The sequence below is a fragment of the Ramlibacter sp. genome (assembly GCF_041916345.1).
Lineage (GTDB): Bacteria > Pseudomonadota > Gammaproteobacteria > Burkholderiales > Burkholderiaceae_C > Ramlibacter.
In genome coordinates this window covers 1-45,104 of the sequence record NZ_JAYRZR010000029.1, presented here as the reverse complement: position 1 = coordinate 45,104, position 45,104 = coordinate 1, and the positions used below count along the sequence as shown (strand labels likewise).

General features: G+C 68.4%; 44 protein-coding genes. 32 read left to right on the top strand and 12 right to left on the bottom strand.

What is annotated here, in order from left to right; genetic code table 11:
• Positions 1–13: 13 nt before the first annotated feature.
• Together ACE3T5_RS10020 and ACE3T5_RS10015 are read right to left on the bottom strand one after the other, a co-directional pair.
• Positions 14–763, bottom strand: a complete 750-nt coding sequence (locus tag ACE3T5_RS10020; RefSeq protein WP_374667092.1) for an electron transfer flavoprotein subunit beta/FixA family protein — start codon at positions 761–763, stop codon at positions 14–16.
• Positions 764–789: 26 nt separating this feature from the next.
• Positions 790–1,977: an NAD(P)/FAD-dependent oxidoreductase gene (locus ACE3T5_RS10015; protein ID WP_374667086.1), complete on the bottom strand. Its 1,188-nt coding sequence runs from the start codon at positions 1,975–1,977 to the stop codon at positions 790–792.
• A 217-nt stretch (positions 1,978–2,194) separates the two neighbouring features.
• Between ACE3T5_RS10015 and dapA the strand changes: the two genes are divergently transcribed.
• Genes dapA through ACE3T5_RS09970 form a run of 9 tightly spaced genes read left to right on the top strand, consistent with a single transcriptional unit; the run spans position 2,195 to position 12,269 of the window.
• The gene (dapA, locus tag ACE3T5_RS10010; protein ID WP_374667084.1) at positions 2,195–3,124 is read left to right on the top strand and encodes a 4-hydroxy-tetrahydrodipicolinate synthase; all 930 of its coding nucleotides are present in this window, start codon (positions 2,195–2,197) and stop codon (positions 3,122–3,124) included.
• Positions 3,125–3,136: 12 nt separating this feature from the next.
• Positions 3,137–4,204, top strand: a complete 1,068-nt coding sequence (locus tag ACE3T5_RS10005; RefSeq protein ID WP_374667082.1) for an ABC transporter substrate-binding protein — start codon at positions 3,137–3,139, stop codon at positions 4,202–4,204.
• A gap of 1 nt (position 4,205) precedes the next feature.
• Positions 4,206–5,045 (top strand): ABC transporter permease, encoded by an 840-nt coding sequence (locus ACE3T5_RS10000; RefSeq protein WP_374667080.1) that lies wholly within the window; start codon positions 4,206–4,208, stop codon positions 5,043–5,045.
• 2 nt (positions 5,046–5,047) lie between these two features.
• Complete coding sequence (locus ACE3T5_RS09995; protein ID WP_374667078.1) at positions 5,048–5,911, top strand: ABC transporter permease; 864 nt, start codon at positions 5,048–5,050, stop codon at positions 5,909–5,911.
• Between the two features lies 1 nt (position 5,912).
• On the top strand, positions 5,913–6,977 hold the full coding sequence (locus ACE3T5_RS09990; RefSeq protein WP_374667076.1) for a hypothetical protein: 1,065 nt from the start codon (positions 5,913–5,915) through the stop codon (positions 6,975–6,977).
• Complete coding sequence (locus tag ACE3T5_RS09985) at positions 6,965–8,536, top strand: AMP-binding protein (protein ID WP_374667074.1); 1,572 nt, start codon at positions 6,965–6,967, stop codon at positions 8,534–8,536. The genes ACE3T5_RS09990 and ACE3T5_RS09985 overlap by 13 nt, the downstream gene beginning before the upstream one ends.
• A 1-nt stretch (position 8,537) precedes the next feature.
• Entirely contained in the window at positions 8,538–9,713 is a 1,176-nt protein-coding gene (locus ACE3T5_RS09980; protein ID WP_374667072.1) for an ABC transporter ATP-binding protein, read from the top strand.
• Complete coding sequence (locus ACE3T5_RS09975; protein ID WP_374667070.1) at positions 9,680–11,128, top strand: FAD-binding oxidoreductase; 1,449 nt, start codon at positions 9,680–9,682, stop codon at positions 11,126–11,128. The genes ACE3T5_RS09980 and ACE3T5_RS09975 overlap by 34 nt, the downstream gene beginning before the upstream one ends.
• Before the next feature lie 4 nt (positions 11,129–11,132).
• Entirely contained in the window at positions 11,133–12,269 is a 1,137-nt protein-coding gene (locus ACE3T5_RS09970; protein WP_374667068.1) for an alpha-hydroxy acid oxidase, read from the top strand.
• A 17-nt stretch (positions 12,270–12,286) separates the two neighbouring features.
• Here the strand turns inward: ACE3T5_RS09970 and pruA are convergent, their stop codons facing one another.
• From pruA to ACE3T5_RS09950, 4 genes are all read right to left on the bottom strand, one after another.
• Positions 12,287–13,900, bottom strand: coding sequence for an L-glutamate gamma-semialdehyde dehydrogenase (gene pruA, locus ACE3T5_RS09965; protein WP_374667066.1), 1,614 nt, complete (start codon positions 13,898–13,900; stop codon positions 12,287–12,289).
• Positions 13,901–13,963: 63 nt separating this feature from the next.
• Complete coding sequence (locus ACE3T5_RS09960; RefSeq protein ID WP_374667064.1) at positions 13,964–14,962, bottom strand: LysR family transcriptional regulator; 999 nt, start codon at positions 14,960–14,962, stop codon at positions 13,964–13,966.
• A gap of 15 nt (positions 14,963–14,977) precedes the next feature.
• Positions 14,978–15,820 (bottom strand): N-formylglutamate deformylase, encoded by an 843-nt coding sequence (gene hutG, locus ACE3T5_RS09955; protein ID WP_374667061.1) that lies wholly within the window; start codon positions 15,818–15,820, stop codon positions 14,978–14,980.
• 56 nt (positions 15,821–15,876) lie between these two features.
• A complete protein-coding gene (locus ACE3T5_RS09950) occupies positions 15,877–16,464 on the bottom strand; it encodes a HutD family protein (RefSeq protein WP_374667059.1) in 588 nt (195 codons plus the stop codon).
• Positions 16,465–16,607: 143 nt separating this feature from the next.
• On the opposite strand from ACE3T5_RS09950, the gene ACE3T5_RS09945 reads away from it, so the two are divergent.
• From ACE3T5_RS09945 to ACE3T5_RS09930, 4 genes are all read left to right on the top strand, one after another.
• A complete protein-coding gene (locus tag ACE3T5_RS09945; RefSeq protein ID WP_374667090.1) occupies positions 16,608–17,516 on the top strand; it encodes a DMT family transporter in 909 nt (302 codons plus the stop codon).
• A gap of 213 nt (positions 17,517–17,729) precedes the next feature.
• A complete protein-coding gene (locus ACE3T5_RS09940) occupies positions 17,730–18,158 on the top strand; it encodes a YciI family protein (RefSeq protein WP_374667057.1) in 429 nt (142 codons plus the stop codon).
• A gap of 40 nt (positions 18,159–18,198) precedes the next feature.
• Positions 18,199–18,672: a VOC family protein gene (locus ACE3T5_RS09935; protein WP_374667055.1), complete on the top strand. Its 474-nt coding sequence runs from the start codon at positions 18,199–18,201 to the stop codon at positions 18,670–18,672.
• Positions 18,673–18,757: 85 nt separating this feature from the next.
• Entirely contained in the window at positions 18,758–19,141 is a 384-nt protein-coding gene (locus ACE3T5_RS09930) for a hypothetical protein (RefSeq protein WP_374667052.1), read from the top strand.
• Positions 19,142–19,152: 11 nt separating this feature from the next.
• Here the strand turns inward: ACE3T5_RS09930 and ACE3T5_RS09925 are convergent, their stop codons facing one another.
• The 5 genes from ACE3T5_RS09925 to ACE3T5_RS09905 all read right to left on the bottom strand — a co-directional run bounded on the left by ACE3T5_RS09925 (position 19,153) and on the right by ACE3T5_RS09905 (position 24,702).
• A complete protein-coding gene (locus ACE3T5_RS09925) occupies positions 19,153–19,770 on the bottom strand; it encodes a LysE family translocator (protein ID WP_374667050.1) in 618 nt (205 codons plus the stop codon).
• Positions 19,770–20,453: a glutathione S-transferase family protein gene (locus ACE3T5_RS09920; protein WP_374667047.1), complete on the bottom strand. Its 684-nt coding sequence runs from the start codon at positions 20,451–20,453 to the stop codon at positions 19,770–19,772. Before ACE3T5_RS09920 ends, ACE3T5_RS09925 begins: the two co-directional genes overlap by 1 nt.
• Before the next feature lie 52 nt (positions 20,454–20,505).
• Positions 20,506–22,434 carry an AAA family ATPase gene (locus ACE3T5_RS09915; RefSeq protein WP_374667045.1) on the bottom strand — a complete coding sequence of 643 codons (1,929 nt, stop codon included), beginning with the start codon at positions 22,432–22,434 and terminating at the stop codon, positions 20,506–20,508.
• A gap of 298 nt (positions 22,435–22,732) precedes the next feature.
• Complete coding sequence (locus ACE3T5_RS09910) at positions 22,733–23,665, bottom strand: sugar kinase (protein ID WP_374667042.1); 933 nt, start codon at positions 23,663–23,665, stop codon at positions 22,733–22,735.
• Positions 23,662–24,702: an SPFH domain-containing protein gene (locus tag ACE3T5_RS09905; RefSeq protein WP_374667040.1), complete on the bottom strand. Its 1,041-nt coding sequence runs from the start codon at positions 24,700–24,702 to the stop codon at positions 23,662–23,664. Before ACE3T5_RS09905 ends, ACE3T5_RS09910 begins: the two co-directional genes overlap by 4 nt.
• Before the next feature lie 94 nt (positions 24,703–24,796).
• On the opposite strand from ACE3T5_RS09905, the gene ACE3T5_RS09900 reads away from it, so the two are divergent.
• The 19 genes from ACE3T5_RS09900 (at position 24,797) to ACE3T5_RS09810 (ending at position 44,509) form a co-directional block, all read left to right on the top strand.
• Positions 24,797–25,537, top strand: coding sequence for an NUDIX domain-containing protein (locus tag ACE3T5_RS09900; RefSeq protein WP_374667038.1), 741 nt, complete (start codon positions 24,797–24,799; stop codon positions 25,535–25,537).
• A 60-nt stretch (positions 25,538–25,597) separates the two neighbouring features.
• Entirely contained in the window at positions 25,598–27,331 is a 1,734-nt protein-coding gene (gene atzF / locus ACE3T5_RS09895; RefSeq protein WP_374667036.1) for an allophanate hydrolase, read from the top strand.
• A 17-nt stretch (positions 27,332–27,348) separates the two neighbouring features.
• On the top strand, positions 27,349–28,986 hold the full coding sequence (locus ACE3T5_RS09890) for an ABC transporter substrate-binding protein (protein WP_374667034.1): 1,638 nt from the start codon (positions 27,349–27,351) through the stop codon (positions 28,984–28,986).
• A 9-nt stretch (positions 28,987–28,995) separates the two neighbouring features.
• Entirely contained in the window at positions 28,996–30,009 is a 1,014-nt protein-coding gene (locus ACE3T5_RS09885) for an ABC transporter permease (protein WP_374667032.1), read from the top strand.
• On the top strand, positions 30,006–30,920 hold the full coding sequence (locus tag ACE3T5_RS09880) for an ABC transporter permease (RefSeq protein ID WP_374667030.1): 915 nt from the start codon (positions 30,006–30,008) through the stop codon (positions 30,918–30,920). Before ACE3T5_RS09885 ends, ACE3T5_RS09880 begins: the two co-directional genes overlap by 4 nt.
• On the top strand, positions 30,917–32,005 hold the full coding sequence (locus ACE3T5_RS09875) for an ABC transporter ATP-binding protein (protein WP_374667028.1): 1,089 nt from the start codon (positions 30,917–30,919) through the stop codon (positions 32,003–32,005). The genes ACE3T5_RS09880 and ACE3T5_RS09875 overlap by 4 nt, the downstream gene beginning before the upstream one ends.
• On the top strand, positions 32,002–32,991 hold the full coding sequence (locus ACE3T5_RS09870) for an oligopeptide/dipeptide ABC transporter ATP-binding protein (protein WP_374667026.1): 990 nt from the start codon (positions 32,002–32,004) through the stop codon (positions 32,989–32,991). Before ACE3T5_RS09875 ends, ACE3T5_RS09870 begins: the two co-directional genes overlap by 4 nt.
• Positions 32,992–33,004: 13 nt before the next feature.
• A complete protein-coding gene (locus tag ACE3T5_RS09865) occupies positions 33,005–33,214 on the top strand; it encodes a DUF4089 domain-containing protein (protein WP_374667024.1) in 210 nt (69 codons plus the stop codon).
• Complete coding sequence (locus ACE3T5_RS09860; RefSeq protein WP_374667022.1) at positions 33,211–34,614, top strand: AtzE family amidohydrolase; 1,404 nt, start codon at positions 33,211–33,213, stop codon at positions 34,612–34,614. Before ACE3T5_RS09865 ends, ACE3T5_RS09860 begins: the two co-directional genes overlap by 4 nt.
• A 3-nt stretch (positions 34,615–34,617) precedes the next feature.
• Complete coding sequence (hpxZ, locus tag ACE3T5_RS09855) at positions 34,618–34,995, top strand: oxalurate catabolism protein HpxZ (RefSeq protein WP_374667019.1); 378 nt, start codon at positions 34,618–34,620, stop codon at positions 34,993–34,995.
• A gap of 46 nt (positions 34,996–35,041) precedes the next feature.
• The gene (locus tag ACE3T5_RS09850; RefSeq protein WP_374667017.1) at positions 35,042–36,145 is read left to right on the top strand and encodes a BMP family ABC transporter substrate-binding protein; all 1,104 of its coding nucleotides are present in this window, start codon (positions 35,042–35,044) and stop codon (positions 36,143–36,145) included.
• A 7-nt stretch (positions 36,146–36,152) separates the two neighbouring features.
• Positions 36,153–37,250, top strand: coding sequence for an ABC transporter permease (locus ACE3T5_RS09845; protein WP_374667015.1), 1,098 nt, complete (start codon positions 36,153–36,155; stop codon positions 37,248–37,250).
• Entirely contained in the window at positions 37,247–38,164 is a 918-nt protein-coding gene (locus tag ACE3T5_RS09840; protein WP_374667012.1) for an ABC transporter permease, read from the top strand. The genes ACE3T5_RS09845 and ACE3T5_RS09840 overlap by 4 nt, the downstream gene beginning before the upstream one ends.
• Positions 38,165–38,169: 5 nt before the next feature.
• The gene (locus ACE3T5_RS09835) at positions 38,170–39,210 is read left to right on the top strand and encodes a formamidase (protein ID WP_374667010.1); all 1,041 of its coding nucleotides are present in this window, start codon (positions 38,170–38,172) and stop codon (positions 39,208–39,210) included.
• Position 39,211: 1 nt separating this feature from the next.
• A complete protein-coding gene (locus tag ACE3T5_RS09830) occupies positions 39,212–39,901 on the top strand; it encodes a cysteine hydrolase family protein (protein WP_374667007.1) in 690 nt (229 codons plus the stop codon).
• A 23-nt stretch (positions 39,902–39,924) separates the two neighbouring features.
• Positions 39,925–41,586, top strand: coding sequence for an ABC transporter ATP-binding protein (locus tag ACE3T5_RS09825; protein ID WP_374667088.1), 1,662 nt, complete (start codon positions 39,925–39,927; stop codon positions 41,584–41,586).
• Positions 41,583–42,269: a cysteine hydrolase family protein gene (locus tag ACE3T5_RS09820; RefSeq protein WP_374667005.1), complete on the top strand. Its 687-nt coding sequence runs from the start codon at positions 41,583–41,585 to the stop codon at positions 42,267–42,269. Before ACE3T5_RS09825 ends, ACE3T5_RS09820 begins: the two co-directional genes overlap by 4 nt.
• Before the next feature lie 46 nt (positions 42,270–42,315).
• Positions 42,316–43,044 carry a GntR family transcriptional regulator gene (locus ACE3T5_RS09815; RefSeq protein ID WP_374667003.1) on the top strand — a complete coding sequence of 243 codons (729 nt, stop codon included), beginning with the start codon at positions 42,316–42,318 and terminating at the stop codon, positions 43,042–43,044.
• A 214-nt stretch (positions 43,045–43,258) separates the two neighbouring features.
• Positions 43,259–44,509 (top strand): hypothetical protein, encoded by a 1,251-nt coding sequence (locus tag ACE3T5_RS09810; protein ID WP_374667001.1) that lies wholly within the window; start codon positions 43,259–43,261, stop codon positions 44,507–44,509.
• A gap of 95 nt (positions 44,510–44,604) precedes the next feature.
• On the opposite strand, the gene ACE3T5_RS09805 is transcribed toward ACE3T5_RS09810, so the two are convergent.
• Positions 44,605–44,745: a CHASE2 domain-containing protein gene (locus tag ACE3T5_RS09805; RefSeq protein WP_374666999.1), complete on the bottom strand. Its 141-nt coding sequence runs from the start codon at positions 44,743–44,745 to the stop codon at positions 44,605–44,607.
• Positions 44,746–45,104 lie beyond the last annotated feature (359 nt).

Below are 45,104 nucleotides of genomic sequence, written 5' to 3'. Positions count from 1 at the left end.
CGGGCGTCCGGCTTCAGACCACCTTGGCTTCGTTCTTCAGCTTGTCCACCAGCGCCGCGACATCCGGCACCTTCACGCCCGCGCCGCGCTTGGGCGGCTCGGCGACCTTCAGGGTCTTCAGGCGCGGGGCGACATCCACGCCCAGGTCGGCCGGGGTGACGGTGTCCAGCTGCTTCTTCTTCGCCTTCATGATGTTGGGCAGCGTCACGTAGCGCGGCTCGTTCAGGCGCAGGTCGGTGGTGATGACCGCGGGCGCGGCCATGGCCAGCGTCTCCAGGCCGCCATCGACTTCACGCGTGACGCGCACCTGGCCATCGGCCACCTCGACCTTGCTGGCGAAGGTGGCCTGCGGCAGGTCCGCCAGCGCGGCGAGCATCTGGCCGGTCTGGTTGCAGTCGTCGTCGATGGCCTGCTTGCCCAGGATCACGAGACCCGGCTGCTCCTTGTCGACCAGCGCCTTCAGCAGCTTGGCCACGGCCAGCGGCTGCAGCTCCACGTCGGTCTGCACCAGGATGGCCCGGTCGGCGCCGATGGCCATGGCCGTGCGCAGGGTCTCCTGGCACTGCGCGACGCCGCACGACACCGCGATCACCTCGGTGGCGGCGCCCTTTTCCTTCAAGCGCACGGCCTCCTCGACGGCAATCTCGTCGAAGGGGTTCATGCTCATCTTCACGTTGGCGATGTCCACGCCGCTGCCGTCCGACTTGACGCGGACTTTCACGTTGTAGTCCACCACGCGCTTGACGGGGACCAGGATCTTCATCTTCATCTTTGCGTTTGCTTCAGGGATCAGGAAACGGCACCCGAGCCGTATTTGCCGACCAGCAGGGCGCCGGTGTCGAAACGGGCGATGGAGTACGGCTGCAGCGAGACGTCGGGCGTCATGCCCAGGGCCTCCTGTGCCAGTACGCGGCCCACGGTCGGAGAAAGCTTGAAGCCATGGCCTGAGAAGCCATAGCCCATGACGAGCCCCTGTACCCCCGGGAGCCGGCCGAGCACGGGGTTCCAGTCCGGCGTGACGTCATAGACGCCCGTCCAGGACGATGCGAGGCCCGCGGTCTCATAAGCCGGGAATCGCGTCGCCACCTGGGCGCCGACCTCGGCGACGTAGTCCAGCGGAATGTCGCCCTGTTCCGTCTGCGAGTTCGACAGTTTCTCGCCGACCAGTCCTTCGCTCACCAGCATCTGCCGTCCGCCATAACTGCGGCAATAAAGCATGCCGGGGGACGAAAGATCCTTGAAGACCGGCATGTCGAACGTGTATGGTGCCTCGGCGCACTCCAGTGCCAGGACGGCGTGTCGCTCGGGGACGACGGGCATTGCGTGGCTGACCCATGCGGCGAGTTCGGGCGTCCAGATGTTCTGGGTGCTGACCACGGTGTCGCATGCGAAGTCGCCTGCTGTTGTCGAGACGCCCACCACCCGGCCGCCTTCCAGCACCAGGCGGTTCACGGTCACGCCCTCCTTGACCTTGACGCCGCGTCGACGCGCACCTTTGGCGAAACTGGTGGCCACCATGTAGGCATCGGCGAAGCCGGCGTCCGGCTCGAACCCGATCAGCGCGGCATCATCGAACGAGGCGATGGGCAGCAATCTGGTGGCCTGAGCCCGATCCAGGTACTCAAGCCGGACGCCCTGGCTCTCCTGTTGCTTCAGCGATGCTCGCAGAGGCTCCAGCTTGTCGTCGTCCGCGGCGCTGATGAGGTAACCGCACTTCACCAGGCCGCACGACGCCTCATCGTCATCCAGATACTCCGCGAACCGATTGAAGACATCCCACGAGCGGCGAGCCAGCTCCACGTTCTCGCGCACGGAGTAGTGCGTGCGGAGGATGCCTGATGACTGAGAGGTCGTTCCGGAGCCGACCAGATCGCGCTCGATGAGAAGAACGCTGCCAGCGCCCAGCGCTGCGAGGTGAAAGGCGACGGAGGAACCGATCACACCACCGCCGATGACGATCACATCGAATTTTTCCAAGGGACTCTCCTGCAAGGTGCAGGGAGTGTTGGTGCGCTGGTGCTGCGTGCCGCGGAGCATAAGCAAAACCAATACTCTGCAAAAACGCGGTGCCGGGAAGTCGCGCCGCGGCCAGACCGCCTAATACTTAGCATCAGTCGGACGTATGAACGAACCGGCTTGAAGTGGCGGTCCCTACGATGCGTCACGAACCTGAAACAAGCTCAGCACAAACCCCATGACGAGACCAGCGCGTTACCGCGGCATTTTCACCGCCACCTGCACCCCGATCGATGCGACGGGCCGCGTGGTGGCGTCGGTGGCGCGAGCCCATGTCGAGGCCCAGCTGGCCAGCGGCATCACGGGCCTACTGCCGATCGGTGGCACGGGCGAGTTCACCGCGCTGGATGACGCGCAGCGGATCGCGATGCTCGAGGTCACCGTGGAGGCGGCTGCTGGTCGCGTGCCCGTCGTCGCGAGCGTTCTTCATCCGGGCCTGCAGGACACCATCCGCGCTGCGCGTGACTACCTGCGCGCCGGCGCGGACTCGGTGATGATCGTCACGCCTTTCTATTCCCGGCCCACCCAGCAAGGCATGGTGGACTACTTCCGACGGGTGAGCGACGCTGTCGATGGTGACATGGTCCTCTATGAGATCCCCTACCGGACGGGTGTCTCGCTGCTGCCCGAAACGGTGGAGAGGATCGTCTCCCAGACCCGCACGGTGGCCATGAAGGCCTGCAATCCGGATCTTCACCAGCAGATGCGTGTCGCGCAGGCCGTTGGCAACCGGATCGCCATCCTGAGCGGCGAGGAGAGTGTGTTCCCACTCCACGTCGCGATGGGTGCCGTGGGCGGCATGCTGGCCAGTTCCAATCTGCTGCCGCGCGCCTGGTGCCAGATCTTCAGCCTCGCCGAGCGGGGTGATCTCACGGCTGCCATGGCGCTGCATGCTCGCCTTCAGCCGATCATCGAAGCGCTCTACAGCGAACCCAATCCCGGGCCGATCAAGGCAGCACTGCGCCTGCTCGACCTGGATCACGGCGCCGTGATCGAACCCTTGGTCCCCGCCAGCGATGCATGCGTCGAGCAGTTGCGCCAGGTCCTTAAGAACGCGCTGGACATCGAGCGCGGCCTTGCTTCCACCCTTTCCCCCCACAGCCCCTGAACAGGAGAACCCATGTCGAACCAGCCCATCCAGAATCGTGAGCGCCGCAGGGTGCTCCAAGCCATCAGCGGTGGTGCCGCCCTTGCGGTGGCAGCACCTTTCGTCATCACCCCGGGGCGCGCCCGGGCTCAGAGCGGCGGCAAGATGGTGCTCGTCAGCTATGGCGGCTCCTACCGGACCTCGGTGGAGACCGCGCTGGTCAAGCCGTTCGAGAAGGAGTTCGGCGTGCAGGTCACCGTGATCGACACGCCGGATCTGGCCAAGGTGAAGGCCCAGCAGATGACGGGCAATATCGAATGGGACGTCTTCGATGCCGTCGGTGCGCCTGGCGCCCAGGGTTCCAAGGCCGGCTACTGGGAGCCGCTTGACCCCGCGATGTTCGACGCCAAGGACATTGTCGGCGGACTCAAGAAGGACCTGGTGCCGTTCTACATGTTTGCCGGTGGCGTGGGCTGGGACCCGGCCCGGTTCGGCCCCGGCAAGGCGCCGCGCAACTTCGCCGAATACTGGGATGTGAAGAAGTTCCCCGGCATGCGGACCCTGCGCAACCGCCCCAGCGAGACGCTCGAGGCGGCCCTGCTCGCGGATGGCGTCAAGCCCAAGGATCTCTACCCGCTGGATCTCGACCGGGCGTTCAAGGCGCTTGAGCGCATCAAGCCGCACATCGGCCAATGGGTCACGGAGACGCCCCAGGCCATCACGCTGCTGGAGCGTGGCGAGGTGAACTTCAGCTACGTCTATGCATCCCGCGTCCGCACGCAGACTGGCGGCAAGTACGCGTTCAGCTTCGACCAGGCCTTGCTCGGCACGGAGTACCTCGCCGTTCTGAAGGGTGCACCGAACAAGGCCAACGCGATGAAGTTCGTGCAGTTCGCGATGCGTCCGGACCGGCAGGCCGCGCTCATGACGCTGCTGGGCAACATCCCCACCAGCCGCAAGGCGCTGCCGCTGGTGGCCGAAGACGCGCGCAAGTGGATGGGCAACGTCGACAACCCCAACAACGCCATCCTGAACGACGAGTACTGGGCCGACAAGTTCGACTCGGTCGGTCGCCGCTTCAAGGAATGGGTGCTGGCCTGACATGACCGCGAAGCCAGGGCGTGAAGCCTTCATCTACCTCGGCCCGGCGCTGCTGCTGGCCGTGCTGGTGGTGCTCGCGCCGCTGGCATTCGTGCTCTATACCAGTCTGTTCGTCCAGGGCTCGTTCAGCCTGGAGGCCTACAAGAGCCTCTGGGAGAGCGCGCTGTTCCGGCGCGCCCTGGTCACCACGTTCGAGATCAGTGCCATGGGCGCCGTGCTCAGCTTGTTGCTGGGCTATCCCGTGGCGTTGCACCTGAGTCGCCTGGCGCCGCGCCCCAGGGCCTTCTGCATGATCCTCGTGCTGGTGCCCTTCTGGACCAGCATTCTCGTCAAGAGCTATGCGTTCACGGTGCTGCTCGGCAAGGAGGGCGTCGTCAACTCGGTGCTCGTCTGGGCCTTCGGGTCAGGTGCCCAGATCCCGATGTTGTTCAACCGGGCTGGCGTGATGATCGGCATGACGAACTACCTGATTCCGTTCGTGGTCTTTCCCGTGCTGGCCAGCCTGCTGGCGATCGATCGATCAATCTATCGGGCGGTGGAGATCATGGGCGCCAAGCCGCCCACCGTGTTCTGGAAGGTGACGCTGCCGCTCAGCATGCCCGGCGTGGCATCCGCGCTCATCAGCACCTTCGTCATGGCCACAGGCTTCTTCGTCATCCCGGCACTGCTGGGTGGGCGAAAGGACCTGATGCTGGCCAACCTCGTGGACTTCTACACCCGGGAAACGCTGGACTGGAACATGGCTGCCGCGATCGGCGTCATCCTGCTGGCCATCGTCACGTTGTTCGCCGGGACCGCCATGCAGCTGCAGAAGATGCGCGGATCCGCGCGAGGAGTCTGACGATGGAAGAAGCACTCCGCAACGACAAGCTCACGCGGCGCTGGCGCCTGGTGGGTCTGATCCTGGCGATCGCCGTCTATGCGTACCTGGTCGTCCCCAGCCTGATCGTGATCCCGATCTCGTTTGGCGGGCCTGGAGGCGACCTCAGCTTTCCGCCCAAGACGCTCTCGCTGCAGCTCTATCACGAGCTCTTCACCACCGCCACCTGGATGGCCCCCGTGCTGCAGAGCCTGAAGATCGCCGCGATCGTCTGCGTCCTCGTGACCGTCGTATCGGTGCCGGCGGCGTATGCGCTCGTGCGCTTCGAGTTCCCGGGGAAGCAGCTCGCGACGGGTCTGATGATGAGTCCGGTGCTGGTGCCCGTCATCGTGCTCGCCCTCGGCATGTATCTGTACTTCTCGCGCCTGGGCTCCACGGGAACGACGCTCGCCCTGGTGCTGGGCCATGCGGTCTATGTCATTCCGTTCGTGGTCGTCACGATCGGCGCAGGTATCCGTCAGCTGGATCCGGCGATCGAGTTCGCCGCCACCATGATGGGTGCGTCGCGGTTCACGCTCTTCTTCCGTGTGGTGCTGCCGCAGCTGGTGCCTTCCATCGTCGCAGGCGCCTTGTTCGCCTTCCTTATCTCGTTCGATGAGGTCGTGATCGCCTGGTTCCTGTCGAGTGCCCAGACCACGACGCTGCCTGTGCGCATGTACAGCAGCATCCATTGGGGTGTCTCCCCGGTGATCGCTGCGGTCTCCACGTTGCTGACCGTGATGTCGTTTCTCGTCTGCCTCGTTTCCGTGCTGCTGCAGCCCCGGACCGCCCGCGAGGGCGCCCCCGATGTCCCCACGGCCAACAGCCCCCAACTCAACCCCACCTGACATGACTTCACACGACGAATCCATTGAATCCCTGCGCGAGCGCGTGGCGCTGTCCACCCAGTTTGGGTGGCTGGTGGTCAGCGCGGTCACGGCCACGCTGTATCGAGAGAAGGGCGAGCAGGCGCTGAACGACGTCTGGCGTTCGCTGATGTCGGCTGAACAGACCATCCGATTCCGTGACGCGCTCGTGAAGCTCGGCATCGAGAACGATCCGCCTGCCGTGGCAGCTGCCAAGTACCACTACTTCAGCAACTCGATCGGTGGCCTCACCATGCAGATCATCGAGGAGTCGCCGAGGAAGGCCTGGATCCGCTACATGCCGCCATGGGGGAGTTTTCCGGGGATTGCAGCCATGGCTGTGCCCAGCTCAGTTCGGCGGACCATCCTCTCGACCTGGCACCCGCGAAACGGCGAGCTGCTGGGCTGCCCGCGTCTCCGCTGGGTGGCTACGAAGTTCGTGGCCGAGGGAAATCCCTACGACGAAGGCTACTTCGAGGAGTGCGACCATGACCTGGCGCCGACGGAGCGAATGGCCATCATCCCGGTGACCCGAAGCCCGGAGTTCGACCCTGCCACCGCACCGAAGCTCGATCCGAAGGCATGGCCCGAGGCGCGTGTGCTCAAGGGCAGTCACAACTACGCGGCTGACTATGCGCTGCACTCGATCGAGGCGGTGATTCGTCTCTTCGGAGAGCAGACGGCAACCCACATCGTTCGGATGGCGATGCGGTTCCTCGCGGTGCAGTTCACCGGGCAGCTTGCCAGGCAGACCGGATGTGTGGACAAGACACCCCATGCGGTAGCGCAGATGACTGCGGCGATCCTGCGCTCATTCCGCAACGAGGTCGAGTTGGCCAGGAGGTCGGACGCGGTCACCGAACTATCCTTCCGGCAGTTCACGCCCTTCATGCCGATCGCCACCGAGGAGATGCGCGCTGCGCTGTTCGCCTTCTTCGAGATGGCCACCCGGGTCACCAGCGGGCGCTTCACCGCCCAGCGCACTTTCGATGCCGGCAAGGGTGTGGAGGTGTGGCGCTTCCAGGACCACCAGCGATGGATGCAGTGACGCCACCGCCCGGGGAGACGAACTACTTCTCCCCGTCTGACAACGTGCACAAGCTGTTGGCGGAGTGCGCACGAGCGCGTCCCGCACACGTCTATTGCAAGGCCGAAGGGGTGGAGGTCACCTATGCCGACCTTGCCGAGCGAGTGCGGGTCGCCAGCGGCATTCTCCATGCGCAGGGCCTGCGCGAGGGCATGCACGTGGCCGTGGTGCTGTCCCATCACCTCGACCATGTCATCACCTTCTTTGCGATCATGCAGATCGGCGCGGTACACGTGCCGATCAACACCGCGCTCAGGGGCATGGGCCTCGCGCACATCTTCGAGCACGCACATCCTGGCTTCCTGATCGCCGACGCCATCTATCGCGACCAGCTGCGGGAGGTGATCGACTTGCGCGGCGAGGCCATGCAGACGCTCTGGCGTGAACCTGCGATCGATGCCGGGCAGATGGACAGCGTGCTCTACGCCATCCCCGCTGCGCAGGATGCACCCGTCGCGGAACAGTCTGACACCCGGATCCGGCAGATCCTGTACACCTCCGGCACCACCGGCGCCGCGAAGGGGGTGGTGATGCCTGACCGGATGATCCGTGCGGCTGCGCTCGGCTCGATCTGGATAGGGCGCATTGCGCCGGGCAGCGTTCTGCATTTCTGGGATCCGATCTATCACGTCTTCGGCACGGAAGTGCTCGTGCTCGCGCTGATGGTGCCGGTCACGCTCGTGATGGTCCCCCGGTTCAGCGCCTCCAGGCTGTGGGACGAGGCGAGGGCTGGCGGGGTGACGCACATCCACTTCGTGGGCGGCGTCCTGCAACTGCTGATGAAGCAGCCGCCTTCGCCGGATGACCGGTCGCACGGCGTGAAGATCGCGTGGGGCGGCGGTGCGCCAGTGGAGATCTGGCGCGGCTTCGAGGAGCGATTCGGAGTGCGGATCCACGAAGGCTATGGCATGACGGAGACGTCCAGCTTCAGCACCATCAACCCGGAAGGCAAGCTCGGCTCCATCGGGACCGCTGTTCCGTACTTCGAAGTCCAGCTCGTGGACGACGCGGGTCGCCAGCCCGCCGTCGGGGAGCCGGGCGAGATCCGCGTGCGCGGACGCGAGCCGGGCGTGCTGGTCTCGCGCTACTACAACAACCCCGAGGCAACGGCCGCCGCGCTGCGCGACGGATGGCTCTACACGGGTGATCTGGCGACTCAGGATGCCGATGGCCACTTCCGGTTCCTTGGCCGCAAGAAGGACAGTCTTCGCCGTCGGGGCGAGAACGTCTCGGCCTGGGAGGTCGAGCGCGTCTTCAGCCAGCATCCTGGCGTGGAGGAATGCGCGCTCGTCGGTGTACGCAACGAGTTCGCCGACGAGGACCTGAAGCTGTTTGTCAAGCGGCGCGATCCGGCACTGACCGAGGCCGACCTGGTCACATGGGCGGAACCCCGCATGGCCGCCTTCCAGGTGCCGCGGTTCGTGAAGTTCGTGGAAGGCTTCCAGAAGACGCCGACCGAACGCATCCAGAAGCAGCATCTGTCGAAGGCAATCGACGACTGCTGGGACAGGGGGAAGTGACATGATCCAGGCCACCACCATGGCGCTCAGGACGACGTTGGAGGGTTCGGCTTCGCCGGGCCATGCAGACGGCGCCGGCGCGGAGCACAAGATGACCCATCCTTTTCGGAACGGCACCGACGTGGCCGTCCAGTTCGTTGGTGTGAGCAAGCGCTACGGCGAGTCCACCGTTCTGCACCAGCTCGACCTGAGCGTCCGAAGGGGCGAGTTCCTCACCCTCCTCGGTCCAAGCGGCTCGGGCAAGAGCACGATCCTCAATCTCATCGCTGGCGCGATATCTCCGACCACGGGGCGGGTGTTCCTGGATGGCGTGGATGTCACCGACAAGCCCTCGCGCGAGCGCGGACTCGGCATGGTGTTCCAGAACTACGCGCTCATGCCCCACATGACCGTCTTCGAGAACGTCGCCTTCCCGCTCAAGGTACGCAACTGGTCGGCTGACCAGATCCGTGCGCAGGTGGCCGCCACGCTGGACAAGGTGGGTCTGGCGAAGTTCGCGCAGCGCAAGCCGAAAGAGCTGTCGGGCGGTCAACAGCAGCGGGTGTCGATCGCGCGCTGCCTGGTCTACTCACCGTCGATCATCCTCATGGATGAACCCCTGGGCGCCCTCGACAAGAAGCTGCGTGATCAGTTGCAGGGTGAGATCAAGAGCCTGCACCGGGACATCGGCACCACCCTCATCTATGTCACGCACGACCAGGAGGAGGCCCTCAACCTGTCGGACACCATCTGTCTGATGAACCATGGCCGGGTGGAGCATCTCGGAACGCCATCGCAGCTGTACTTCGAACCGGCCAATCGGTTCACGGCCGACTTCGTGGGCGAGTCCAATATCCTCGCCGGCACGCTGCTGGAGGCCGGCGTCGTCCAGACGGGTGCCGGCACGGCTCTGCAGGTGCACAGTCGGCATCCGCAGCCGGGGGCCAAGGTGGAAGTGCTGATTCGTCCGGAGAATATCCGTGTGCTGACGCCCGGTGAGGCCACCAACGAAGAGAACGTGGTGGATGGTGAAGTGACCCAGCTGTCGTTCGTGGGGGGCCGCACGCGCGTTGAAGTGCTCGCCGCCGGGGAGCGGCTGCTGGCCTCGCGCATCTCGTCGCGCGAAGAGTCCGGCATCCAGCCGGGCCGGAAGGTGCGCCTGGCGTGGTCGAAGGCCAACTCGGTGGTGCTGGATTGACGGCCGCGGATCTCAAGGCCCTGCTGGGCGATCGCGCGGTGCTGACTGGCGAGGCAGACCAGCAGCGGTACCTGCATGACTGGCGCGACCGCCACCATGGCCGTGCGGCCTGCATCGTCCTGCCACAGTCGGTAGCCGAAGTGTCAGCCGTGCTGGCGTACTGCCATGAGAATGGGGTTCCGGTCTTCCCGCAGGGCGGCAACACCAGCGTTTGCGGCGGGTCGGTTCCCTCCGCCGATGGTCTTGGCGTTGTGATGAGCCTGGAGAGGCTGCGCCGGATTCGCGAAGTGAACCCCGCGAACAACTCGATGACGGTGGAGGCGGGTTGCGTGCTCGCGACCGTTCAGGAGGCCGCGCGCGCGGTGGATCGATACTTCCCACTCAGCCTGGGTGCCGAGGGTTCCTGTCAGATAGGCGGCAACCTCGCCACCAACGCCGGCGGGACCGGCGTCGTGCGCTACGGGAACATGCGCGATCTCGTCCTTGGCATCGAGGCGGTGCTGCCGGATGGCCGCGTGTGGAACGGCTTGCGCACGCTGCGCAAGGACAACAGCGGCTACGACTTGAAGAACCTCTTCATTGGCGCCGAAGGCACGCTGGGTGTCATCACCGCCGCAGCGTTGAAGCTGTACCCGCTGGCGCCCACGACCGTCACGGCGATGTTCTCGCTGAACCACGTGGAGGACGCCGTGGCACTCGGCGGGCGCCTTCAGAAGCGCTTTCCAGGCGAGCTGGTCGCGCTCGAGCTGATGTCTCTCTCGGAGACCGAGATCGTCTTGCGGCACATCCCCGGCAGCGCTTGTCCGCTGGGTGATCGCGGCCAATGGCAGCTGATCGTCGAGCTGACCGCGTCGGCGCCTGCTGAACAGGTGACCGACGAGCTGAGTGCCTGCGTCGAGGGCGCCGTCCAGGATGGCACGGTGCGCGATGCCGTCATTGCCACCAGCGAGAAGCAGCGACAGGCCATCTGGCACCTGCGGCACAACGTGACGGAAGCGAACAAGCGCGAGGGGATGGGCCTCACGCACGATATCGCGGTGCCCGTCTATCGCATCCCGGACTTCGTCAACCAGGCAGGTGCGATGGTGGCGCGGGCGCACCCGGGAACCACCGTGGTCATCGTCGGGCACATCGGCGATGGCAATCTCCACTACATCGTCATGGTGCCGCACGCTCAGTGGGAGGCCACCGAAGACAAGGCCGGCTGGCAGACAAGGCTGGCACAGGACCTGTATGACATCGCCATCCCCATGGGTGGCACCTTCAGTGCCGAGCATGGCATTGGGAGCCTGCACCTGCACGAGATGGCGAAGTACAAGGATCCGGTGGAGCTGGGCCTGATGTGGCAGGTCAAGCGCATGCTGGATCCACGCGGCATCATGAATCCTGGGCGGGTGCTGCCCCCCGTCGATTGAGGTCATGCCGCTTGCGACCGTGAGCGACTGGCGTGCCGCCGCACGCCGACGACTTCCGCGCTTCGCCTTTGACTACCTGGAGGGTGGCGCCGAAGATGGCCGCGCGATGGCCCGCAACGAGTCTGCGTTCGGCCGGATCGGCTTTGTGCCGCGGTCACTGGTGGACGTGGCGAATGTCGATATGACCGCCACGCTGTACGGTCAGCAACTCGCCATGCCCGTGGCGGTAGGTCCGACGGGCCTGAACGGCCTTTATCGGCCGCAAGCCGAGGAGAAGCTGGCCCGCGCCGCCGGGCGCGCCGGCCTCCCGTTTGTGCTCTCCACGGCCTCCACATCGCGCATCGAGTCCGTTCGTGCAGCAGCATGCGGCCCGCTGTGGCTCCAGCTCTATGTGCAGAACGACCGGCGGATCGCCGAGCGCTGGATGGCCAAGGCACGCTCTTGTGGCTTCAGCGTGCTGCTGATCACGGTGGACACGCCCGTGGCAGGTACGCGTGACCACTATCGACGCAATGGCTTCACGTTGCCGCTGCGCTGGACGCCTCGGCTCCTGCTCGACATTGCCCGGCACCCCCGCTGGTGCCTCTCTACAGGCGTGCACGGGATGCCGCAGATGGTGAACCTCGCTGACTGCAGCGAGCAGCGGGCCGACATCACTACCCAGGCCGCCACGATGGCGCAGGAGATGAACCGATCCCTGACCTGGACCGATCTGGCCTGGCTTCGCCGTCACTGGAACGGCCCGGTCGTGGTAAAGGGCATCGGGTGCGTCGACGATGCCAGGCTGGCCCGGCAATACGGTGCAGACGGCATCGTCCTGTCCAACCACGGCGGCCGCCAACTCGAAGATGCGCCGACGGCCATCGAGCTGCTTGCCGCAGTCGTGGATGCAGTGGGTGGGAGCATGCCGGTCCTGATGGACGGCGGCATCCGGCGCGGCAGCGCGGTCGCCAAGGCAGTGGCCCTTGGCGCCTCCGGGGTCCTGCTGGGCAGGGCGCCGCTCTATGGCCTGGCGGCAGGTGACGAAGCGGGCGCGGAAGAGGTGCTTGCCATCCTGCGTCGCGAACTGGAGGTCACGTTGCGGCTGCTCGGCCGGCCGGTGTTGCGTGAACTGGGTCGTTCAGATGTGACGCGCATCTGAACGACCCGTGGCCTGCTTCAATAGCCGGTGAAACGCCAGGGCCCTTGCGGCAGGTAGCTTTCCTTGATGACGCGCGGCGAGGTCCAGCGCAGGAGGTTCATCCACGAGCCGGCCTTGTCATTGGTCCCACTGGCACGGCCGCCACCGAACGGTTGCTGGCCGACCACGGCGCCTGTGGGTTTCGTGTTGATGTAGAGGTTGCCGGCGGCATTGCGCAGCACCCCTTCCGCCTGCAGCAGCGCGTGCCGGTCGACGCAGAAGACCGAACCGGTCAGCGCATAGTCGCTGGTCTCGTCGACCAGGCGCAGCGTTTCTTCCCATTCGGCATCCGCGTACACGAACACGGACAGGACAGGTCCGAACAGTTCGTCACGCATCAGGGCGTGACGGGGATCGGTCACCTCGATCACGGTGGGCTCGATGAACCAGCCCGGATCGGTCCAGGTTCGGCCACCATGAATCAACGTGGCTTGCGGGTCTTCCTTGGCGCCTGCGATGCGACCCGCGAGGCGCGAATGCGACGCACCGTCGATGACGGCGCCCATGAAGGTCTCCGGCAACGCGACGTCGCCGATGCGCAGTTCGGCCAGACGCTCCTGGAGTCCAACCTTCACGGCAGGCCAGAGGCTCCTGGGAACGTAGGCGCGTGAGGCCGCGCTGCATTTCTGGCCCTGGTACTCGAAGGCACCGCGGATCAGTGCGGTGACGATCTCCACGGGATCGGCAGAGGGGTGGGCCAGCACGAAATCCTTGCCGCCGGTCTCGCCCACGATGCGCGGCAAGGTGCGATAGGCGTCCACTTTTTCGCCGATGGAGCGCCAGAGCGACTTGAAGACCTGTGAGGAGCCAGTGAAGTGCAGGCCCGCGAAGTCCCTGGACTCCAGCACGACGCGGGTCGCCATGGCCGGGTCCGCGGGGATGAAGTTGATCACCCCCGGCGGCAGTCCCGCCTGCTCCAGGATCTGGAAGAACGTCCAGTTGGCCAAGGCGGACTTCTGCGACGGCTTCCAGACGCTCACATTGCCCATCAGTGCAGGGCCGCAGCACAGGTTGGCCCCGATGGCAGTGAAGTTGAACGGGCTGACCGCGTAGACGAAACCCTCCAGCGGCCGCCAGTCCGTGCGATTCATCGCGCTGGCCACGGTGAGTGGCTGCTGGGCATGAATCTTCTGCGCCTCGAACACGTTGAAGCGCATGAAGTCCATCAGCTCGCCAGCCGCATCGGGCTCGGCCTGGTCCACCGTCTTGCTCTGGCCGAGCATGGTGGCCGCCGTGATCTCGTGCCGGCGGACCTGCCCCACGATCTCGGCCGCCCGCAGGAACACACTGGCGCGCTTGTCGAACGGAAGTGCCGCCCATTCGCGAGCGGCAAGCAGTGAACTCTCAATGGCAGTGCCCACGTCTGCTGCGGAAGGGCGGTGGATGCGCGCCAGCAGGCGCCCGCGGTCATGCGGGGCCCGTACTTCCTCGACGTCGCCGGAGTAGATGCGCTTGCCGCCAATCACGGCAGGGATCTCGGCCACTTCGGTACTCGAAAGGCGCCTGTGCAACTCGGCGCGGCCTTCGGCGTGTGCCCGGTAGTCGAACTCCGGCTCATTGACCGGGCGGGGGAACTGGGGGAGTGCGTTCATGAGACGCATTGTCTGTCCCGTCTCGCCACCGAAGAGCGCCTTAAGCGCCGCTTATTCTTTGGATCAACCCGACTCGGCAGGCGTCCAGAGCACATCCTTCGGCAGTCGCAGTGCGGCTCCTATCTCGGCCGAGAGATGGCGTGCCGAGATGCGAACGAGATCGCGAACCTCGTTCGGCAGCGTGCCCAACTCACCCTGCCGGTAGGCCAGGCAGAAGGTGCGTGTCATCTCTGGATACGGGCGGCCCTGGCGCGAGAAGGAAGCCAGAGGCAGGATGCGCACCTGCGGCAGGAAGTGCCGCGATTGCCAAAGGCACAGCGGCGTGGACAGCGCGAATCCCATGCCGCTCGCGATGAGGCTCAGCAGGGGATCGGTCGCGTCAAATTCGTACGTGCGCTCCAGGGCGTCGCCACTGGCCTGCAGATACTCGTCGATCTGGGCGCCGATGAGCGACCGCGCGCTGTAGCGCATGAACTGCAAGTGGCGGCTGAGGTCGAGCAGGGAGCCCAGGCGGTCGACCTCGAAGGTGGCTGGCAGAACGACGTAGTAGCGCTCGGTGAAGAGCTGGACCCGTGTAATGCCCGGCAATGACTGGACGCTCGTCGTGACCGCGAGGTCGAGCTGCCGGCCCTCAATGGTGGACTCCAGATTGGGTGTGATGCCGGACCACATGCGAATCTGGTGTGACGAGCTGGAAAGCGCCTTGATCAGGGCGGGGCCGATCGTGGCAGCAAACGAGTCCACGCAGCCGAAGCGCACGATCATGCGCTTGGCCCGACTGACATTGCGCACGCTTTCCATCATCTGGTCGGCGCGCGTCAGCAGATCCTTGGCGTTCTCGAACAGCCGCTGCCCGGCTGCAGTGGGCTGCGCCGGCCGCGTGGAGCGGTCAAGAAGGGGCGTTGCGAATACGGTCTCCAGCTGCTTGATGCGCTGCGACACCGCGGCCTGGGAGATGTGCAGCAGACGTGCTGCCTCTGAGACGCTGCCGGTCTCGATGACGGCCACCCAGCTCGCGAGCAGCTCCCAGTCGGGACGTGCGTGCTCGTCGATCAAGTTCATGGGCCGGGCGCTGGATTAGCCGGCGAGTATATCGGCGTGCCGTGACTTGTCGGACGCAGGCAGCAGGAGGAGCCCCTCGAGGGCCCCCTCGATGCACGCGCGCACGGTGTCCGAAGCGCCCTTCGCTAGGTCCTCGCGCCAGCCGAAGGGTGGATGTTCGTCCATGTAGACGGACTGGCACATCTCCAGCTGGACCGCATGGACGCCATCCGCCGGGGTTCCGTACTTTCGTGTGATGAAGCCGCCCTTGAAGCGGCCATTGAGCACCCAGGTGAACGGGCTCGTGCGAGCCGGCTTCAAGGCGCCGGCGATGACCCGCTCATGGCAGCTTTCGCCGTCGGACGTGCCGAAGTTCAGGTCCGGAAGCTTCCCGGCGAACAACCGCGGCAGGAGGCTGGCAATGGAGTGCGCCTCCCATAGCAGCACATGGGCGTGCTCCTTGCGCAGGCGGGTCAGTTCGTGCTGCAGGGCTGCGTGGTAGGGGCGCCAGAAGACCTGTACACGCCTGGCGACCTCGGCGCTGTCGGGCTCCATGCCGGAGCGATACAGGGCCTGGCCACGGAACGTCTCGGATGGGCACAGCGATGTGGTGACCATGCCTGGGTAGAGGGACTCGCCACTCGCCGGACGATTGAGATCGATCACATAGCGGGACACGTTGGCCTGGACCACCGTGGCGTCGAGTTGCCGTGCGAAGGCATACAGGCGGTCGAGGTGCCAGTCCGTGTCGGCGAGCAGCAGCGCATCATCCGTGTAGACGTCTTTCAGATCGTCCGGGATGCGCGTTCCCAGATGCGGAATGGAGATCAGCAGCGGCGCTTGGCCGCGCCGGACTGCAAAGAGCGGGTCGGCTGTCATGTTGCCATCATCGGCGTCGAGGCACGGCCAGGCAGCGGCATCGCATCCCCTTCAAATCAGCATAAGCGCGGACGATGCGACCGGGCGCGCACTGCGATGAGGTAGGGTGCCAGGGTGCCATCGGGCGGCCATCCTGCGCTGGCGATGTCGGCCTGAAGGTCGGCTGCGCCATCAGACACCAGCACGCTGCCCTCGGGCAGCAGGTGGCTGGTCTGTTCGCCGGTCAAGCAGGCCGAGGACCCGCCCACGGCCATCAGGACCAGGGTAGAGCCGGCGAGGCCGGCCAGCCGGAGATGGGGGCCCGTGAGGATGTCCACCGCCGCGATCAAAGGCTCCACCATGACGTTGAACACGGTGGCGGGCTCACCCTGAAGCTGACAGTGCCATGGCACCTCGCCCGTGTAGCTGCAAAGTCGATGGGGCCGCATTGCCAATGTGTGTTCGTTGCGCTGCAGGAGCAGCGCGCCTCCGGCGACGACCACGGAGTGCCGGCGTGTCTGGTCGAACACTGAGAACGGTGCATCACGGGTCACCTGCGCCAGGCTGACCCGCCAGCCCGGGCCTTCAGCCAGCGGCCGCGTGGAGCCGGCACCGTTCTTCCAGGGCTGTGCCGGGATGAGATCGATTGCGAAGAGGGTCGCCATGGGCGGCTAGCTTCCATCAGACCGGCAAGCCTGCGCACAGCATCAGCCGACCTTGTGATCAGGATCACGACGGCCCTGCTCGGTGCCGCCAGCCCGAGGGCACGACTAGGCTGCAGCGCTGTACCGCTGCCAGCTTGCCTCCCATGCGCGCCCTTTGGATGATCGTCGCTTCCCTGTTGTTTGCCCTGATGGGCGTGTGCATCAAGTTCGCGGCCACCAGCTTCAGCAGCGCGGAGATGATCTTCTACCGGGGCGTGATCGGCATGCTCTTCATGTGGGGGTTCGCCCGCATGGAGGGCGTGTCCCTGCGGACGGCAGTGCCCTGGATGCATGCGTGGCGCAGCCTGATCGGTATCATCGCGCTGGGGGCGTGGTTCTATGCCATCGCGTATCTGCCCCTGGCCACGGCGAACGCGCTGAACTACATGAGCAGCATCTGGATCGCCGTCTTCGTGATCGCGGGCGCACTCATGAGCTGGATGCCCGGTCGCCGCCGCGAGGCGCCCGTCCAGGCCAGCCTGCTGCTCAGCGTGATCGCGGGCTTCGCCGGCGTGGCGCTGTTGCTGCGCCCGGAACTGCCGTCCGATCAGCTGTTCGCCGGCCTGATCGGCGTGTTGTCGAGCATTGCCGCGGCGATGGCCTACCTGCAGGTGGCAGCGCTGTCGCGATCCGGCGAGCCGGAGAGCCGCACGGTCTTCTACTTCGGGCTCGGCTGCGCGCTGGGCGGAGGCGCCTGGATGGCCGTGGCAGGCATGTCGCCACTGTCCTGGCCTGCGGCTGCCTGGCTGCTGCCGATCGGGCTGTTGGCGGCCCTGGGGCAATGGTGCATGACGCGGGCCTACTCGGATGCCACCAGCGGGGGCACGGCCATCATCGTGGCGAACCTGCAGTACACAGGCATTCTCTTCTCGGCGCTCCTCGGCGCACTGATCTTCGGCGATGAACTGTCAGCACTCGGTTGGTGCGGCATCGCCTTGATCATTGGAAGTGGCGTTGCATCCACGGCACTGCGTGTCACCTCCGCGCCGCGGAGCCCGGCGGAGGAGCACTGACGCACCGAGGGTCACCACTCAGCCCGGCCCGGCCGGGGCGCCAGGCGCTTGACCGCAGCAGGGTTGCGCGTCGTGGATGGTCAGCACATTGATACTTTCCAACGCGATCTTGGCGGAGGCTGGGTGCGCAGCACGCGGTTGTCGATTCCCGCCATCCCGATTCGTCGTGTAACGTGGGCGGATGGCCGCCCGGCTGACCCCAAGGAGATCCCGATGCGATTCATGGTGATGGTGAAGGCAACCGCCGACAGCGAGGCGGGCGTGATGCCCACGGAAGCGGAGTTCGCCGAGATGGGCGCCTTCAATGAGGCGCTGGTGAAGGCGGGCGTGATGGAGGCGGGCGAGGGTCTGCACCCGAGTTCGCGCGGCGCCCGGGTGGCTTTCTCGGGGCGGGAGCGGCGCGTGATCGACGGGCCTTTCACCGAGACGAAGGAGCTGGTGGCCGGCTTCTGGATCTGGAAGTGCGCGTCGCTGCAGGAGGCCATCGAGTGGGTGAAGAAGTGCCCGAACCCGATGCGCACCGATTCCGAGATCGAGATCCGGCAGATCTATTCGGCAGAGGACTTCGGCGACGCGCTCACGCCCGAGCTGCGCGAGCAGGAGGAGCGCCTGCGCAAGGAAGTTCAGGCGCGTGGCGCTTGAACCGCGGTCTCTTCACGCCCGGTCCCAAGGAGCCCCCAACATGACCCCCACCCTCTGCATCTGGTATGACGGCGCCGCCCTGGAAGCCGCCGAGTTCTATGCGCGCACGTTCCCGGACACCCGGGTCACGGGCGTGTTCCACGCGCCGGCCGACTACCCTTCCGGCCGCCAAGGCGGTGTCCTCACGGTGGCGTTCACGCTGATGGGCCTGTCGTGCATCGGCCTGAACGGCGGGCCGGCCTTCCCCCACACGGAGGCGTTCTCGCTCCAGATTCCCACCGAGGACCAGGCCGAGACCGACCGCCTGTGGGACGCGATCATCGACCACGGCGGGCAAGCCAGCGCCTGCGGCTGGTGCAAGGACAAGTGGGGGCTGAACTGGCAGATCACCCCGCGCGTGCTGACCGAAGGCATCGCCGACCCGGACCCCGTTGTGGCGCGTCGCGTGTTCGAGGCGATGATGCAGATGGGCAAGATCGACATCGCGGCGATCGAGGCGGCGCGGCGGGGCTGAGGGCGCCCGGGCCGCCTGTAAAGAGTATTTATGCGGGCGGCGCGGATGCCGCACAATCCGGCGTGTCCCTCTGCCGCGCCGATCCTTGACCGATAACATCACCAAAGTCCGCCGCGCCAACGCCCTGGCGCTTTACCGAGCCTGGGCACAGGACCGCATGGCCGCCGGCGATGCGGCCAAGGGCCTCGAACAGGCCTTTGCGGCGCTGATCCAGGTGTCGGCCAGCATGTGGTCGCAGATCAAGAAGGACCGGCCCATCAGCGACAAGCTGGCGCGGCAGATCGAGCACCATGCCGCGCGGCCCGCGGGCTGGCTGGACCAGCCGCATGAGGACAGCAGCGTGCCCGATGGCGCGGAGCAGCACTTCCTGGAGGTGGCGCGGGCGGCCTGGCGCGGCGCCAACGCCAAGGGCAAGCGGGATCTGCTGCGGCAGCTGCGGGCGATGGCGGGGGATTCGTCCGCCACCTGAGCGCGCATGCCTCAGGTCGGGCGCTTCGCCAGCGCCAGGTACGCGCCCAGGCCCAGCATCGTCAGGCCGGACGCGCGGGTCATCATCCGCGCGCGGCCGGCGCGCCAGGCGCTGGACCCCAGCAGCGCCTGCGCGCCGAAGACGGCCAGCACATCCACCAGCGTATTGAGCACGACGCAGAACGTGCCCAGCGCGGCGAGCTGCAGCGCGATGGGCTTACCCGGTGTCACGAACTGGGGCAGGAAGGCGAGGAAGAACAGGGCGGTCTTCACGTTCAGCAACTCGACGACGACGCCTTCGCGAAACGCGCGCCGAGGGCCTTGCGCGGTGACGTGCTCGACGGCGACGGCAGACGCCTGGCTGCGCAGCATGCGCACGCCGAGGTAGATGAGGTAGGCCGCGCCGAGATACTTCAGCAGGCTGAAGGCCAGTGCACTCTGCGCGATGACCAGCGACAGGCCCAGCGCCGCGGCCAGCACGTGCAGCATGCCGCCCAGGCCGGTGCCCAGGCACGAGGCCAGGCCCTCCTCACGGCCGCCCGCTACGGTGCGCGCCACCACATAGGCCACGCCCGGCCCCGGCGTGATGGCCAGAACGACCGCGGCGATGAAGAAGGCCAGCAGCGACATCACTCGTCCCCCGACCAGAAGCGCCGCGGCAGCCGCTCGCTGAAGGGATAGAAGCGGAAGTAGGGCCGGGCCTCGTCCAGCACGCGCGCCACGCTGGGGCGCTCGACGACACGCTCGAAGTAGCTCGCCAGGCGCGGCTGCTCGTCACCCAGCGGCACGAGCGTCGTCGCATAGAACAGCGCCGGCGCGGCCGTGCAGTCCGCCATGCTGAAGGCGTTGCCCGCCATCCACTCGCGCTCGCCGAGCCGCCGCTCCAGCAGGCCGTAGGCCGTGGTCAGCGTGGCGCTGGCCTGGGCGACCGCGAGCGCGTCGCGGTCGGCCGCGGCCCGCAGGTGATCCGCCACGATGGCCTGCATGGGCATCATCACGTACAGGTCGAGCAGCCGCTCCATCAGCCGCACCTCCAGCGCGGCCTGCGAATCCGCCGGAATCAGCGTCTGCGCGGCGCGCGCGTGACGCAGCACCAGATGCTCGATGATGATCGTCGTCTCCGGCACCACGTGGCCTTTGTCTTCCAGCAGCGGCATCTTGCCGGTGGGCCACAGCGCGACGAAGCGCGCGCGCTCCTCGGGGTCGCCCAGGTTGAGGAATCGGCCCTCGAACGGGATGCCCAGCTCGTAGAGCGCGATCAGCACCTTGTGGCAGGACGACGAGAGCGGGTGGTGGTGCAGGGTCAGGGCCATGGGGCCAAGCCTAAGGCACGCGGGCCGCCTTGTCCAAGCGGCCGCAGGCCCATCAGGCACGCTCGCGCACCAGCGCCTGCAGCCGCTCGGCGAAGCGCGGCCGCACGCCGATCTCCTCCGTCACCGGCAGACCCAGCATCTGCGCGAGCGCCTCGCGCGGCAGCTCACCGTCGCGCATCAGTGCATCGGCCACGCGGGCCAGCAGTGCCGACTGCTCCTTCAGCAGGCGCTGCGCGCGCTCGTACTGCGCGGCCAGCGTCTGCTCGATCGCGGCGTCGGTGGCAGCGATGGAGGTGTTGATCTCACAGTCTGGATCCGCGCCCACGTCGGTACGGCTCAGCCGGCCGGCAAAGCCGTGCCAGCGCACGAAGGGCGCCGCATCGGCCGTGGCCACGCGCAGGTCCTGCTCGGCGCCGGTGGTGATGGCGTCGGGGCCGAACACCAGCAGCTCCGCGGCGCGGCCGGCGAGACCGACGCAGATCATGTCCAGCACGTCGCGGCGCGACTCCGCCTTCAGCGGCATGAAGCTGTTGTAGCCGCCACTGAAGGAGGCCACGTTGATCTTCAGCTCCAGCGGCACGTGGCCCATGAGCAGGCCGTAGACGAGCGCGTGGCCGGCCTCGTGCACCGCCAGCAGCGCGCGGAAGTCCGGGTCGCTGCGCTGCTTGAGACGGTTCACGTCGAAGGGCGCGGCCAGCAGGCGCGTGTGTTCGCCCCAGCAGGCCTGCAGATGCTGCTGGTCGGGCGCGAGCGTGAGGCGCAGCCGGTCACCCGTGTCCGCGCCCTGCTCCAGCGCCCACACGCTGGCGTTGACCAGCGGCGCGCCCAGCAGGGCCTGCAGCGACGAGAACAGCGGCCGCGTGCCCTGTGCGGGGAACACGCCGTTGGAGTAGATCGCGCCGCGCACCGATGCATCCACCTCGATCTGCAGGCCGGCGCTCCTGCCGACCTCGGCGGCCTGGCGCTCGGTCTGCTGCTCGATCAGGCGCTCGTAGGTGCGCCGGTCCAGGCTCGGGTAGACCAGATGGTTGTTGCCCAGCCGCGCGATCTGCTCCGGCTTGAAGCGCTTGCCCAGTGCCTTCTTCACGTCGATCAGTGACAGGCGGCTGGTGTAGCGGTGGAAGATGTCGGCGTCGGTGTCGCAGTCCTGCACGCGCGTGGCCACGCCCCGGTACATCTCGTCCAGGTTGCCGGTCACCACGATCAGCAGGCGGCTGTAGTCGGTGGCCCATCGCTCGGGCTGCTCGCGAAAAGCCTGCAGCGCGGCCAGCACGCGATCGGCCGGCCAGGCCATCACCTCCAGCAGCGGATCGGTCAGCTTCAGGCAGCGGCGCAGCTCGCGCGCCTCATAGGGCGAGAGCGCGAAGCGGCGGCGCTTGCGGGGCTTGGCGGGCGCGGCAGCAGGCGTGGAAGCGGTGTCGTCCTCCTCGTCGTCGCTGCGCGCCTCGTCGCGGTCGTATTCGGAGCTGGCCACGGCCGACTCCAGGTCGCCCATGAACGACAGCAGCGGCGGCAGGCGCCCGTCTGACAGCAGCGCCCACACGTCCTGGTAGCGCTGCACCTTCAGCTCGTCCCCCTTCTCGTTGACGGTGCGGAAGCGCTGGAACTCGTCCAGCAGCAGGATGCCGGGCGCGCCCTCCTGCACGCCGGAGTCACCGAGCAGGCCCGAGATGCTGTCGCTCCAGTAGCCGGAGCCGTGCGAGAAGCCATCCATCTGCACCTCGACGAAGCGGTCCTGGAAGCCGAGCTTGGTGGCCAGCAGGCGCACCAGCTGCGTCTTGCCGGTGCCGGTGAGGCCCCACAGGCACACGATGACCGGCCGCTGCACGAGCTCAGGCAGCACGTACCACGCGCGCACGGTCTCGATCACGCGGTCGATGATGGAGTCGATGCCGAACAGTTCGGCCTTCAGCTCGCAGCTGATTTGCTGCAGCCGCTCGCTGCGCAGGGCGATGCGGCCGCGAAGAGTGGTTGCGTCCATGATTCTGGTTTCTTGTGGCGCGGCGCCTTGGCGGCCGCGCGGATCCACACCTGTGCACGCTCGTGCACCTCGAAAAGCAGACAGCCCCGGCTGAACGGTCGTCGGCCAGGGCTGCGGCGGGCCGCTCTGGCTGGAAGTGGCGCGCACATCCAGCCGGGGCGGCAGATGAGGCGGTGTCAGATCACGACAAGGAAGAACATGGCTTCGGCGGATCGGGTTGGAATGGAAAGAGGCGCGATTGTGCGGGGGGAGCGCGGCGTCGCGCAAGACCGTGAAGGCGAAGTGTTGCGCCGGTGAGTCACACCACCAGCCGCCCGCGCCGCTGCGCCGGCCCGACCACCGCCTCCATGCCGGCCGGGAAGCGCAGGAAGTCGGCCTCCATGCCGTCGGAGAAGATGACCCCGTGGTCGGGCATGCGCGAGCGCAGCACGAGGGGCTGCTGCGCATCGACCTGGCCATAGACCAGCGTGGCCTGCGAGCCGCGGCTGGGGAAGGGCTCGCGTACGGCATACACGAGGTGCGGCGCGTCCCAGGCCAGCGGCTGCCAGGCGTCACGGGCCGGGCCGCCCAGCGCGCCCGCGATCGCCATCGAGCCGGTGACCACGCTCTTCAGCCACGCGGTGGAGCCGAGGCCGGTGGCGACGATCAGGCCCGAGGACGATTGCGTTTCGGCCGAGCGGCCCTGGCGGATGTCGTAGAGCGCCGAGGTGTGGCTGCGCGGACCGATGAACAGGTCGTTCACGCCCAGCAGCGTCTGCCCGTCACTCAGCTTCACCTGCGCCATCGTGATCGCGCGGTCGGCGCGGCGGCCAGCCGCCACCTCGGGCAGCACCACGCGCAGGTCGGCCGGGCCGAAGGGCAGCAGCACGCCGTCCCAGCGCGCGGGCTCGGGGTTCAAGCCCAGCAATGGCTGGCCATCCAGGTACTTCAGCGTGTTGGCCACCAGGCCGTCCTGGCCCAGCGCCACCACGATGTCGCTGCCGTCGAAGACGAAGTTGGCCAGCAGCGTGCGGTCCACCATCTGCCAGCGGCCCCAGGCCTGCAGCGCCTCCACGGTGACGCGCAGGCTGGCGCTGTAGGCTTCGTCTTCGCGCAGGTAGTCACCGAAGTCCGCGCCCAGGTGCTCGATGGTGAAGCGGGCCTGCGCCAGCGTGTTGTGCCGCGCCACGATCTCCTGCAGGCGCGTGCGGCGCGTCACCAGGATCACGCGGCGCGGCAGGTTGCTGCTCACTGCGCTCTCCGCGCGCCGGCGGGTGAAGCGGCGCTGTTCATCAGCGCCTGCAGCAGATCCGGCGACACGTTGAGCTGGCCGATGCGCTCGGCCTTCTCCGCGATGCCGCCGAAGGCCTGCGCGATCAGCTGACCGGGCTGCATGCCCGCGGCGGCCAGGGCCTGCACCACCCGTGGATCGGCCTTCTCCAGTGCCTGCATCACGGCCTGCACGCGATGCGCCTCGGCCTCAGCGAGCGCGCGCGTGTTCTCGGCCTGGCTCGCCACCAGCGCCTTGCGCTCCTGCTCCAGGGCCACGTCGGCCGCCATCTGCTCGTCGCGCAGGGCGTGCTCGCGGCGCAGCAGGGCGGCGCGTGCCTCCATCTGCGCTTCCTTGATCTGGCGCTTCTTCTCCTCCACAGCCACCTCGGTGTCCAGCTCGTTCTGGCGAATGGAGCGCTCGTTCTGCACCGCCGCCATGCGGCGCTGGTAGATCGCGTCGTCCGCCGCGCGCAGACTCGCCTCGCGTGCCTCGGCTTCCAGCGCACGAGCAATGTCGGGCGTGGGGCGGATCGCGGACACCGACACGCCCAGCACCTCCAGACCCAGGGCCTGCATGCCGGGCTGCGCGGCCAGCTGCGACTGCGCGGCCTGCGCCACGGTGGCCGAGGCCTGGATGGCCTGCTTCAGGTCCAGCGCCTGGATCGCCTGCTGGATGATCACGCTGGCCTGCGTCACCACCTGGTCGCGCAGGCGCTGCGGGTCTTCCGAGGCATGGCGCCCATCGGCCAGCAGCGAGAAATCCATCAGCGCGGCCGTCTTGCGCGGGTCGCCCACGCGCCAGCTCACCTGCCCCTGCACGGTGACGGACTGGAAGTCGCGCGTGACCAGTTCCAGCATGAAGCCCACGTCCTGGCTGGCCACCGGCACCGCCACCACGGTGCTGGCCGGCGCGTAGTACAGCAGCGAGAGGCCCGCGCCCTCGCGCACCAGCCGGCCGCGGCGGAACTGCATGAGGTGGGTGGTGGGCTGGGTCTTGATGAAGTGGATGCCGAGCATGGGTTCTCCTTTCGCGGCGGGCCCTGATGGTTGCACTGTGCAACCCTTTGAGGTTGTATAGTACAACCCAATTCCAGGCTGTCAAGGAGTTCCGATGCCACGTCGTTCCGCCCCTGCCGCCGCCGGGCCCGCCGGTGACCTGAGCTTCGACCGGCCGCTGGTCACGGTGGACGTGATCATCTTCACCGTGGTCGGCGACGCCCTGCGCGTGCTGCTGGTGCGCCGGCCGGACGATGCGGCCGAGCCCTACCCGGGCCGCTGGGCGCTGCCGGGCGGCTTCGTCGACATCCATCGCGATGCGTCGCTGCAGGCCTGCGCCCTGCGCAAGCTGCGCGAGAAGACCGGCGTGGCCGCGCCCTACCTGGAGCAGCTGGGCAGCTGGGGCGGCGCCCGGCGCGACCCGCGCGGCTGGTCGGCCACGCATGCGTGGTTCGCGCTCATTGCGCCGCCCGCCGATGAGACTGCATCGCCCCAGGGCACGGCGCCCAGCGAGTGGGTGCAGGCCGATGAGGCCGCGCGCCGGCGCCTCGCCTTCGACCACGGCGAGATCCTGGCCGCGGCGTTGCAGCGCCTGCGCGGCAAGGTGGAATACACGTCGCTGCCCGCCTTCCTGTTGCCGGAACCCTTCACCCTGCCCGAGCTGCAGCGCGTGTATGAAGTGGTGCTGGGCCGCGCCCTGGACAAGAGCGCGTTCCGCAAGCGCATGCTGGACAGCGGCTTCCTGGAGGAGGTGGGCCTGGTCGATGCCCCTTCCGGCCGCGCGGCCATGGGCTACCGCGTGGTGGACCGGGAGCGGCCCGCGATCTTTCCGCGCACGTTCCGCTCAGGAGAGTAGCCCGCCGGGCTTGGCACGCCCCTTGCATCTGTTCTTGTATCCAAGATTGGATGCTCGAACATGGTGCAAGCCTCCTCCCCATCCTTGTCCGGCCCTCGCGCCGGGGCCCTCCGTCGCGAGGGGCCCGCCGCCGCCTGGATCACCGCGTTCGAGGGGCCGCTGCGCACCGCTTTCGACGGTCCGCTGTCCGGCCTGCGCTTCGCCGTCAAGGACAACATCGACGTCGCCGGCGTGCCCACCACGGCCGCCTGCCCCGGCTTCGCCTACCGCCCTGACCACCATGCCACCGTGGTGCAGAAGCTGCTCGATGCTGGTGCGGCCTGCCTGGGCAAGACCAACCTCGACCAGTTCGCCTGCGGCCTGAACGGCACGCGCTCGCCGTATGGCGAGGTGCCCAACGCCATCAACCCCGCCTACGTGAGCGGCGGCTCCAGCTCGGGCTCCGCCTACGCGGTCGCGACCGGGCAGGTGGACTTCGCGCTGGGGACGGACACCGCCGGTTCCGGTCGCGTGCCGGCCGGCCTGAACAACATCGTGGGCCTCAAGCCCTCCAAGGGCCTGATCAGCGCGCAGGGCGTGGTGCCTGCGGCGCAGAGCGTGGACTGCGTGTCCATCTTCGCGCCGACGGTGGTGCTGGCCGTGCGCGTGCTGCAGGTGGCGATGGGCCACGACATGAAGGACCCGTATTCGCGTGCGCTGAAGCTGGCGAACCGGCCGCTGCCCTTCGCCTTCCGGTTCGGCGTGCCGGACCGGCTCACCTTCTTCGGTGACTCGCTGGCGCAGGCCGCCTTCGACGAGTCCGTGCAGCGCCTGCGCGATCTCGGCGGCACGCCGGTCACCATCGACTACACGCCGCTCGCCCAGGCCGCCGCGCTGCTGTATGAAAGCGCGCTGGTGGCCGAGCGCTACGCCGCGGTGCGCAGCTTCTTCGACGGTCGCGAGCAGGACGTGATGGAGCCGGTGCGCGGCATCATCGGCGGTGGCTGCGGCCACAGCGCGGCCGACTATTGCGAGGCGCAGACGCAGCTGCGCGCGCTGGGCCAGGTGGCTGATGCGATGTGGGAACGCATCGACGTGCTGGTGGTGCCGACAGCGCCCACGCACTACACGATCGCCCAGATGCTGGCCGACCCGGTGGCGCTGAACCGCAACCTGGGCGCGTACACCAACTTCGTCAATTTGCTGGACTACGCCGCGCTGTCGGTGCCGGCCACGATGCGGCGCGACGGGCTGCCGTTCGGCATCACGCTCATTGGCCCCTGCGCGAGTGATCTGCAACTGGCGGACCTGGGGCAGCGATTCCATCACGCCACCGGCCTGCCTGTCGGTGCCACGGGGCAGCCGCTGCCGGCGCCGGAGGCGATCCCCGGCCTCGCGCCCGAGCCCACCGTGCAGGTGGCCGTCGTCGGCGCGCACCTGTCGGGCATGCCCCTGAACAGCCAGCTCACCGAGCGCGGCGCGCGCCTGCTGCGCACCACGCAGACCGCGCCCGACTACCGCTTCTATGCGCTGCCCGGCACCACGCCGCCCAAGCCCGGCCTGGTGCGCGTGCCCGCTGGCACCGGCGGCGCCGTGGCACTGGAAATCTGGGAGATGCCGGCCTGCCACTACGGCAGCTTCGTCGCGCTCATTCCCCAGCCCCTGGGCATCGGCACGCTCAAGCTGGCCGATGGCGGCACGGTGCAGGGCTTCCTGTGCGAAGCCCTGGCGACCGAAGGCGCCCAGGACATCACCGCCCTCGGCGGCTGGCGCGCCTACATGGCGCAGCGCGCGGCCGCGCCCGTTCAACCCTGACCTGTCTGGAGCATCCGATGAAGCACGCCCACCGTTCCCCGAACCGCCGCACCGTGCTGAAGGCCGCCAGCCTGACGCCGGTGGCGGCCACCGCCCTGGCCGCCGGCCAGGCCCATGCGCAGGACCGCAAGGACGTCCTGATCATGGCCAACGAGTTCGGCCCGAACATGCTGGACATCCATGGCCTGGGCGCCAACCGGCCCAGCTACGGCGTGGCCTGGAACTGCTACGACCGCCTCATGACCTACGGCCGCAAGAAGCTGCCCGACGGTTCCATGATGTACGACTACAGCAAGCTCGAGCCGGAACTCGCCGAGCGTTGGAAGATGGACGCCGACGGCATGGGCGTGACCTTCTACCTGCGCAAGGATGCGAAGTTCCATGACGGCACACCGGTCACCGCCGATGACGTGAAGTGGAGCTTCGATCGCGCGCTGGGCATGGGCGGCTTCCCCACCTTCCAGATGAAGGCCGGCTCTCTGGAGGAGCCCTCGCAGTTCAAGGTGGTGGACAAGCACACCCTGCACGTCAAGTTCATCCGCAAGGACAAGCTGTCCATGCCGGATCTGGCGGTGCCGGTCGCCTCCATCTACAACAGCACGCTGGCGAAGAAGCACGCCACCGACAAGGACCCCTGGGCCGCCGAGTGGCTGAAGACCAATGAGGCCGGCGGCGGCGCGTACAAGGTCGCGAGCTGGAAGCCGGGGCAGGAGCTGGTGCTGGAGCGCTTCGACGACTGGAAGAGCGGCCCGCTGCCGAAGATCAAGCGCATCATCCAGCGCGACGTACCCTCGGCCGGCAACCGGCGGGCGCTGCTGGCGCGCGGCGACATCGACATGACGTACTCGCTGCCGCCCAAGGACTTCAGCGATTTCGCGGGCGACAAGGGCAAGCTCAAGGTGGCCAGCCTGCCGGTGGAGAACGCGCTGTTCTACCTGGGCATGCTCACCAGCAAGCCGCCCTTCAACAACGTGAAGCTGCGTCAGGCGGTGGCCTACGCGCTGCCCTACGACAAGATCTTCGAGTCGGCCTTCTACGGCCGCGGCATCAAGATGAGCGGCGGCAGCAACGAGCCCAAGTCGCCCGTGTGGCCGATCCCGCATGGCTACAAGCAGGACATCGCGAAGGCCAAGCAGCTGATGACCGAATCCGGCGTGGCGCCTTTCGAGACCACGCTGTCCTACGACCTCGGCTCCGCCACCGTGGGCGAGCCCACCGCGATCCTGATCCAGGAGGCACTGGCGCAGATCGGCATCAAGGTCACGCTCAACAAGGTGCCGGGCGCCAACTGGCGCGCGGCGCTGCTGAAGAAGGACATGCCGATGACCATCAACCGCTTCGGCGGCTGGCTCAACTACCCGGAGTACTTCTTCTTCTGGTGCTACCACGGGCAGAACGCGGTGTTCAACACCATGAGCTACCAGAACCCGGTGATGGACAAGCTGATCACCAACGCCCGCTTCGCGGAGAGCAAGCCGCTGTACGACGGCATGGTCAAGGACATGATCAAGCTGGCCCACGAGGAGGTGCCGCGCATCCCGCTGGTGCAGCCGATGATGGACGTGGCCATGCAGCCCAACATCACCGGCTACACGTACTGGTTCCACCTGGAGCCGGACTACCGGCAGCTGGTGAAGGGCCCGGTACCCGCCTGAGCGCCTGTCATGGCCCTGCTCGTCCTCAAGCGCCTGCTGGGCGCGCTGCCGAACCTCTTCGGCATCGTGCTCATCACCTTCCTGCTCACCCGCGCGCTGCCGGGTGACCCGGCCGCGTTCTTCGCGGGTCCGGCCGGCACGCAGGAGGCGGTGGCCCAGGTGCGCGAAAAGCTGGGCCTGAACAAACCGCTGCCAGAGCAGTTCTGGATCTATCTCAAGGACCTGGCGCGTGGTGATCTCGGCCAGGCGCTCTCCACCGGCCAGCCGGTGCGGCAGGAGATCCTCACGCGGCTGCCTGCCTCGCTGGAACTGGTGCTGGCCTCGCTGGCCTTCGCGGTCGTGGTGGCGGTGCCGCTGGGCATCGCGGCCGCGCGGCGGCCCAACTCCTGGATCGACCACGCCTGCCGGCTCGTCACCACTGCAGGCGTCTCGCTGCCCACGTTCTTCACCGGCCTGCTGCTGGCCTACCTCTTCTACTTCGTGCTCGGCTGGGCGCCCTCGCCCATAGGCCGGCTCGACCCCTACCTCACCTCGCCGCCCACGGTGACCGGCCTCTACACCGTGGACGCCCTGATTGCCGGCGACGCGAAGCTGTTCGTCGCGGCAGCCAAGCAGATGATCCTGCCGGTGCTGACGCTGGGCATCTTCGTGCTGGCGCCGCTCGCTCGCATGACGCGCGCCTCGATGCTGGCCGTGCTGTCGGCCGACTTCGTACGGACCGCGCGCGCCTCGGGCCTGTCCACCGGCACCGTGCTCGTGCGCTACGCCTTTCGCAACGCGCTGCTGCCGGTGGTGACCACGCTGGGCATGGTGTTCTCGTTCCTGCTGGGCATGAGCGTGATCGTCGAGAAGGTGTTCGCCTGGCCCGGTGTCGGCTCCTTCGCGCTGGAGGCACTGGTGGCCAGCGACTACGCGCCGGTACAGGGCTTCGTGCTCACGATGGCGCTGCTCTACACCCTGCTGAACCTGGTGATCGACCTGCTGTATGTGGTGATCGATCCGCGTGTGAGGTTGGCGTCATGAGTGCCGTGGTCGACTCGGCGGGCGCCCCCACCCCGACCCTCCCCCGGGGGGGGAGGGAGGAAGGCCGAAAGACCTTCTGGTCGCACGCGAAGTACGTGCTCTCGGACAACCCGATCACGCTCTTCGCCGCCACGCTGTTCCTGCTGTTCGTGGGGGTCGCGATCCTCGGCCCCTGGATCGCGCCGTACAACCCGCTCGCCACCAACGTCGGCCCGAGCCTGCAGCCGCCGAGCCTGAAGCACTGGTTCGGCACCGATTCGCTCGGCCGCGACATCCTCTCGCGCGTGATCGTCGCCACGCGCATCGACTTCGTCATCGCGCTGTCGGCGGTGGGCGCCTCGTTCGTCATCGGCGGTCTGCTGGGCGCGTGCGCCGGCTACTTCGGCGGCTGGCTGGAGCGCATCGTCATGCGCGGCTGCGACATGGTGATGAGCTTCCCGCTCTTCGTGCTGGCCATGGGCATCGTGGCCGCCATGGGCAACTCGGTGGCCAACATCATCCTGGCCACGGCGGTGGTGAACCTGCCCTTCTACATCCGCGTGGCGCGGACCGAGGTGAATGTGCGGCGCGAGGCGGGCTTCATCGAGGCCGCGCGCCTGGCTGGCAATGGCGATGCGCGCATTCTGCTTGTGCACCTGATCCCCAACGCCATGCCGCCGATGATGGTGCAGGTGTCGCTGAACATGGGCTGGGCCATCCTGAACGCGGCCGGCCTCTCCTTCATCGGCCTGGGCGTCAGCCCGCCGGCGGCCGAGTGGGGGATCATGGTCGCGGAGGGCGCGGGCTACATCATCTCCGGCGAGTGGTGGGTGGCGCTGTTCCCTGGCGCGGTGCTGATGCTCGCCGTGTTCACCTTCAACCTGCTGGGTGACGGCCTGCGCGACCTGATCGATCCGCGGAGGCGGACATGATTCACGGTACGCACCCGTTGCTGGACGTGCAGCGGCTGTCGCTGCAGTTCCGCACCCGTGACGGCATCGTGCGGGCGCTGGAGGACGTGAGCCTCTCACTCGCCAAGGGCGAGACGGTGGGGCTGGTGGGCGAGTCCGGTTCCGGCAAGAGCGTGCTCGCGTACGCGATCCTGGGGCTCTCGGACGGCGCCGCCAAGATCACCCAGGGGCTCGCGAACTTCGACGGCCTGGACCTGATCGGCGCGAAGGAGAGCGACCTGCAGGCGATCCGCGGCCGCGAGGTCTCGATGATCTTCCAGAACCCCAAGGTGGCGCTCAACCCGATCCGCAAGGTGGGCCACCAGCTGGAGGACGTGCTGGCGCGGCACACCACGGTGACCTCGGCCGAGCGCAAGGCGCGCGCCGTGCAGTGCCTGGCCGACATGCGCATCCCCGATCCCGAGCGGCGCTACCACGCCTACCCTTTCGAGCTGTCGGGCGGGCTCTGCCAGCGGGTGATGATCGCCCTGGCGCTGGCGTGCGGCCCCAAGCTGCTGATCGCCGACGAGCCCACCACCGGCCTGGACGTGACCACGCAGGCCGCGATCATGGCGCTGATCCGCGAACAGACGGTCGGCCGCGGCATGGCCATGCTGCTCATCACGCACGACCTGGGCCTGGCGCGCCAGCAGTGCGACCGCATCGTGGTGATGCATGCCGGGCACATCGTCGAGGCCGCGCCGACCGAGGTGCTCTTCACCGCCCCGCAGCATCCGTACACGCGCCAGCTGATCGGCGCCACGCCGGTGGGGCGTGCCAGCCTGGCGGAGCTCACCGCCATCGGCGGCAGCCTGCCGGATCTGCGCCGTGCCGATCTGCCGCCGTGCCGGTTTGCGGAGCGTTGCGGGCTGCGCAGCGCGGTGTGTGACGCGCCGCTGCCGACGCAGACGCAAGGGGCTCATCTGGTGCGTTGCCATCGGGCCGAGGTGGGCGCCCCCCTCCCAGCCTCCCCCCGGAGGGGGGAGGAGCAGGATCTCCCTCTCCCTCCGGGAGAGGGTTGGGGTGAGGGCGCCCGCGTACCCACCACCACCGGGCCCACCGCATGACCGCCGCCCTGCTCGAAGTGATGGACCTCGCCAAGCGCTTCCCGGTGAAGACGCCGCAGGGCCACGGTCATCTGCATGCGGTGGATGGCGTGAGCTTCCGCATCGCCGCGGGTGAGACGGTGGGACTGGTGGGCGAATCCGGCTGCGGCAAGTCCACGCTGGTGCGGCTGCTCACGCGCACGCTGCCGCTCAGCGACGGCCAGATCCGCTTCCTGGGGCAGGACCTCGGCCTGGTCGATCCACGCAACATGCCCGAGCACAAGGCGCGGCGCGAGGTGCAGATGGTGTTCCAGGATCCGCACGAGAGCCTGAACCCGCGCTACACCGCCTTCGACACCATCGCCGAACCGCTGCGTCTGCTGGCGGGCGTGAAGGACGCCGCCGAACTGCGCCGGCAGGTGGAGGAGATCGCCGATCTCACCGGCCTGCCTCGCGTGCTGCTGCCACGCTTTCCGCACCAGCTGTCGGGCGGTCAGAAGGCGCGCGTGGGCATCGCGCGCGCCGCGGTGCTGCGGCCGCGACTGCTGGTGCTGGACGAGCCCACCGCCGCGCTCGACGTGTCGGTGCAGGTGGTCATCCTGCAGCTGCTGGCGAATCTCAAGCGCGAGCTGGGCATGAGCTTCCTGTTCGTCTCGCACGATCTCAACGTCGTGCGCCTGCTGTGCGACCGCGTGCTCGTGATGTACCTGGGCCGCATCGTCGAGAGCGGCCCCGCCGACGAGGTGTTCGCCGATCCGCGCCACCCCTACACGCGTGCGCTGATCGCCTCCATTCCCGGCGCCGGCCATGACGCCCTTGCGCACCTGCTGCCCGGTGAGCCGCAGAGCCCGATCCAGATCGCCGGCCGGCCGGTGGAGCGCTGCCGCTTCCACGGCCGTTGCCCGCACGGCCGTGCCGACTGCGAGACGCGCACGCCCGCCCTGCGCGAGGTGGGCGCCTGGCGCGAGGCGGCCTGCCACTTCACCGACGAACTCCCCGCCTTCTGACCTGCCCCATCCCATGCAAGCCGAAGACCTGATCCCCTATGTGCAGTCCGCGGCGCGCCTCAACGGCCTGACGCTGGACGCGGCCCGTGCCGCCGCGGTGGCCCAGCATCTGGCGCGAACCGCCGCCATCGCCGCCACGCTGGAAGGCGCGCCGCTGGCGCCGCATGACGAGCTGGCTGAGATCTTCCGGCCGGCGCCCTTCCCTTCGGAGGACGCGCCATGACGACTGGCCACGATGTGTTGCAGGCCATCGCGCGCGGCGAGCGCAGCGCGCGCGAAGTGTGCGAGGCCGCCATCGCCTGCATCGAGGCGACCGACGGGCAGGTCAATGCCTTCACCGGCCGCACCTTCGAGCGCGCACGGGCGGAGGCCGACCGCGTGGACGCGCTGCGCGGCAGCGGCCAGCCGCTGCCGCCGCTCGCCGGGCTGCCCTATGCGGTGAAGAACCTGTTCGACATCGAGGGCGTCACCACGCTGGCCGGCTCGAAGATCAACCGCGAGTTGCCGCCGGCACGTGAAGACGCCGTGCTGGTGCAGCGGCTGCGCGAGGCGGGTGCGGTGCTGCTGGGCGCGCTCAACATGGACGAGTACGCCTACGGCTTCACCACCGAGAACACGCACGAGGGGCCTTGCCACAACCCGCGTGACCTGACGCGCATCGCCGGCGGCTCTTCGGGCGGCAGCGGGGCAGCGGTCGCGGCGGGGCAGGTGCCCCTGACACTGGGCTCCGACACCAACGGCTCGATCCGTGTGCCGGCCTCGCTGTGCGGCGTGTGGGGCCTGAAGCCCACCTTCGGCCGCCTCTCGCGCCGCGGCAGCTACCCTTTCGTGCACAGCATCGACCACCTGGGGCCGCTGGCCGACTGCGTGGAGACGCTCGCGCTGGGCTATGACGCGATGCAAGGGCCGGATCCGCTGGACCCTGGCTGCCACGCGCTGCGCGTGCAGCCGGTGATGCCGCGCCTCTGGTCCGGCGTGCAGGGCCTGCGCATCGGCGTGCTGGGTGGCTACTTCCACGACCACGCCACGCCGCCGGCCCGCGCGGCCGCGGCCCTGGCGGCGCAGACCCTGGGCACCCGGGCGGAGGTGACGTGGCCCGACGCGGCGCTGGGCCGGTCGGCGGCCTTCCTCATCACCGCCAGCGAAGGCGGCAGCCTGCACCGCGATGACCTGCGCACGCGGCCGCAGGATTTCGAGCCGCTGTCGGTGGACCGCTTCATCTCGGGCCTGCTGCAGCCGGTGGACTGGGTGCTGCGCGCGCAGCGGTATCGCCGCGTCTACCGGGACCGCGTGAACGCGCTGTTCGCCGACTGGGATCTGCTGATCGCCCCCGCCACGCCGGTGCCGGCGCCGGTGATCGGCACCGAGTGGATCGAGATCAACGGCGTGCGCCATCCCTGCCGGCCCGCAATGGGGCTGCTCACGCAGCCGGTCTCGTTCGCGGGCTGTCCGGTGGTGGCGGCACCCATGTGGCCCGAGGGCACCGGTGGCCTGCCCATCGGCGTGCAGCTGATCGCCGCGCCCTGGCGAGAGGATCTGTGCCTGCGCGCCGCGCTGGTGCTGCAGCAGGCGGGCGTGGCGAGCGCCCCCACCCCGGCCCTCCCCCAGAGGGGGAGGGAGTAGATCATGGAGATCAACCTGCCGGACGTGCTGGCCGAGGTGCAGGCCGTCTTCGATCGCTACGAGCAGGCGCTCGTCACCAATGACGTCGCCGTGCTCGACGAGCTGTTCTGGAACAGCCCGCACACCCTGCGCTATGGCGTGGGCGAGAACCTGTATGGCTACGAGGCCATCGCCGCGTTTCGCGCGGCCCGCCCTGCGCAAGGGCTGGCGCGCGAGCTGCTGCGCACCGTCATCACCACCTATGGGCGCGACGTCGCCACGGCGAACGTGGAGTTCCGGCGCGAGGGCAGCACCCGCACCGGTCGCCAGAGCCAGACCTGGCTGCGCACGCCCGCAGGCTGGCGCGTGGTGGCGGCGCACGTGAGCCTGATGCCCGCCTGAGCACGAATCCTGCTTGTCCCTTTCCAAACCCGCGAGGAGTAGATCCATGACCCAAGCCTTCAACCGCCGCGACACCCTGAAGTCGCTCGCCGCCCTCTCGGCCTTCGGCGCCGCGCCCCTGGCCTTTGCGCAGAAGCCCATCACCGTGGGCGTCATCTACGTCGGCCCGCGCGACGACTACGGCTACAACCAGGCCCAGGCCGAGGCCGCCGCCGCGCTGAAGAAGATGCCCGGCGTGAAGGTGGTGGAGGAAGAGAACGTGCCCGAGACGGCCGCGGTGCAGAAGACCATGACCGGCATGATCGCCCAGGACGGCGCCAGCCTCGTCTTCCCCACCTCGTTCGGCTACTTCGACCCGCACATGCTGGCCGTGGCGGCCAAGTACCCCGATGCGCGCTTCGCGCACTGCGGCGGCATGTGGACCGAGGGCAAGCACCCCAAGAACACGGCCAGCTACTTCGGCTACATCGACGAGTGCCAGTACCTCAACGGCGTGATCGCCGGCCACATGAGCAAGAGCGGCAAGCTCGGCTTCATCGCCGCCAAGCCCATTCCGCAGGTGCTGCGCAACATCAACGCCTTCACCATGGGCGCGCGCTCGGTTCGCCCCACCATCACCACGCAGGTGATCTTCACCGGTGACTGGTCCATGCCGGTCAAGGAGGCCGAGGCCACCAACAGCCTGGCCGACCAGGGCGTGGACGTGTTCACCATGCACGTGGACGGCCCCAAGGTGATCGTGGAGACCGCGGCCAAGCGCGGCAAGATGGTCTGCGGCTACCACGCGAGCCAGGCCAAGCTGGCCCCCCAGGCCTACCTGACGGGTGCCGAGTGGAACTGGCTGACCGCGTACACCAACTTCCTGGAGGCCGCGCGTTCCGGCAAGCCGCACCCGAACTTCGTGCGTGGCGGCCTGAAGGACGGCTTCGTCAAGATGTCCGCCTACGGCCCGACCGTGAGTGCCGAGGCGAAGAAGAAGGCCGACGACATCAAGGCGCAGATGATGGCCGGCAAGTTCGACATCTTCAAGGGCGGCCTGAAGGACAACAAGGGCAAGGAAGTCATCGCCGCCGGCAAGTCCTTCAAGCAGACCGACCTGGAGCTGGAGAAGATGAACTACCTGGTGGAAGGGGTCATCGGCTCGATCTGAGGCGGCCATGCGCGACACGCTGAGTGACATCCTCCTGCCCGTGGGCGCCATCGCCCTGGCGCTGCTGCTGTTCGGCGTGTTCGTCGCCTTCGCCGGCGCCAGCCCGGTGGAGGCGTGGGTGATCCTCTTCAAGGGCGCGTTCGGCGACTGGTTCTCGTGGCAGAACACGCTGCAGCGCGCGGCGCCGCTGATGCTCACGGCGCTGTGCGTGGCCATCCCGGCGCGCGCCGGCCTCACCATCATCGGCGCCGAGGGCGCGCTGGTGCTGGGCGGGCTGGCCGCGGCCTGGCTGGCGCAGGCCGTGCCCGGCGCGAGCATGGTCGGCACGGTGGCGGTGTGCGCGGCCGGCGCGGTGATCGGCGGGGCCTGGATCATGGCCGCCGGCTGGCTGCGCCAGTGGCGCGGCGTGAACGAGACCATCAGCTCGCTGCTGCTGGCCTACGTGGCCATCGGCCTCTTCAAGCATCTGGTGGAAGGGCCGCTGCGCGACCCGGCCAGCCTGAACAAGCCCTCCACCCATGCGGTGGCCGAGGGTCTGCGCATCGCCGGCATCGGCGGCTCCGACGTGCACTGGGGTCTGGTGCTGGGCATCGTGGCGTGCCTCGCGGCGGCGGTCTGGTTGCGGTGGACGCCCTCGGGCTTCTCGGTCCGCGTGGTCGGCGGCAACCTGCGCGCGGCGCAACTGGTGGGCCTGCCGGCCTCGCGCCTGATCCTGCTGGCCTGTGCCCTGGGCGGCGCGGCGGCGGGGCTGGCGGGCGCGGTGGAAGTGGTGGCGGTGCACACCAGCGCCAACGCCTCGCTGATCGCCGGCTACGGCTACGCCGGCATCCTGGTGGCCTTCATCGCGCGGCAGCATCCGCTGGCGATCATCCCGGTGGCCATTCTCTTTGGCGGCTTCGGTGCGGCTGGCAGCCTGCTGCAGCGCCGCCTGGGCCTGCCCGACGCCAGCGTGCTGGTGCTGCAAGGCATTGCCTTCGTGTTGATCCTGGCGAGCGAGGCGCTGCGTGACGTGGACTGGAAGGCCGTGGCTGCCAAGCTGTCACGCTTCGGCCCTTCGGAGCCGGTGCCGCTGCCCGCGCCGGCGCCCCGGAGCGAGTCCGCATGACGGCCGACCAGATCCTCACCCTCGTCGTCGCCATCCTCGGCGGCGCCCTGCGCGTGGGCGCGCCGTTCCTGTTCGTGAGCCTGGGCGAGTGCATCACCGAGAAGGCGGGCCGCATCAACCTGGGCCTGGAGGGCGTGCTGGTGCTGTCGGCCATGGCGGCCTTCGGCGGCAGCTACCTGAGCGGCAGCGCGTGGATCGGCGTCCTGTGCGCAATGGCCGCGGGGGCCTTGCTGGCGGCGTTGCACGGCGTCCTGTGCACCTTGCCGCGCGTGAACGACGTCGCCACCGGCATCGCGCTGATGCTGCTGGGCACCGGCCTCGCCTTCTACCTGGGCAAGCCGCTGATCCAGCCGCAGGCCGCGCAGCTGCCAGCCATCGAGCTGGGCGCGTGGAGCAGCAGCCCGGCCATCCAGGCGGCGTTGCAGATCAATCCGCTGGTGCCGATCGGCGTGCTGCTGGCCGGCGGCCTTTGGTGGGCCTTCGCGCACACGCGCGCCGGCCTGCTGGTGCGCATGGCGGGCGACTCGGCGCAGGCCGCGCGCGCGCTGGGCTACTCGGTGGGCGGCATCCGCATCGCGGCCACGGCCGCCGGCGGCATGGTCGCTGGCCTGGGCGGCGCCTGCCTCACGCTGTTCTATCCCGGCAGCTGGAACGAGGGCATCTCCAGCGGCCAGGGCCTGATCGCCGTGGCGCTGGTGATCTTCGCGCGCTGGGATCCGCGGCGCTGCGTGGTGGCGGCGCTGCTGTTCGGCGGCGCCGGCGCGGTGGGGCCGGCGCTGCAGTCCGTCGGCATCAGCTGGGGCTACCACCTGTTCAACATCGTGCCCTATGTGCTGACGCTCGCCATCCTGGTGGCGAGCTGCCGGCCCGGCCAGCTGGCCGCCGGCAGCCCGGGCGAGCTTTCTTCAAGGTGAACGCAATGAGTGGATTGGGCGGACTCAACAAGTCGAAGCAGGGCGTGGTCGTGGGCCTGGTGCAACTGCAGCTGCCCGTGGTGGTGACACCGGCAGACCTGGCGGCGCAGACGGCACGCATCTGCGAACTGGTGGGCAAGGCCCGCCGCAACATGAGCACCATGGACCTGGTGGTGTTCCCGGAGTACAGCCTGCACGGCCTGTCGATGGACACCAACCCGGCGATCATGTGCTCGCTGGACGGGCCGGAAGTCGCTGCCTTCCAACGCGCCTGCGCCGAGCACCGCATCTGGGGCTGCTTCTCCATCATGGAGGCCAACCCCGGCGGCATGCCCTACAACAGCGGCCTGATCATCAACGACCAGGGCGGCATTGCGCTCTACTACCGCAAGCTGCACCCCTGGGTGCCGGTGGAACCGTGGGAGCCGGGCAACCTGGGCGTGCCGGTGTGCGACGGGCCCAACGGCAGCAAGCTCTCGCTCATCATCTGCCACGACGGCATGTTCCCCGAGATGGCGCGCGAGGCGGCTTACAAGGGCGCCGAGATCATCCTGCGCACGGCGGGCTACACCGCGCCCATCCGCCACGCCTGGAAGATCACCAACCAGTCCAACGCCTTCCAGAACCTGGCGTACACCGCCAGCGTGTGCATGTGCGGCAGCGACGGCACCTTCGACAGCATGGGCGAGGGCATGTTCTGCAGCTTCGACGGCACGGTCATGGTGTCCGGCGGCGGCCGCCCCGACGAGATCATCACCTGCGAGCTGCGGCCCGGCCTGGTGCGCGAGGCGCGCGCGGGCTGGGGCGTGGAGAACAACATCTACCAGCTCTACCACCGCGGCTACGTGGCGGTGAAGGGCGGCGCGCAGGACTGCCCCTACACCTTCATGCACGACATGGTGGCCGGGCGCTACCAGCTGCCGTGGCAGGTGGAGGTGACCGACGGCACGTCGTGCGGCTTCGCGCCGCCCACGCGCAGCTACATCGGTCCCGAGGCGCACCCGCTCGTGCCCGATGCGCAGCCCGCCTTGAAGAAGGCGGCCTGACATGACTCGCTTCGTCGCTGCGAAACCGTACCTGTGGCCCTTCGACGGCGACCTCACGCCCGCCAACACGGCGCTGGTCGTCATCGACATGCAGACCGACTTCTGCGGCATCGGCGGCTACGTGGACAAGATGGGTTACGACATCTCGCTCACCCGTGCGCCGATCGAGCCGCTGAAGACGCTGATGGCGGCGATGCGCGCGCAGGGCTTCCACCTGATCCACACGCGCGAGGGCCATCGGCCCGACCTGTCCGACCTGCCGGCCAACAAGCGCTGGCGCTCGCGGCAGATCGGCACCGGCGGCGTGGGCATCGGCGATGCAGGTCCTTGCGGCCGCATCCTGGTGCGCGGCGAGCCGGGCTGGGAGATCATCCCCGAGCTGGCGCCGCTGCCGGGCGAGGTGGTGATCGACAAGCCGGGCAAGGGCTCGTTCTGCGCGACCGACCTGGAGCTGATCCTGCACACGCGCGGCATCCGCAATCTCATCCTCACCGGCATCACCACCGACGTGTGCGTGCACACGACGATGCGCGAGGCCAATGACCGCGGCTTCGAGTGCCTGCTGCTCGCGGACTGCACGGCCGCCACGGATCGCGGCAACCACGAGGCGGCGCTGAAGATGATCACCATGCAGGGCGGGGTGTTCGGTGCGCACGCGACATCCACGCAGGTGCTGGAGGCGCTGGCGTGAAGCCCGCGCTGCATGTCGACCCCATGCCCGCGCCCACCGGTGCGATGGCACTGGAGGCACTGGAACTCACCAAGCGCTTCGGCAGCTTCACCGCCCTGGACCGCGTGAGCCTGAAGGTGGCGCCGGGCACGGTGCATGCGCTGCTGGGCGAGAACGGCGCCGGCAAGAGCACGCTGGTGAAGTGCATCGCCGGCTTCCACCGCGCGGAGGAGGGCAGCATCGTCACCGACGGCCGCGAGCAGGACATCGCCAACCCGGTCGTCGCGCGCGCGCTGGGTATCGGCATGGTCTACCAGCACTTCACCCTGGCGCCGGGCATGACGGTGGCCGAGAACCTGCTGCTGGCCGGTGGCGAGGTGCCAGCGGTGATCGACTGGCGCGCGCAGCGTGGGGCGCTCAAGACCTTTCTGGAGAGCACGCCGTTCCGGCTGGACCTGGACGCTCGGCCGATGGAGCTGGCGGCGGGCGAGAAGCAGAAGCTGGAACTGCTGAAGCAGCTCTACCTGCGGCCGCGGCTGCTGATCCTGGACGAGCCGACCTCGGTGCTCACCCCGCAGGAGGCCGACGAGGTGCTGGGCCACGTGCGCGACTTCGCGCGCGCCGGGTTGTGCACCGTGCTCATCATCACCCACAAGTTCCGTGAGGTGATGGCCTACGCGGACGATGTGACGGTGCTGCGGCGCGGCCAGGCGGTGCACCACTGCGCGGTGCGCGACACTGATCCGGCGAAGCTGGCACAGGCGATGGTGGGCGATGCAAAGGCGGCCGAAGCGGAGGCGCATGCGGATCACACGGATGTGGCGGCGACTGCGGCAGGGCCCGCTGCCGACGCGGCCTCTGCTTCGCAGCCCGCAGGCGTGGGCGAGGCCGGTCCGGCGGCGACCCCGCCGACCGCGGTGGCGACCGCCCTCGAGGTGCAAGGCCTCTCGGTGCTGGGCGACCGCGGCACGCTGGCCGTGCGCGAGCTCTCGCTGGCCGTGCGGCCGGGGGAGATCCTTGGGGTGGCCGGCGTCTCCGGCAATGGACAGCGCGAGCTGGTGGAGGCGCTGGTGGGCCAGCGCCCGCGCGCGTCCGGACAGGTGCTCGTGGCGGGCCAGCCGTATCTGGCGCGGCGCGCCGACAATCACCTGCTGAAGGTGCGCAGCCTGCCGGAAGAGCCCCTTCGCAGCGCCTGCGTCGGGCCGCTCAGCGTGGCCGAGAACATGGCGCTGCGGGACTTCGACCGTGCGCCCCTGGCGGCAGGCGGCTGGCTGCGCTTCGGGGCCTGGCGCGAGCGAGCCCGTGAATGGATCACTGCCTACGGCATCAAGACGCGCGGGGAGAACGCGCCCATCGCCAGCCTGTCGGGCGGCAACGTGCAGCGCGCCGTGCTCGCGCGTGAGCTGGCGGGCGACATCCGCGTGCTGATCGCGGCCAACCCGGTGTTCGGGCTCGACTTCGCGGCGGTGGCGGAGATCCATTCGCGCATCCGCGGCGTGCGCGAGCGCGGCGGCGGCGTGCTGCTGATCAGCGAGGACCTCGACGAACTGCTGTCGCTGGCCGACCGCATCGTGGTGATGAGCGAAGGCCGCATCGTGCATGAGGCCGACGCGGCCACGGCCGAGCGCCATGTGCTGGGTGCACACATGGGCGGCGGCCATCATGAGGCCACGCCCGAGCCCGTGACGGAGGAGGCGACGGCATGACGATCACCGTGCACGCCCAGCCCTTCGACTACGCCTTCGACCTGTCGAGCGCGGCGCTGGTCATCATCGACATGCAGCGCGACTTCGTGGAGCCGGGCGGCTTTGGCGAGACGCTGGGCAACGACGTGAGCCTGCTGCGCGCCATCATCCCGGCCTGCCAGTCGGTGCTGGCGGCCTGGCGCGCGCAGGGCGGCCTGGTGGTGCACACGCGTGAGGCGCATGCGGCCGACCTGTCGGACTGCCCGCCGGCCAAGCGCCTGCGCGGCAACCCCAGCCTGCGCATCGGTGACGAGGGGCCGATGGGGCGCATCCTCGTGGCCGGCGAGCCGGGCAACCAGATCATCCCGGAGCTGGCGCCGCGGCCGGGCGAGATCGTGCTGGACAAGCCAGGCAAGGGCGCCTTCTATGCGACGCCGCTGCAGAACCTGCTGCAGCAGGCGGGCGTGACGCACCTCGTCTTCATGGGCGTGACGACCGAGGTCTGCGTGCAGACCAGCATGCGCGAGGCCAATGATCGCGGCTATGACTGCCTGCTGCTGGAGGACTGCACCGAGAGCTACTTCCCGCAGTACAAGGCGGCGGCCGTCGAGATGATCCGTGCCCAGGGCGCCATCGTCGGGTGGACGGCCACGAGCACGCAGCTCATTGCCGCGCTGGGTGCGGCAGGTGGGCCAGGGGCCTGATCCGATGGCGACCGGCGCAGGCCTGCTGCTGGCTTAAAGTCCGCTCGTGCAAGCCACCACTGCCCGCCCCGCCCGCCCCCGCGCCAGCGCGGAGCCGCACCGCTCGCGTGCCGACGAGGTGTACGAGCAGCTCAAGCGCGACGTGGCGGAGTTCAAGCTGGTCCCCGGCGACCGCTTCACCGAGAACGAGATCAGCGAACGCCTGGGCGTGAGCCGCACGCCGGTGCGCCAGGCGCTGTTCCGCCTGCAGCAGGAAGGCTATGTGGAGGTGCTGTTCCGCAGCGGCTGGCGCGTGCTGCCGTTCGACTTCGAGCAGTTCGAGCAGCTGTATGACCTGCGCATGGTGCTGGAGACCACGGCCGTGCATCGCATCTGCACCGATGACCGCCGCGTGGACCAGGCGCTGCTGGCGCAGCTGGCGGCCATCTGGCTGGTGCCGGCCAGTGAGCGCAGCACCGATGCCGTGCAGGTGGCGCAATGGGACGAGGCCTTCCACTGCGCCCTGGTCCAGGCCGCCGGCAATGCCGAGATGGCGCGCGTGCACCGCGACGTGACCGACCGCATCCGCATCATCCGCCGGCTGGACTTCACCCAGCAGATGCGCATCGACGCCACCTACGACGAGCACGCCAAGATCCTGAAGGCCGTGCAGCGCAAGCGCGCCGATCAGGCTGCCATGCTGCTGCGCGCCCACATCGAGACCAGCCAGGCCGAGGTGCGCAAGATCACGCTGCATCAGGTGCATCTGGCGCGGGTGGGGGCGCGGGGGCGCTGACGAACTCGCGGTTTTCCAACACCTGGTCTTCGAACCAGTAATCGGCTACGCCGCGCGCTGCAGTTCGAACAGAGCGTTTTTCCAGCCGCGCCAGTCGGGCGGCGGCCCGCGCCTCCAGGTCTCTGTTGGTCTTCTTGTCCCAGCGCCCGCGCGCTGCCAAGAGGCCGGGGACGGGCTCTGCCAGAATGGGATGAGGGTCAATGGGAGGCATCCGATGAGGGACTGGCTGGGCAAGAGGGCATGGTCGCTGCTGGCGGCGTTGACGGTCATGACGTTGGCTGCTTGTGGCGGGGGCGGCGCCGACGAGGCGGCCGTCGAGATGGCTTGGCAGAAGGCGACGCTGGCCGAATTCAAGGGCCACGGCTCGTACTGGAACCCGGTGGAGCCGGGTACGGGCTTCTTTTTCGAGGCCCAGGGCAGCCTCGGCATCGCCACCTTCTACTTGTTCGAAACCAACGGCCGGCCGGTCTGGTATTCGGCGCTCGGCAGCTTCGCGGACGCAGGGGGTGGACGCTACCGCTTCAGTGGCACCTTGCTGCGGTACTCGGGTGGGCAGACCGCCAGGTCGACTGTCCCCAAGACGCCGGTGAGCACGGTGGTCGGGGCTGCAACCATCGTATTTGATGGCGACCGTGCCGAGGTCGCCCTGCCTGGCCGCAGTTTTATCGCCGAGAAGTTCTACAGGACGGGCCAGGGAACGCCCACCACCTCCATCCAGCCCGAGACCGGCATCTACTGGAACCCGGCCGAGAGCGGCCGCGGCTTCACCATGGAGGTCAACGCCAACTACCTGACCGTCGCGGTTTTCCACTACGACAGCGACGGCCAGCCCATCTGGCACCTCGTGGGCACCGAATTGCGGGAAGGCCTGGCCTCCTCGGTATTCGGCGATTTCCGCATCTTTTCGGGCGGGCAGGCGCTGACCGGGCCCTACAAGGCCCCGACCTCCACGAGGGAGGGTACCTTCAGCGTGTCGTTCATGGAATCGTGCAAGGGCAGGCTGGCCTTTTCGGGGGTCGACTTCGTTCCGGTGCAGCGCTTCGCATTCGGCTCACTCCCGGCCGGCCAGGAGTGCCGCACGCCGCCGTCAGGCCCCCGGGCCACCACCACCTTCACCGAGGTCACGCTCCAGCTGGTGACGCCCCCCTATTACGGCCTGTTGCTGTCCAAAGGCTCGACCATGCCTTCCTCCTTCAGCTTCAGCGCCAGCGGGAACATCGCCAGCCTGAACGGCCGCACCGTCTACGTGATCGTTGAAGACCCGGCAGGGCTGTTCACCTCCGAGCCGCCACGAGTGGCGCTGCGTGCATCGCCACCAGGCGCGACGGTGAGCCTGACCGGGAAGCCGCTGGCATCAGGAACCTACGCGGGCGTGCTGCGTTTCTATGCCTGCCTGGACCCGGCCTGCTCCACGCAGTTCGCCGGGTCACCCTTCCTGCAGCCCTTCAAAGTGTTCGTGCAGTGAGGCCGTGGCAGGCTTGACCCTGCGTGGAAGCCAGCACCACGCCGCTGGCCGTGGCGATGGAACGCGCAAAGGCGGCGTCCTGCTGGCTTGCTCGGTTAGGTGAACGCGATGTGGAGGCCGACCGCCCGGGCGCCGTCGGCGCGCACCCGCCCCAGCAGCTGGCCGTGCAGGCTGCGCGGAAACGGCCACTGCAGGCGCAGCTGCTGGAACGTGGGCTCATCGATGCCCAGGATCACGATGGGCTGGCTGGTCTCGCCCGGCGCCGAACACTGCCAGGTGCCGAGGCACCCAAGGGAACAGCTTACCGCCGCCCGGGGCGCCCGAGGCCGTGTCGGTGACGCTGGCATCCGAATCGGTCCGGTGGTGCGTGTATGGGCGGAGAGTCGGGAGGTGAACGCTTGCGCGACGAAACGCTGGGGTTGCGCTGCGCTTCACCCCAGCCTACGAACTCCGGGCTATGGCTGTTCCCGTAGGCTGGGGTGCAACCCCAGCGGTTTTGGGGCCCGCCCGCCGGGATGCCGCGATCACGTGCTGCCGCGCGGCGGCAGGAAGAAGCTCCTCGGCTCGCGCCGGAACCGCTGCGCGAGCAGCGCGA

Coding starts and splice junctions, on each gene's coding strand:
- ACE3T5_RS10020 (WP_374667092.1), bottom strand. CDS start 763: ATGAAGATCCTGGTCCCCGTCAAGCGCGTGGTGGACTACAACGTGAAA.
- dapA (WP_374667084.1), top strand. CDS start 2,195: ATGACGAGACCAGCGCGTTACCGCGGCATTTTCACCGCCACCTGCACC.
- ACE3T5_RS10005 (WP_374667082.1), top strand. CDS start 3,137: ATGTCGAACCAGCCCATCCAGAATCGTGAGCGCCGCAGGGTGCTCCAA.
- ACE3T5_RS10000 (WP_374667080.1), top strand. CDS start 4,206: ATGACCGCGAAGCCAGGGCGTGAAGCCTTCATCTACCTCGGCCCGGCG.
- ACE3T5_RS09995 (WP_374667078.1), top strand. CDS start 5,048: ATGGAAGAAGCACTCCGCAACGACAAGCTCACGCGGCGCTGGCGCCTG.
- ACE3T5_RS09990 (WP_374667076.1), top strand. CDS start 5,913: ATGACTTCACACGACGAATCCATTGAATCCCTGCGCGAGCGCGTGGCG.
- ACE3T5_RS09985 (WP_374667074.1), top strand. CDS start 6,965: ATGGATGCAGTGACGCCACCGCCCGGGGAGACGAACTACTTCTCCCCG.
- ACE3T5_RS09980 (WP_374667072.1), top strand. CDS start 8,538: ATGATCCAGGCCACCACCATGGCGCTCAGGACGACGTTGGAGGGTTCG.
- ACE3T5_RS09970 (WP_374667068.1), top strand. CDS start 11,133: ATGCCGCTTGCGACCGTGAGCGACTGGCGTGCCGCCGCACGCCGACGA.
- pruA (WP_374667066.1), bottom strand. CDS start 13,900: ATGAACGCACTCCCCCAGTTCCCCCGCCCGGTCAATGAGCCGGAGTTC.
- ACE3T5_RS09960 (WP_374667064.1), bottom strand. CDS start 14,962: ATGAACTTGATCGACGAGCACGCACGTCCCGACTGGGAGCTGCTCGCG.
- hutG (WP_374667061.1), bottom strand. CDS start 15,820: ATGACAGCCGACCCGCTCTTTGCAGTCCGGCGCGGCCAAGCGCCGCTG.
- ACE3T5_RS09950 (WP_374667059.1), bottom strand. CDS start 16,464: ATGGCGACCCTCTTCGCAATCGATCTCATCCCGGCACAGCCCTGGAAG.
- ACE3T5_RS09945 (WP_374667090.1), top strand. CDS start 16,608: ATGCGCGCCCTTTGGATGATCGTCGCTTCCCTGTTGTTTGCCCTGATG.
- ACE3T5_RS09940 (WP_374667057.1), top strand. CDS start 17,730: ATGCGATTCATGGTGATGGTGAAGGCAACCGCCGACAGCGAGGCGGGC.
- ACE3T5_RS09935 (WP_374667055.1), top strand. CDS start 18,199: ATGACCCCCACCCTCTGCATCTGGTATGACGGCGCCGCCCTGGAAGCC.
- ACE3T5_RS09925 (WP_374667050.1), bottom strand. CDS start 19,770: ATGTCGCTGCTGGCCTTCTTCATCGCCGCGGTCGTTCTGGCCATCACG.
- ACE3T5_RS09920 (WP_374667047.1), bottom strand. CDS start 20,453: ATGGCCCTGACCCTGCACCACCACCCGCTCTCGTCGTCCTGCCACAAG.
- ACE3T5_RS09915 (WP_374667045.1), bottom strand. CDS start 22,434: ATGGACGCAACCACTCTTCGCGGCCGCATCGCCCTGCGCAGCGAGCGG.
- ACE3T5_RS09905 (WP_374667040.1), bottom strand. CDS start 24,702: ATGCTCGGCATCCACTTCATCAAGACCCAGCCCACCACCCACCTCATG.
- ACE3T5_RS09900 (WP_374667038.1), top strand. CDS start 24,797: ATGCCACGTCGTTCCGCCCCTGCCGCCGCCGGGCCCGCCGGTGACCTG.
- atzF (WP_374667036.1), top strand. CDS start 25,598: ATGGTGCAAGCCTCCTCCCCATCCTTGTCCGGCCCTCGCGCCGGGGCC.
- ACE3T5_RS09890 (WP_374667034.1), top strand. CDS start 27,349: ATGAAGCACGCCCACCGTTCCCCGAACCGCCGCACCGTGCTGAAGGCC.
- ACE3T5_RS09885 (WP_374667032.1), top strand. CDS start 28,996: ATGGCCCTGCTCGTCCTCAAGCGCCTGCTGGGCGCGCTGCCGAACCTC.
- ACE3T5_RS09880 (WP_374667030.1), top strand. CDS start 30,006: ATGAGTGCCGTGGTCGACTCGGCGGGCGCCCCCACCCCGACCCTCCCC.
- ACE3T5_RS09875 (WP_374667028.1), top strand. CDS start 30,917: ATGATTCACGGTACGCACCCGTTGCTGGACGTGCAGCGGCTGTCGCTG.
- ACE3T5_RS09870 (WP_374667026.1), top strand. CDS start 32,002: ATGACCGCCGCCCTGCTCGAAGTGATGGACCTCGCCAAGCGCTTCCCG.
- ACE3T5_RS09865 (WP_374667024.1), top strand. CDS start 33,005: ATGCAAGCCGAAGACCTGATCCCCTATGTGCAGTCCGCGGCGCGCCTC.
- ACE3T5_RS09860 (WP_374667022.1), top strand. CDS start 33,211: ATGACGACTGGCCACGATGTGTTGCAGGCCATCGCGCGCGGCGAGCGC.
- hpxZ (WP_374667019.1), top strand. CDS start 34,618: ATGGAGATCAACCTGCCGGACGTGCTGGCCGAGGTGCAGGCCGTCTTC.
- ACE3T5_RS09850 (WP_374667017.1), top strand. CDS start 35,042: ATGACCCAAGCCTTCAACCGCCGCGACACCCTGAAGTCGCTCGCCGCC.
- ACE3T5_RS09845 (WP_374667015.1), top strand. CDS start 36,153: ATGCGCGACACGCTGAGTGACATCCTCCTGCCCGTGGGCGCCATCGCC.
- ACE3T5_RS09840 (WP_374667012.1), top strand. CDS start 37,247: ATGACGGCCGACCAGATCCTCACCCTCGTCGTCGCCATCCTCGGCGGC.
- ACE3T5_RS09835 (WP_374667010.1), top strand. CDS start 38,170: ATGAGTGGATTGGGCGGACTCAACAAGTCGAAGCAGGGCGTGGTCGTG.
- ACE3T5_RS09830 (WP_374667007.1), top strand. CDS start 39,212: ATGACTCGCTTCGTCGCTGCGAAACCGTACCTGTGGCCCTTCGACGGC.
- ACE3T5_RS09825 (WP_374667088.1), top strand. CDS start 39,925: ATGCCCGCGCCCACCGGTGCGATGGCACTGGAGGCACTGGAACTCACC.
- ACE3T5_RS09820 (WP_374667005.1), top strand. CDS start 41,583: ATGACGATCACCGTGCACGCCCAGCCCTTCGACTACGCCTTCGACCTG.
- ACE3T5_RS09810 (WP_374667001.1), top strand. CDS start 43,259: ATGAGGGACTGGCTGGGCAAGAGGGCATGGTCGCTGCTGGCGGCGTTG.